General features: G+C 69.7%; 63 protein-coding genes and 1 pseudogene (1 of these 64 only partly in view). 35 read left to right on the top strand and 29 right to left on the bottom strand.

Annotated elements, in window-relative coordinates; all coding sequences use genetic code 11:
* A protein-coding gene (locus BMW88_RS15450; protein WP_089951651.1) for an MDR family MFS transporter crosses the window boundary here: on the top strand, nucleotides 1–1,344 show its 3' portion. 621 nt of this gene lie to the left of the window's left edge; the window shows 1,344 of its 1,965 coding nt (coding positions 622–1,965); its start codon lies beyond the left edge, outside the window; its stop codon occupies nucleotides 1,342–1,344.
* A gap of 101 nt (nucleotides 1,345–1,445) precedes the next feature.
* On the top strand, nucleotides 1,446–2,579 hold the full coding sequence (locus BMW88_RS15445; RefSeq protein WP_218148075.1) for an endonuclease/exonuclease/phosphatase family protein: 1,134 nt from the start codon (nucleotides 1,446–1,448) through the stop codon (nucleotides 2,577–2,579).
* Here BMW88_RS15445 and BMW88_RS15440 read toward each other — a convergent pair.
* Complete coding sequence (locus BMW88_RS15440; protein ID WP_089951407.1) at nucleotides 2,576–2,866, bottom strand: DUF1905 domain-containing protein; 291 nt, start codon at nucleotides 2,864–2,866, stop codon at nucleotides 2,576–2,578. The two genes, BMW88_RS15445 and BMW88_RS15440, sit on opposite strands and share 4 nt — an antisense overlap.
* Before the next feature lie 243 nt (nucleotides 2,867–3,109).
* Here BMW88_RS15440 and BMW88_RS15435 point away from each other — a divergent pair, with 243 nt between their 5' ends.
* Both BMW88_RS15435 and BMW88_RS15430 read left to right on the top strand, forming a co-directional pair.
* Nucleotides 3,110–3,664 carry a TetR/AcrR family transcriptional regulator gene (locus BMW88_RS15435; protein ID WP_089951406.1) on the top strand — a complete coding sequence of 185 codons (555 nt, stop codon included), beginning with the start codon at nucleotides 3,110–3,112 and terminating at the stop codon, nucleotides 3,662–3,664.
* A gap of 5 nt (nucleotides 3,665–3,669) precedes the next feature.
* Nucleotides 3,670–5,826: an MMPL family transporter gene (locus tag BMW88_RS15430; RefSeq protein WP_089951405.1), complete on the top strand. Its 2,157-nt coding sequence runs from the start codon at nucleotides 3,670–3,672 to the stop codon at nucleotides 5,824–5,826.
* Between the two features lie 161 nt (nucleotides 5,827–5,987).
* Here the strand turns inward: BMW88_RS15430 and BMW88_RS15425 are convergent, their stop codons facing one another.
* The 5 genes from BMW88_RS15425 to BMW88_RS15405 form a co-directional block, all read right to left on the bottom strand.
* Nucleotides 5,988–6,332, bottom strand: coding sequence for a DUF6292 family protein (locus tag BMW88_RS15425; RefSeq protein ID WP_089951404.1), 345 nt, complete (start codon nucleotides 6,330–6,332; stop codon nucleotides 5,988–5,990).
* An 88-nt stretch (nucleotides 6,333–6,420) separates the two neighbouring features.
* Nucleotides 6,421–7,158, bottom strand: a complete 738-nt coding sequence (locus BMW88_RS15420; RefSeq protein ID WP_245777845.1) for a TerC family protein — start codon at nucleotides 7,156–7,158, stop codon at nucleotides 6,421–6,423.
* Nucleotides 7,159–7,202: 44 nt separating this feature from the next.
* Nucleotides 7,203–8,144 (bottom strand): sporulation protein, encoded by a 942-nt coding sequence (locus tag BMW88_RS15415; protein WP_089951402.1) that lies wholly within the window; start codon nucleotides 8,142–8,144, stop codon nucleotides 7,203–7,205.
* A 30-nt stretch (nucleotides 8,145–8,174) separates the two neighbouring features.
* A complete protein-coding gene (locus BMW88_RS15410) occupies nucleotides 8,175–9,206 on the bottom strand; it encodes a hemolysin family protein (RefSeq protein ID WP_089951401.1) in 1,032 nt (343 codons plus the stop codon).
* Nucleotides 9,203–10,477: a hemolysin family protein gene (locus BMW88_RS15405; RefSeq protein ID WP_089951649.1), complete on the bottom strand. Its 1,275-nt coding sequence runs from the start codon at nucleotides 10,475–10,477 to the stop codon at nucleotides 9,203–9,205. Before BMW88_RS15405 ends, BMW88_RS15410 begins: the two co-directional genes overlap by 4 nt.
* Nucleotides 10,478–10,579: 102 nt before the next feature.
* Here BMW88_RS15405 and BMW88_RS15400 point away from each other — a divergent pair, with 102 nt between their 5' ends.
* From BMW88_RS15400 to BMW88_RS15370, 7 genes are all read left to right on the top strand, one after another.
* Nucleotides 10,580–10,975 carry a helix-turn-helix domain-containing protein gene (locus tag BMW88_RS15400; RefSeq protein WP_089951400.1) on the top strand — a complete coding sequence of 132 codons (396 nt, stop codon included), beginning with the start codon at nucleotides 10,580–10,582 and terminating at the stop codon, nucleotides 10,973–10,975.
* Nucleotides 10,976–11,021: 46 nt separating this feature from the next.
* Entirely contained in the window at nucleotides 11,022–12,755 is a 1,734-nt protein-coding gene (locus tag BMW88_RS15395; protein WP_218148074.1) for a dihydroxy-acid dehydratase, read from the top strand.
* Nucleotides 12,756–13,058: 303 nt separating this feature from the next.
* The gene (locus tag BMW88_RS42780; RefSeq protein WP_218148073.1) at nucleotides 13,059–14,630 is read left to right on the top strand and encodes an ABC transporter substrate-binding protein; all 1,572 of its coding nucleotides are present in this window, start codon (nucleotides 13,059–13,061) and stop codon (nucleotides 14,628–14,630) included.
* Nucleotides 14,627–15,601, top strand: coding sequence for an ABC transporter permease (locus BMW88_RS42775; protein ID WP_218148072.1), 975 nt, complete (start codon nucleotides 14,627–14,629; stop codon nucleotides 15,599–15,601). The genes BMW88_RS42780 and BMW88_RS42775 overlap by 4 nt, the downstream gene beginning before the upstream one ends.
* A 365-nt stretch (nucleotides 15,602–15,966) precedes the next feature.
* Entirely contained in the window at nucleotides 15,967–16,851 is an 885-nt protein-coding gene (locus tag BMW88_RS15380; protein WP_089951398.1) for an ABC transporter permease, read from the top strand.
* On the top strand, nucleotides 16,845–17,747 hold the full coding sequence (locus BMW88_RS15375) for an ABC transporter ATP-binding protein (RefSeq protein WP_218148071.1): 903 nt from the start codon (nucleotides 16,845–16,847) through the stop codon (nucleotides 17,745–17,747). The genes BMW88_RS15380 and BMW88_RS15375 overlap by 7 nt, the downstream gene beginning before the upstream one ends.
* Complete coding sequence (locus tag BMW88_RS15370; RefSeq protein WP_089951646.1) at nucleotides 17,741–18,364, top strand: ABC transporter ATP-binding protein; 624 nt, start codon at nucleotides 17,741–17,743, stop codon at nucleotides 18,362–18,364. The genes BMW88_RS15375 and BMW88_RS15370 overlap by 7 nt, the downstream gene beginning before the upstream one ends.
* Here BMW88_RS15370 and BMW88_RS15365 read toward each other — a convergent pair.
* The 4 genes from BMW88_RS15365 to BMW88_RS15350 form a co-directional block, all read right to left on the bottom strand.
* On the bottom strand, nucleotides 18,336–18,860 hold the full coding sequence (locus BMW88_RS15365) for a class F sortase (protein WP_089951396.1): 525 nt from the start codon (nucleotides 18,858–18,860) through the stop codon (nucleotides 18,336–18,338). The genes BMW88_RS15370 and BMW88_RS15365 overlap by 29 nt on opposite strands.
* Nucleotides 18,860–19,603, bottom strand: a complete 744-nt coding sequence (locus tag BMW88_RS15360) for a DUF4397 domain-containing protein (protein ID WP_143116089.1) — start codon at nucleotides 19,601–19,603, stop codon at nucleotides 18,860–18,862. The genes BMW88_RS15365 and BMW88_RS15360 overlap by 1 nt, the downstream gene beginning before the upstream one ends.
* Nucleotides 19,604–19,646: 43 nt before the next feature.
* Nucleotides 19,647–20,510, bottom strand: coding sequence for a PfkB family carbohydrate kinase (locus BMW88_RS15355; protein WP_245777804.1), 864 nt, complete (start codon nucleotides 20,508–20,510; stop codon nucleotides 19,647–19,649).
* A 199-nt stretch (nucleotides 20,511–20,709) separates the two neighbouring features.
* On the bottom strand, nucleotides 20,710–21,831 hold the full coding sequence (locus BMW88_RS15350; RefSeq protein ID WP_245777803.1) for a helix-turn-helix domain-containing protein: 1,122 nt from the start codon (nucleotides 21,829–21,831) through the stop codon (nucleotides 20,710–20,712).
* A gap of 117 nt (nucleotides 21,832–21,948) precedes the next feature.
* Here BMW88_RS15350 and adh point away from each other — a divergent pair, with 117 nt between their 5' ends.
* From adh to BMW88_RS15335, 3 genes are read left to right on the top strand one after another with little or no spacing between them, the layout of a single operon-like run.
* Nucleotides 21,949–23,472, top strand: a complete 1,524-nt coding sequence (gene adh, locus BMW88_RS15345) for an aldehyde dehydrogenase (RefSeq protein ID WP_089951393.1) — start codon at nucleotides 21,949–21,951, stop codon at nucleotides 23,470–23,472.
* Nucleotides 23,472–23,822, top strand: coding sequence for a DUF779 domain-containing protein (locus tag BMW88_RS15340; protein ID WP_177221121.1), 351 nt, complete (start codon nucleotides 23,472–23,474; stop codon nucleotides 23,820–23,822). Before adh ends, BMW88_RS15340 begins: the two co-directional genes overlap by 1 nt.
* 9 nt (nucleotides 23,823–23,831) lie before the next feature.
* Entirely contained in the window at nucleotides 23,832–24,686 is an 855-nt protein-coding gene (locus BMW88_RS15335) for a hypothetical protein (RefSeq protein ID WP_089951392.1), read from the top strand.
* 30 nt (nucleotides 24,687–24,716) lie between these two features.
* On the opposite strand, the gene BMW88_RS15330 is transcribed toward BMW88_RS15335, so the two are convergent.
* Nucleotides 24,717–25,298 carry an acetoacetate decarboxylase family protein gene (locus tag BMW88_RS15330; RefSeq protein ID WP_245777802.1) on the bottom strand — a complete coding sequence of 194 codons (582 nt, stop codon included), beginning with the start codon at nucleotides 25,296–25,298 and terminating at the stop codon, nucleotides 24,717–24,719.
* Between the two features lie 83 nt (nucleotides 25,299–25,381).
* Here BMW88_RS15330 and BMW88_RS15325 point away from each other — a divergent pair, with 83 nt between their 5' ends.
* The 4 genes from BMW88_RS15325 to BMW88_RS15315 all read left to right on the top strand — a co-directional run bounded on the left by BMW88_RS15325 (nucleotide 25,382) and on the right by BMW88_RS15315 (nucleotide 27,557).
* On the top strand, nucleotides 25,382–25,675 hold the full coding sequence (locus tag BMW88_RS15325) for a hypothetical protein (protein WP_089951390.1): 294 nt from the start codon (nucleotides 25,382–25,384) through the stop codon (nucleotides 25,673–25,675).
* Between the two features lie 24 nt (nucleotides 25,676–25,699).
* On the top strand, nucleotides 25,700–25,909 hold the full coding sequence (locus tag BMW88_RS41875) for a hypothetical protein (protein WP_177221115.1): 210 nt from the start codon (nucleotides 25,700–25,702) through the stop codon (nucleotides 25,907–25,909).
* A gap of 122 nt (nucleotides 25,910–26,031) precedes the next feature.
* Complete coding sequence (locus BMW88_RS15320) at nucleotides 26,032–26,859, top strand: GAF domain-containing protein (protein ID WP_245777801.1); 828 nt, start codon at nucleotides 26,032–26,034, stop codon at nucleotides 26,857–26,859.
* A 263-nt stretch (nucleotides 26,860–27,122) separates the two neighbouring features.
* Nucleotides 27,123–27,557 carry an SbtR family transcriptional regulator gene (locus BMW88_RS15315; RefSeq protein ID WP_143116088.1) on the top strand — a complete coding sequence of 145 codons (435 nt, stop codon included), beginning with the start codon at nucleotides 27,123–27,125 and terminating at the stop codon, nucleotides 27,555–27,557.
* Here BMW88_RS15315 and BMW88_RS15310 read toward each other — a convergent pair.
* Complete coding sequence (locus BMW88_RS15310; RefSeq protein ID WP_245777800.1) at nucleotides 27,514–27,981, bottom strand: GbsR/MarR family transcriptional regulator; 468 nt, start codon at nucleotides 27,979–27,981, stop codon at nucleotides 27,514–27,516. The genes BMW88_RS15315 and BMW88_RS15310 overlap by 44 nt on opposite strands.
* Before the next feature lie 69 nt (nucleotides 27,982–28,050).
* Here BMW88_RS15310 and BMW88_RS42770 point away from each other — a divergent pair, with 69 nt between their 5' ends.
* From BMW88_RS42770 to BMW88_RS40955, 8 genes are all read left to right on the top strand, one after another.
* On the top strand, nucleotides 28,051–28,596 hold the full coding sequence (locus BMW88_RS42770) for an NAD(P)-binding protein (protein WP_089951387.1): 546 nt from the start codon (nucleotides 28,051–28,053) through the stop codon (nucleotides 28,594–28,596).
* Nucleotides 28,597–28,723: 127 nt separating this feature from the next.
* Nucleotides 28,724–29,452, top strand: coding sequence for an alkaline phosphatase D family protein (locus BMW88_RS15300; RefSeq protein ID WP_089951386.1), 729 nt, complete (start codon nucleotides 28,724–28,726; stop codon nucleotides 29,450–29,452).
* Between the two features lie 227 nt (nucleotides 29,453–29,679).
* Nucleotides 29,680–29,988 (top strand): transposase, encoded by a 309-nt coding sequence (locus tag BMW88_RS43265; protein ID WP_245777799.1) that lies wholly within the window; start codon nucleotides 29,680–29,682, stop codon nucleotides 29,986–29,988.
* A gap of 229 nt (nucleotides 29,989–30,217) precedes the next feature.
* On the top strand, nucleotides 30,218–30,844 hold the full coding sequence (locus BMW88_RS43260; protein WP_245777798.1) for an IS3 family transposase: 627 nt from the start codon (nucleotides 30,218–30,220) through the stop codon (nucleotides 30,842–30,844).
* A gap of 6 nt (nucleotides 30,845–30,850) precedes the next feature.
* Complete coding sequence (locus BMW88_RS15290; RefSeq protein ID WP_089951385.1) at nucleotides 30,851–31,348, top strand: winged helix-turn-helix domain-containing protein; 498 nt, start codon at nucleotides 30,851–30,853, stop codon at nucleotides 31,346–31,348.
* On the top strand, nucleotides 31,345–32,724 hold the full coding sequence (locus BMW88_RS15285) for a HAMP domain-containing sensor histidine kinase (RefSeq protein ID WP_089951384.1): 1,380 nt from the start codon (nucleotides 31,345–31,347) through the stop codon (nucleotides 32,722–32,724). Before BMW88_RS15290 ends, BMW88_RS15285 begins: the two co-directional genes overlap by 4 nt.
* 205 nt (nucleotides 32,725–32,929) lie before the next feature.
* Nucleotides 32,930–33,274: a YidH family protein gene (locus BMW88_RS15275; RefSeq protein ID WP_089951382.1), complete on the top strand. Its 345-nt coding sequence runs from the start codon at nucleotides 32,930–32,932 to the stop codon at nucleotides 33,272–33,274.
* Nucleotides 33,271–33,558: a DUF202 domain-containing protein gene (locus tag BMW88_RS40955; protein WP_143116087.1), complete on the top strand. Its 288-nt coding sequence runs from the start codon at nucleotides 33,271–33,273 to the stop codon at nucleotides 33,556–33,558. Before BMW88_RS15275 ends, BMW88_RS40955 begins: the two co-directional genes overlap by 4 nt.
* Nucleotides 33,559–33,655: 97 nt before the next feature.
* Here the strand turns inward: BMW88_RS40955 and BMW88_RS15265 are convergent.
* Nucleotides 33,656–33,889, bottom strand: a pseudogene (locus BMW88_RS15265) (amino acid transporter); the annotation flags it as partial.
* A 215-nt stretch (nucleotides 33,890–34,104) separates the two neighbouring features.
* Here BMW88_RS15265 and BMW88_RS15260 point away from each other — a divergent pair.
* Nucleotides 34,105–35,004 carry a class I SAM-dependent methyltransferase gene (locus BMW88_RS15260; RefSeq protein WP_089951381.1) on the top strand — a complete coding sequence of 300 codons (900 nt, stop codon included), beginning with the start codon at nucleotides 34,105–34,107 and terminating at the stop codon, nucleotides 35,002–35,004.
* A 374-nt stretch (nucleotides 35,005–35,378) separates the two neighbouring features.
* On the top strand, nucleotides 35,379–36,551 hold the full coding sequence (locus tag BMW88_RS15255; protein WP_143116086.1) for a PucR family transcriptional regulator: 1,173 nt from the start codon (nucleotides 35,379–35,381) through the stop codon (nucleotides 36,549–36,551).
* Between the two features lie 177 nt (nucleotides 36,552–36,728).
* Here the strand turns inward: BMW88_RS15255 and BMW88_RS41865 are convergent, their stop codons facing one another.
* The 10 genes from BMW88_RS41865 to BMW88_RS15210 form a co-directional block, all read right to left on the bottom strand.
* Nucleotides 36,729–36,890: a hypothetical protein gene (locus BMW88_RS41865; RefSeq protein WP_177221120.1), complete on the bottom strand. Its 162-nt coding sequence runs from the start codon at nucleotides 36,888–36,890 to the stop codon at nucleotides 36,729–36,731.
* Between the two features lie 241 nt (nucleotides 36,891–37,131).
* A complete protein-coding gene (locus BMW88_RS44000) occupies nucleotides 37,132–37,260 on the bottom strand; it encodes a hypothetical protein (RefSeq protein WP_281249404.1) in 129 nt (42 codons plus the stop codon).
* A 48-nt stretch (nucleotides 37,261–37,308) separates the two neighbouring features.
* The gene (locus BMW88_RS15250) at nucleotides 37,309–37,668 is read right to left on the bottom strand and encodes a hypothetical protein (protein WP_143116085.1); all 360 of its coding nucleotides are present in this window, start codon (nucleotides 37,666–37,668) and stop codon (nucleotides 37,309–37,311) included.
* Nucleotides 37,669–37,704: 36 nt separating this feature from the next.
* Entirely contained in the window at nucleotides 37,705–39,513 is a 1,809-nt protein-coding gene (locus BMW88_RS15245; RefSeq protein ID WP_089951378.1) for a glycoside hydrolase family 15 protein, read from the bottom strand.
* The gene (locus tag BMW88_RS15240; protein ID WP_245777796.1) at nucleotides 39,510–40,481 is read right to left on the bottom strand and encodes a glucose 1-dehydrogenase; all 972 of its coding nucleotides are present in this window, start codon (nucleotides 40,479–40,481) and stop codon (nucleotides 39,510–39,512) included. Before BMW88_RS15240 ends, BMW88_RS15245 begins: the two co-directional genes overlap by 4 nt.
* 111 nt (nucleotides 40,482–40,592) lie before the next feature.
* A complete protein-coding gene (locus BMW88_RS15235; RefSeq protein WP_245777795.1) occupies nucleotides 40,593–40,943 on the bottom strand; it encodes a hypothetical protein in 351 nt (116 codons plus the stop codon).
* Between the two features lie 201 nt (nucleotides 40,944–41,144).
* Nucleotides 41,145–41,729 carry a copper chaperone PCu(A)C gene (locus tag BMW88_RS15230; protein WP_089951376.1) on the bottom strand — a complete coding sequence of 195 codons (585 nt, stop codon included), beginning with the start codon at nucleotides 41,727–41,729 and terminating at the stop codon, nucleotides 41,145–41,147.
* A gap of 732 nt (nucleotides 41,730–42,461) precedes the next feature.
* On the bottom strand, nucleotides 42,462–43,280 hold the full coding sequence (locus tag BMW88_RS15220) for a cytochrome c oxidase assembly protein (RefSeq protein ID WP_089951374.1): 819 nt from the start codon (nucleotides 43,278–43,280) through the stop codon (nucleotides 42,462–42,464).
* Nucleotides 43,280–43,864, bottom strand: a complete 585-nt coding sequence (locus BMW88_RS15215) for a DUF2243 domain-containing protein (RefSeq protein ID WP_245777794.1) — start codon at nucleotides 43,862–43,864, stop codon at nucleotides 43,280–43,282. The genes BMW88_RS15220 and BMW88_RS15215 overlap by 1 nt, the downstream gene beginning before the upstream one ends.
* Before the next feature lie 84 nt (nucleotides 43,865–43,948).
* Entirely contained in the window at nucleotides 43,949–44,563 is a 615-nt protein-coding gene (locus tag BMW88_RS15210) for an NAD(P)-binding protein (protein ID WP_089951373.1), read from the bottom strand.
* Nucleotides 44,564–45,420: 857 nt separating this feature from the next.
* On the opposite strand from BMW88_RS15210, the gene BMW88_RS15205 reads away from it, so the two are divergent.
* The 3 genes from BMW88_RS15205 (at nucleotide 45,421) to BMW88_RS15195 (ending at nucleotide 48,177) form a co-directional block, all read left to right on the top strand.
* Nucleotides 45,421–46,104 (top strand): response regulator transcription factor, encoded by a 684-nt coding sequence (locus tag BMW88_RS15205; protein WP_089951372.1) that lies wholly within the window; start codon nucleotides 45,421–45,423, stop codon nucleotides 46,102–46,104.
* The gene (locus tag BMW88_RS15200) at nucleotides 46,104–47,468 is read left to right on the top strand and encodes a sensor histidine kinase (RefSeq protein ID WP_089951371.1); all 1,365 of its coding nucleotides are present in this window, start codon (nucleotides 46,104–46,106) and stop codon (nucleotides 47,466–47,468) included. The genes BMW88_RS15205 and BMW88_RS15200 overlap by 1 nt, the downstream gene beginning before the upstream one ends.
* 319 nt (nucleotides 47,469–47,787) lie before the next feature.
* Nucleotides 47,788–48,177: an SRPBCC family protein gene (locus BMW88_RS15195; RefSeq protein WP_089951370.1), complete on the top strand. Its 390-nt coding sequence runs from the start codon at nucleotides 47,788–47,790 to the stop codon at nucleotides 48,175–48,177.
* 443 nt (nucleotides 48,178–48,620) lie between these two features.
* On the opposite strand, the gene BMW88_RS15190 is transcribed toward BMW88_RS15195, so the two are convergent.
* Both BMW88_RS15190 and BMW88_RS43255 read right to left on the bottom strand, forming a co-directional pair.
* Nucleotides 48,621–49,139 carry a DUF4232 domain-containing protein gene (locus BMW88_RS15190; RefSeq protein WP_089951369.1) on the bottom strand — a complete coding sequence of 173 codons (519 nt, stop codon included), beginning with the start codon at nucleotides 49,137–49,139 and terminating at the stop codon, nucleotides 48,621–48,623.
* A 516-nt stretch (nucleotides 49,140–49,655) separates the two neighbouring features.
* Nucleotides 49,656–49,961 (bottom strand): transglycosylase domain-containing protein, encoded by a 306-nt coding sequence (locus BMW88_RS43255; protein ID WP_425434658.1) that lies wholly within the window; start codon nucleotides 49,959–49,961, stop codon nucleotides 49,656–49,658.
* Between the two features lie 159 nt (nucleotides 49,962–50,120).
* On the opposite strand from BMW88_RS43255, the gene BMW88_RS15180 reads away from it, so the two are divergent.
* On the top strand, nucleotides 50,121–50,678 hold the full coding sequence (locus tag BMW88_RS15180; RefSeq protein ID WP_089951368.1) for a DUF421 domain-containing protein: 558 nt from the start codon (nucleotides 50,121–50,123) through the stop codon (nucleotides 50,676–50,678).
* A 313-nt stretch (nucleotides 50,679–50,991) separates the two neighbouring features.
* Here BMW88_RS15180 and BMW88_RS41860 read toward each other — a convergent pair whose 3' ends face one another.
* Together BMW88_RS41860 and BMW88_RS15175 are read right to left on the bottom strand one after the other, a co-directional pair.
* Complete coding sequence (locus tag BMW88_RS41860; protein ID WP_177221119.1) at nucleotides 50,992–51,138, bottom strand: hypothetical protein; 147 nt, start codon at nucleotides 51,136–51,138, stop codon at nucleotides 50,992–50,994.
* Nucleotides 51,139–51,496: 358 nt separating this feature from the next.
* A complete protein-coding gene (locus tag BMW88_RS15175; protein ID WP_177221118.1) occupies nucleotides 51,497–51,805 on the bottom strand; it encodes an STAS domain-containing protein in 309 nt (102 codons plus the stop codon).
* Nucleotides 51,806–52,140: 335 nt separating this feature from the next.
* On the opposite strand from BMW88_RS15175, the gene BMW88_RS15170 reads away from it, so the two are divergent.
* The 3 genes from BMW88_RS15170 (at nucleotide 52,141) to BMW88_RS15165 (ending at nucleotide 53,647) form a co-directional block, all read left to right on the top strand.
* Nucleotides 52,141–52,380, top strand: a complete 240-nt coding sequence (locus tag BMW88_RS15170; protein ID WP_089951366.1) for a hypothetical protein — start codon at nucleotides 52,141–52,143, stop codon at nucleotides 52,378–52,380.
* A gap of 60 nt (nucleotides 52,381–52,440) precedes the next feature.
* Nucleotides 52,441–52,578 (top strand): hypothetical protein, encoded by a 138-nt coding sequence (locus tag BMW88_RS41855; protein ID WP_177221117.1) that lies wholly within the window; start codon nucleotides 52,441–52,443, stop codon nucleotides 52,576–52,578.
* Nucleotides 52,579–53,296: 718 nt separating this feature from the next.
* On the top strand, nucleotides 53,297–53,647 hold the full coding sequence (locus tag BMW88_RS15165) for a YidH family protein (RefSeq protein ID WP_089951365.1): 351 nt from the start codon (nucleotides 53,297–53,299) through the stop codon (nucleotides 53,645–53,647).
* 152 nt (nucleotides 53,648–53,799) lie between these two features.
* On the opposite strand, the gene BMW88_RS41850 is transcribed toward BMW88_RS15165, so the two are convergent.
* Both BMW88_RS41850 and BMW88_RS15160 read right to left on the bottom strand, forming a co-directional pair.
* Entirely contained in the window at nucleotides 53,800–53,973 is a 174-nt protein-coding gene (locus BMW88_RS41850) for a hypothetical protein (RefSeq protein ID WP_177221116.1), read from the bottom strand.
* A 178-nt stretch (nucleotides 53,974–54,151) separates the two neighbouring features.
* Nucleotides 54,152–54,679 (bottom strand): hypothetical protein, encoded by a 528-nt coding sequence (locus tag BMW88_RS15160; RefSeq protein WP_089951364.1) that lies wholly within the window; start codon nucleotides 54,677–54,679, stop codon nucleotides 54,152–54,154.
* Nucleotides 54,680–54,741: the final 62 nt, after the last annotated feature.

Genomic DNA, 54,741 nt, shown 5'->3' with positions numbered 1-54,741 from the left:
GGGCTGACGCTCGTCACGAGCTGGGGCGGCACCGAGTACGCGTGGACCTCGCCGACGATCCTGTGGATGGCGGCGGTCTCGGTCGTCCTGCTCGTCGCGTTCGTGTTCGTCGAGCAGCGCGCGGCCGAGCCGATGCTGCCCATGAGGTTGTTCCGCAGCCGCGTGTTCACGGTGTCGGGGATCCTGAGCTTCGTCGTCGGGTTCGCGATGCTCGGCGGCATCACCTACCTGCCGATCTACATGCAGTACGTGCGGGGCGAGTCGGCCACTTCGTCGGGGCTGTGGATGCTGCCGCTGATCGCGGGCCTCATGGCCACGGCGCTGCTCACCGGCACCGTCATCAGCCGCACCGGCAGGTACCGCGCGTTCCCGCTCGCCGGGTCAGCCGGGCTCGCGGCGGGCCTGTTCCTGCTGTCCCGCCTGGACGCCGGCACGAGCTACTGGGTCATGGGCGCGTTCATGGTGGTGCTCGGCGCGGGCATCGGCCTGGTGATGCAGGTGCCGGTGATCGTCGTGCAGAGCACCACGAGCTACACCGACCTCGGCGTCGCCACGTCGGGCATCAGCTTCCTGCGCACGATCGGCAGCTCGTTCGGCGTCGCGATCTTCGGCAGGATCTACGCGAACCGGCTGCCGGCCCACGTCGAGGTGCCGCCGGGCATCGACCCGCGCGCCGTCGCGAGCCCGGCCGCGGTCCACGCCCTGCCCGAGGCGGTGAGGGCGCCGATCGCCGCCGGCTACGCCGAGACCGTGCAGACGATGTTCCTGACCGCGGCCCCGATCGGGCTCGTCGCGCTCGCCGTCGCGCTCTTCCTGCCGCAGGTCCAGCTCCGCGACACGGCACGGGCCGCGGCGGCCGGCAACAGCGGTGTGGGCGAGAGCTTCGCCGCGCCGCCGTCGAGCTCCTACGACGAGCTGCGCAAGCTCGTGTCCACCGTGGCCGCGAGGTCCGGGGTCGACCCCGGACCCGCCGTGCTCCGGCGCTCGGGCGGGGACCTCCCGCTGGAACAGGCGTGGCTGCTCGGCCGGGTGTACCGGGCGTCGATCGACGACGGGGTGGCGACCCTCGCCGAGATCGGCGCGATGACCGAGGTGCCCGGCGGCATCTTCGAACCGACCGCCCGTGCGCTGGTGCGGTCGGGACACCTGGTGCCGCACGACCGGGGCTACCGGTTCACCGACCGGGGCGCGGAGGTGTTCACCCAGCTCGTCGGGGCGTGGCGGCGCTGGCTGCTCGAGCAGTTGCAGGACTGGCACGAGCCGGACCAGCGCGACTTCGCCCGCGCGCTCGACTCGTTCACCGACGAGCTGATCGAGAGCGGCCGCCGGATGAGCCGGGTCTAGCCACCAAGCCGTCCACAGTGGCCACGAACCCCTGCGGCGCAACGAAAGACCACCCGACCAGCCCAGGGTGCCCGCGTGCCTCCACATGCGACCCTGAAACCGTGAGCACCACGCGGATCGGGTCGTTCAACGTGGAGAACATGTTCGAGCGCCCCAAAGTGATGGGCCGCAACGCCTCCAGGCACGCGGCCCCGGTACTGGCCGCCCACGCCCGCTTCAACGAGCTCATCGCCGCCGACACCTACGGGCCCGAAGTCAAGCAAGAGCTGAAAGAACACCTGGCGACGCTCGAGCTGCTCAGGAGTGACCGGAGCAAGTACGCGGTCCTGCGGCGCATCCGCGGCCGGTTCCTGGCGCGGCACCGCACCGGCGAGACGTCCGTCGTGGCCGGCGGCCGGGAGTCGTGGGTCGGCTGGGTGGAACTCACCACCGAGCCCATCAGCGAGCTCGCGACGCGGCACACCGCCCAGGTGATGCGCGACGTCGGCGCGCACGTCCTCGGCGTGGTCGAGGCCGAGTCGCGCGAGCTGCTGCACGTGTTCTCCGCCAGCATGCTCAAGCACGTCGGCTGGACCCCGTACGAGGAGGTCCACCTCATCGACGGCAACGACGAGCGCGGCATCAACGTGGGTCTGCTGACCCGCGACGCGCACGAGGTCATCACCATCAGGACCCACGTGTACGCCAGGGACAACTCGGGCGTGATCTTCTCCAGGGACTGCGCCGAGTACCACGTCCGCACGCCGGCGGGTCCGGAGGTGGTCGTGCTCGTGAACCACCTGAAGTCCAAGGGCTACGGCACTCCCGGCGACCCGATCGGTGCCCGCCGCCGGTTCCGCCAGGCCGTTCGCATCGCCCGCATCGTGAACCGGCTGCGCGACGAGGGCCACGAGCACATCGCCGTCGTCGGCGACCTCAACGACACCGCGGACAGCGAGGCGCTGCGCCCGCTGTTCCAGCGCACCGGCCTGCGCGACATCAGCGAGCACGAGAACTTCGACTGGAACCACCGCTTCGGCACGTACCGCGGCGTGAACGAGAACGGCAAGATCGACTACGTCCTGCTCACCCCGGAGCTCTTCGCCAAGGCCACCGGGGGCGGCATCTTCCGCAAGGGCGTGTGGCGCGGCCCGCGGACCAAGAACCGTTGGGACGTCTACGAGACGATGACCAGCGAGGTCCACGCGGCCAGCGACCACGCCGCCATCTACGCCGACATCGACTGGAGCGCCTAGACCACCTCGACGGTCACCTCGATGACATCTCCCGGTGCCAAGTCGTTCTTCTTGCGCACGGCGGCCTTGATCGGCAGCACGTAGCACCCGGACTGCTTGTCGGGGAACACCGACGTCGACCAGGTGCTCGCACCCACACCGGCCCGCACCTTCACCGCACCGAAGCCCGTGCCGGGGACGGCGATCTCGCGGATCTGGTCCGAGACGTCCTCGGGCAGCGTCACGAAGGTCCACGTGTCCATGCGGCGGGCGTCCCAGAGCCACAGCTCCGCGTCGAAGACGAACATCGTCCCATTGTCCTCCGGAGTCCTCGCGACCGAACCAGGGCGCCTCACCACCGGGAAAGCCCGTCAGTCGCGCCACCCCTCTCCATCCCACTGGCGGGGTTCTGACCGGTCCATTTCGTCACTCAGTGTGTCCAGCGAGCCCGTTCGATGTCGATCACTCCCTCTTTGGAGTGACGAAGGCCACCGACCGATTCGGTCGGTTTACCTACCGGATCGGTCGGTAAACACCGTAATCTCGGGACCATGCCACGACAGCACAAGGCCGAGGTCGACGAGAGGATCCTCGACGCCGCCGCCGCGCTCTTCGCCCGGCACGGCTTCGAGCAGACCTCGTTGAAGTCGCTCGCGGACGCTGTCGGCCTGTCCAAAGCCGGTCTGCTGCACCACTTCCCCAGCAAGGAAGCCCTCTTCGAAGCAGCGTGGGAGCAGAGCCGCGTCCTCTGCCGGCACGTCGTCGAGCTGGTCTCGCCGATGCCGGCCGGGCCCGCGCGGGAACGGCGGTCGCTCGAGCTGCTCACCGACTACGCGCTGGACCGCCCGGGGATGGTCTCGCTGCTGTTCCGGTCGATGACGGCGCCGGATGAGGACCCGCAGCAGGCCCAGGACGAGCTGCTGCTCAACGAGATGTTCGTGATCGACCCCCAGGCGGAACTGCCGCGCGCGATCCGGATCGTCGGCGCGTTGAGCGCCATGGCCGTGCTGACCCTCCTGGCCAACCAGGAGGGCGGCGACAAGACGACGTGGCGCCCCTTGATCCTCGCTACCTGTTATGACGCACTCGGGCACCGGGAGGCCTGACCACCATGGCGAAACTGCTTTACAGACTGGGGAAGCGAGTGCACCGCCACCGCCTCCCGGTCGTCCTGATCTGGCTGCTCGTGCTGGTCGGCTCCGGTGTCGGCGCCTTCACGCTCGGCGGCGAGACGTCCAACGCGATGTCCATCCCCGGCCAGGAGTCGACCACCGCGCTCGAGCGCATCGAGCAGCAGTTCGGTTCCGGGCAGAGCGCGTCGGCCCGGGTCGTCGTCAAGGCGCCCGAAGGGCAGAAGCTGCCGCAGCACGTCAAGGCGATCACCGACCTGGTGGCCGACGAGACCGCGGTCAGCGGCGTGCGGTCGGCGACCAACCCGCTCGACCCGGCGGCGCCCAGCGTCAACCGCGACGTGAACGTCGGCTACAGCACCGTCACCTTCGACGTGAAGCCCGGTGAGGTCACCGCGGAGCAGCGGGCCGAGCTGACCAAGGCCGCCGACAAGGCACGGGCGGCGGGGCTCACCGTCGAGCTCACCGGCACCGCCATGCAGGAGACGCCGCACGTCGGCGGGCCGACCGAGGCCATCGGTGTCGTGCTGGCGCTCGTCGTCCTCGCGCTCACCTACGGCTCGCTGGTGACCGCGGGCATGAACCTGCTGACGGCCGGCATCGGCGTCGGCATCGGCGTCCTCGGCATCACCATCGCGACCGGGTTCATGGACCTGCAGTCGACCACGCCGATCCTCGCCTCGATGCTGGGGCTCGCGGTCGGCATCGACTACGCGTTGTTCATCATCAACCGCTACCGCCAGGAGCTGCGGCTGGGTTCCGATGTCGGCCACGCCGTCGCGACCGCGGTCGGCACCGCCGGTTCCGCCGTCGTCACCGCCGGTCTCACCGTCGTGATCGCGCTGGCGGGTCTCGCGATCGCGGGCATCCCGTTCCTGACGCAGATGGGTGTCTCGGCCGCCGCCACGATCGTCGTGTCGGTGCTGATCGCCATCACGCTGGTGCCCGCGGTGCTGGCCGTGCTCGGCCGCCGTGTGCTGACCCGCAAGGAGCGCTCGCAGGAGGGCTTCCAGCCCGCGGACCGCGGCATCATCGGCGGCTGGGCGGGCGGCGTCACCCGCAACCGCGTCGTCGCGCTGCTGCTCTCGGTCGTGGCGCTGGGCATCGTCTCGATCCCGGTGGCGTCCATGGACACCACGCTGGTCCAGCGGCCGCCGGCCGGCTCGACGCAGGAACGCGCCGACCAGATCCTCGCGCAGGGCTTCGGTGAGGGCTTCAACGGCCCGATCATCGTGCTGGTCGAGGGCGAGGGCGCCGCCGCGACGGCCACAAAGGCCGCCGAGCCGATCGCCAAGCTGTCCGACGTCGCGCTGGTGGCCCCCGCGCAGCCGAGCCGCGACGGCAAGGCCGCGATGCTCACCGTCATCCCGAAGTCCGGCCCGGACACCGTCGCCACCGAGCAGCTCGTCGCCGGCCTGCGCTCCGAACTGTCCGGTCTGGAGGGTGGCAAGGCCTACGTCACCGGCGCCACCGCGGTGAGCGTGGACGTGGCGACGTCGCTCGACCGGGCGCTGCCCATCTACCTCGCCGTCGTCGTCGGACTGGCGCTCGTGCTGCTGGTGCTGGTGTTCCGCTCGCTGCTGGTGCCGCTGGTGGGCGTGCTCGGCTTCCTGCTGACCATCGGCTCGTCGCTCGGCGCCACGGTGGCGGTGTTCCAGTGGGGCTGGCTCGCCGGCGCGGTCAACCTCGACGGCACCGGCCCGCTGATCAGCCTCACGCCGATCCTGGTGATCGGCATCCTGTTCGGCCTCGCCATGGACTACCAGATCTTCCTGGTGTCGCGGATGCACGAGGCGCACCACCGCGGCGCCAAGCCGATCGAGTCCATCACGACGGGCTTCCGCCAGGCGGCCCCGGTCGTCGTGGCCGCGGCGCTGATCATGTTCTCGGTGTTCGCGGGCTTCGTCCCCGCCGGCGAGCCGACCGTGAAGTCGATCGCGTTCGCCCTGGCCGTGGGCATCTTCGTGGACGCGTTCGTCGTCCGCATGGTGCTCGTGCCCGCCGCGCTGGCCCTGCTCGGTGAGCGCGCCTGGTGGCTGCCGAGGTGGCTGCGCTGGCTGCCCGAGCTCGACGTCGAGGGCACGGCGCTCGACGAGCTGGCGGAGAAGGAGAAGAAGCCGGAACCGGTGACCGTGTAACCGGTTCCGCCCACTGGCCCGTCATGCCCGCGATCGGATCGCGGGCATGACGGGCTTGGTCGTACGACACGTTCTACGGCGCGACCGCAACCAGCAGGTGTCCGGCCTCGGCGTCGTTCAGCGACGAGATCGGCGACCCGAGCGGTCGTGCACCCGTCCGGTCAGGCGACGTGCCCGCTGTGCGCGGCCGGGTGCACCGTCGCCGGCCGGGTGCTCTGCGCCAGCATGCGCCGCGCCCACCGCGCCACCGTGCGCGGCGGCGGCTCCACCGCACCGCCCATGTGGGCCACGACGGTCAGATCGGCGCCGCCGTGCTCCTCGACGGCGATCGCCCAGCCGTGGCTCTTGGTCCACAGCAGCGCGACATCGCGATCGGGATGACCGGGCAGCGTTCCGTCCACCGCGATGTAGACCCGCAGCGGTTTCTCCCGGTCCACGCACGACGACTCGCCGCTCAGGCCGAGTTCCCGGGTGACTCTCAGTGCGTAATCGAGCTCCAGCGCCATCACGGCGTCACCGCCCTCCGTTCAACGGGGTAGCAGCGCCGACTGCTTGACGCACAGCGCGGGTACCCCGTTCTCCGGAGCCTGAACCTCAGTCGTCGTTCTTGACGTAGGTCGGGTGCAACTGGACCGGTTCACGTCGCCGCGCCCGCATCCTCAGGTTGAGGAACTCGACGAACACCGAGAACGCGATCGGCCCGTACACGTACCCCTTCGGGATGTGCTGGTCGAAGCCCTCCGCGACCAGGCTGCCACCGATCAGCAGCAGGAACGACAGCGCGAGCATCTTCACCGTGGGGTGGCGGTTCACGAACTCCGAGATGGCCTTCGCGGAGAACAGCATGACCACCATCGCCACGACGACCGCCGCGACCATGATGCTCAGCTCGTCGACCATGCCGACCGCGGTGATCACCGAGTCGAGCGAGAAGACGACGTCCAGCACCAGGATCTGGGCGATCACGCCGGCGAACGAGACGACCTTGCGCTTCTGGCCGTGCTCCGCGCCCTCGAGCTGCTCGTGGATCTCGAAGGTCGCCTTGCCCAGCAGGAACAACCCGCCCAGCACGAGGATCAGGTCACGGCCGGAGATCTCGTGCCCCCACAGCGAGAACAGCGGTGCCGTCAGCCCGATCACCCACGCCAGCGAGGCGAGCAGCAGCAGGCGGGTGACCAGGGCGAGCGACAGGCCCACGACCTGGGCCCGGCGCCGCTGCTCCTCCGGCAGGCGTCCGGCCAGGATCGAGATGAACACGACGTTGTCGATGCCGAGGACGATCTCGAGCAGCAACAGGGTGGCGAACGCCACCCAGAGCTCGGGGCTCGTCATCCACTCCACCGGCGGTTCCCTTCAGGTCGTGGGCCCGGCGACGGCTACTCGCCGCCGAAGTCGCCGAAGTCCTCGAAAGCGTCGTCCATCATCTCGCCGACCACCATGCCGCCGACGACACCCGCGGCGCCGGCCGCGACGACCGTGCCCATGCCCATGCCGCGGCCGTGGTGGCCACCGTGGTGGCCGTGCTGGTCGTAGCCGTACATGGCTCCGCCGCGCTCCGCCACCTGGGCCAGCCATCCGTTGATGGACGTCGCCCAATCGGCTGCCTGCGCCTCCTGGTGCGAGAGCCGGAAGTGGCCGAACGCGTCGCCGCCCGCCGAGAACATCCCGCCGCGCTTGTCTGCCTCCAGGATGACGAACAGCTCGTGCGGGGTGGCCACGAACGTCAGCTCCACCTCCCGCACCCTGCCCGCGAACTGGGCGGGCGGGAAGAACTCGATCTCCTGGTAGAAGCCGAGCTCCTGCGGCACGCCGTGCAGCCGGCCCGCCTCGACGTCCGCGCTGCGGAAGGAGAAGCCGAGCTGCCCGAACGCGTTCAGCACCGCGTCCTGCGAGGGCAGCGGGTGGACCAGCACCGGGTCGAGGTCGCCCTTGTCCGGCGCGCCCGCGATCACGAGCTCCGTCCGCACACCGACGGTCATGCCCGGTAGCTGGCCGCCGCCGACCGCGGTGATCGGGGTCTCCCACGGGATCGGGAGCTGGAACGGGATCGACACGAGCTGGCCCGCCGGAACCCGCACGCCCTGCTGCACCACGACCCGCAGGAACTCGGACACGCCGGCGAACTCGTGGTCACCGCGCTCGACCTCGACGCGGGTGACGAGCGACAGCACGACCTGGCCGATCTCGGCGTCCGCACTGCCGCCCTGGATCCGCACCTGGCCGGTGACGAGCTGTCCGGGCGCGACGTGCGGCGAGTCCAGCACGGTGTCGACCGACGGGGCGCCGACGCCGAGGGCGCTGAGCATCCGCTTGAACATGTGTTGTTTCCTCTCCTGGGAAACCACCGGTCAGCGTGCGCCGACCGGACGGGTGTCGGTTTCGTCCTCGAAGTCACCGATCAGTTCTTCGAGGAGGTCTTCCAGCGCGGCGATGCCCACGACACCGCCGTCCTCGACCAGCGCGAGCTGCGCGCGGGAGCTCCGCATCTCGGTCACGGCCCTGGCCACCGGCATCGACGCGGGCAGCGCCAGCACCGGTCCCATGAGCTCGCGCGCGACCGGGTCCTCACCGCGCGCCGTGGCGCGCATGGCCTCGCGGATGTGCACCAGGCCGACGTAGCCGCCGCGCGGTCCGGTGACGGGGAAGCGCGACCGTCCACACCGGAGGCTGCGCCGCTCTACCTCGCGCGCGGTGGTGTCCTCGGTGACGGTCGAGGTCTCCTCGATCGGCACCATCACCTCGCGCACGGTGGTGCGCTGGACCTGCAGCATCCTGGTCAGCAGCCGTTGCTGCGCCTCGGGGATCAGGCCGTGCTCGGCGGACTGGCGCAGCAGCATCCGCAGGTCGTCCGGCCGGTGCGCCTGCGCCAGCTCGTCCTGCGGCTGCACCTTCAGCAGGCGCAGCAGGCCGTTCGTCAGCGAGTTCAGCCCGCTGAGGAGCCAGCGGACCGAGCGGGCGAAGGCGCGGAACGGCAGCGCGAGGACCAGTGCGGACCGCTCGGGGTTCGCGATGGCCCACGACTTCGGCGCCATCTCGCCCACGACCATGTGCAGGAACACGACCAGCAGCAGGCTGATCGCGAACGCCACGCCGTAGGCGGCGGCGTCCGGCAGGCCGGTGCGCCGCAGCACCGGTTCCAGCAGGTCCGCGACGGCCGGCTTGGCCAGCGCGCCGAGTCCGAGCGTGCACAGCGTGATGCCGAGCTGGGCGCCCGCGAGCATCAGCGACAGCTCGCGGACACCCGCCAGGGCGGCGCGCGCCGCCTTGGACGTCTCGGCGGCCTGTTCCAGGCGGTGCCGCTTGGCCGCGATCAACGCGAACTCGGCGGCGACGAAGAACCCGTTCAACGCGAGCAGCACCAGGGAGATCACGATGCTCATCGGGACAGCACCACCGTGTCCGGCACGTTGCGCGCGACCGCGGTGACCACGAGCCGCACGCCGTCCATCTCGATCTCGTCGCCGGGCTCGGCGATCCTCCCCAGCTGGTGCAGCACGAGGCCCGACACGGTGTCGTAGGCGTCGTCGACCGGCAGCTCCACGCCGGTGGCGTCCTCGACCTCGTCGAGGCGCATCCTGCCGGGCACGCGCCAGTCCTCGCCGACCTTCTCGATCATGTCCTCGACGACGTCGTCCTCGTCGTGGATCTCGCCGACCAGCTCCTCCGCCAGGTCCTCCAGCGAGATCACGCCGGCGAACCCGCCGAACTCGTCGACCACGCAGGCGAGCTGGCGGCGTTCGGCGCGCAGCCTCTCCAGCACGGCGGGCAGCGGCAGGGTGCCGGGCACGACCAGGGCGGGTGAGGCGATCTCCCCGATCGGGGTGGAGGACCGCTGCGGCGGCGTCAGCGTCAGGACCTCGGCGAGCCCGACGACGCCGCGCAGGTCGTCGAGGTCGTCACCGACGACCGGGAACCGCGAGTTCCCGGTGTCGAGCAACGACACCACCCTGGCAGCGGGCTCGTCGGAGCGCACGGTGTGGACGTTCACGCGTGGCGTCATCGCCTGCTCGGCGATGAGCTCGCGGAAGCCGATGCCGTGTTCGAGCAGGCGCGTGAGCTCGGGGTCGAGGTGCCCCCGCTCCCCCGCTTCCTCCACGATCTGCTTGAGGTCCTCCGGTGTCGCGCCCTGCGGCAGCTCCTCGACCGGCTCGATGCCGAGCGCGCGCAGCAACCGGTTCGCGGCGGCGTCGAACAACCGGATCACCGGACCCGCGACCTTGAGGTAGACGAGCGTCGAGGAGCTCAGCGCGAGAGCGAGCCGCTCGGGCCGCGCGATGGCGAGGTTCTTGGGCAGCAGCTCGCCGAGCACCATCTGCACGACGGTCGCGAACACGAGCGCCACGGCCATCGACAGCGGCACCGCGAGCGACGCGGGCAGGCCGAGCACCGCGACGAGGCCGTTGCCCAGCAACGGTTCCGCGACGTACCCGGCGAGCAGCGCGGTGACGGTGATGCCGAACTGGGCGCCGGAGAGCATGAAGGAGAGCTTCCGGGTCACGCGGTAGGCGCGCTCGGCGGAGCGGGAGCCGCTCTCGGCCAGCTGCCGCAGGCGGCCGCGGTCGACCGCCATGTACGCGAACTCCTGAGCGACGAAATAGCCCGTGGCGGCGGTGAGCACCACGATGGCGAGCAAGCCGGACGCGATCAACAAGTCGCACCCGGCCACGTACTACAGCCGTCTACGCCGGCTTCATCAGGCATACTCCAACAGTAGCACGTAGCACTGTATGGTTCCGGGTGGGAGGTGGCCGATGTGTCCGAATCGCTTCTGAAGATCGGCGAGCTCGCCGCCCGCGCCGGCGTCAGCATCCGCACGGTCGACTACTACACGACGCTGGGCCTGATCAGCCCCGCCCAGCGGACCGCGGGCAACTACCGCCTGTACCGGGCGGGCGACGTGGACCGCATCCACCTCGTGCAACGGCTGGAGGTCCACGGCCTGCCGCTGGAGGACATCGCGCGGGCGTTCGCCGCCGGGCCCGCCGACACGGCGGCGGTGCTCGGCCAGATCGACACCGACCTGCGCACGCTCCAGGAGGCCTGCGACAGCGCGTCGCCGGAGGTGCACGGCCTGCTGAGCGTGATCGCGAACCGCGTCCACTCGCTGATCACCATCGCCCTGCAACTGCCGCCGGACCTGCCGCTCTAGCCACCCTGGTGCGCCCGGCCCTCGAAATCCGCGGATCAACGCCGTTATGGTCGTGCCTGACCGCGAGGAGGCGTCCGTGGGACTACGCAGCGAGCAGTGGTACGCCGGTGAGGACCGCAACGCCTACATCCACCGCGCCTGGATGCGCCGCGGCGGCCCGTCCGACGCCTTCACCAGACCGCAGATCGCCATCGCCAACTCCGCCTCCGACCTCACCCCGTGCAACGCGCACCTGGACGAGGTCGCCGGCGCGGTCGCCAACGGCGTGCGCGAGGCCGGCGGGATTCCGCTGAACCTGCCGGTGGTGTCGCTGGGCGAGACCAACGTCCGCCCCACCGCGATGCTGTGGCGCAACATGGCCGCCATGGCAGCCGAGGAGATGCTGCGCGCCAACCCGGTCGACGGCGTGGTGCTGCTCGGCGGCTGCGACAAGACGATCCCCGCCCTGCTGATGGCGGCCGCGTCCGTCGACATCCCGGCGGTCGTGGTGCCGGGTGGGCCGATGCTGACCGGCACGTTCCGCGGCGTCCCGCTCGGCTGCGGCACGGACGTGTGGCGGCTGTCCGAAGAGGTGCGCGCGGGCACGTTGTCGCAGGAGCAGTTCATCCGCTCCGAGTCGGCGATGATCCGCAGCCGCGGGCACTGCAACACCATGGGCACGGCGTCGACGATGGCGCTGGTCGCGGAGGCGCTGGGTACCGTCGTTCCCGGCGTCGCGGGCACTCCCGCGCCGGACAGCAGGCTGCTGGAGGCCTCCCACGACACCGGCCGGCTGGTGGTCGAGCTGGTCGAGCGGGACCGGCGCCCCAGCACGTTCCTGACGAAGGCGAGCTTCCACAACGCGATCGTCGCGCTGGCCGCGATCGGCGGCTCCACGAACGCCGTCGTGCACCTGCTCGCCATCGCCGGCCGCCTGGGCGTGGAGCTGACCCTCGACGACTTCGACCGGATCGGCTCGGGCGTGCCGCTGCTGGTGGACCTCCAGCCCGCCGGCCGGTTCCTGATGGAGGACTTCCACCGCGCGGGCGGGCTGCCGGCCGTGCTGCGGGAAGTCCGCGACCTGCTCGACCCGACCGGCCTCACCGTCACCGGGCGGCCGCTCGTCGACCACCTCGGCGACGCGCCGATCTGGGATCCCGAGGTGATCCGCGGCAGAGCCGACCCGATCATCACCGAGGGCGGGATCGCGGTGCTGCGCGGCAACCTCGCGCCGGCGGGCGCACTGGTCAAGCCGGCCGCCGCGTCCCCGCACCTGTTGCAGCACAGGGGCAGGGCCGTGGTGTTCGACAGCATCGAGGACTTCCACGCCCGCGTCGACGACCCGGACCTCGACGTCGACGCGGACTCCGTGCTGGTGCTGCGCGGTTGCGGGCCGCGCGGCTACCCCGGCATGCCCGAGGTGTCGAACATGCCGTTGCCCAAGAAGCTGCTGGAGCGGGGTGTGCGCGACATGGTCCGGATCTGCGACGGCCGCATGAGCGGCACGGCGTACGGCACCGTCGTGCTGCACGTGGCGCCGGAGGCCGCGGCGGGCGGGCCGCTCGGACTGGTGCGCACCGGCGACGTCATCGTGCTCGACGTGGCGAACCGGCGCCTCGACGTGGAGGCGCCGGACCTCCTGTCCCGCACCCCGAGCGCCGCGATGACGTCGGCCTTCGCGTCACCTTCGAGGGGCTGGGAGCGCCTCTACGTCGACCACGTGCTGGGCGCCGACACCGGAGCCGATCTGGACTTCCTCGTCGGCTCCAGCGGCAGCGAGGTCGCCCGCGAGTCGCACTGACCGGTTACGAGTGCGAGTGCTCGTGTTCGTCGAGCTGGTCGGAATCGTGCACGTGGGTGTGCGAGTGCGTTTCGCCGTCGTGCGTGTGGGTGTGCTCGTGCTCGACGTGATCGTGCGTGTGTGAACCGTGCGGATGCGTGTGAGATGTGTCGCCGTGGCTGTGCTCGTGTGAGTGCGATCCGTTGGTCATGCTTTGGATGCTGGCACGTCTCCGGGCTGTGCGCACAAATGCCAAGACTTGCTTATTGCAACTTCATTGCTGTTAGCTGCATCCGGCAACTCGGAAACCTGGGGAGGAACTGGATGCGCCGAGCGGTTTGCGCGCTGCTGACCGTCGTGCTGGTGGCGGCGTGCTCGTCACCGGACGGATCGACGACCGGATCGGCGACCTCCATCGTGATCGGCGCGGGCAGTGAGCCCGAGAACCTCAACCCGGTGCTCGGTTACGCACCGGACGGGGCCGCGAAGATCTTCGACGGACTGGTCTCGCGGGACGCGTCGCTGGCGCTGAAGCCCGCGCTGGCCGACGGGTTGCCGACCGCCTCGGCGGACGGCCTGACCTGGACGGCCAAGCTGCGCAAGGACATCACGTTCTCCGACGGCACGCCGCTGACCGCGCAGGACGTCGTGTTCACCTACAAGTCCGTGCTGGACAAGAAGGTGAACTCGACGATCGCCACGCGGTTCGACGCGGTGACCGACGTCGTGGCCGTCGACACCGGCACCGTCGAGTTCACGCTGTCCCACGCCTACGCCCCGTTCCCCCAGCAGCTCACGCTCGGCATCGTGCCGGCCGCGAAGTTCGCCGGCGTGGACGTCAACAGCGCGCCGTTCAACACCGCTCCGATCGGCACCGGTCCGTACACCGTCGCCGAGTGGCGCAAGGGCGACCGGCTCGTGCTGAAGGCCAACGAGAAGTACTGGGGCGGGGCGCCCGCGATCAAGACCGTGACCGTGGTCTTCGTACCGGACGACAACGCCCGCGCGACGCGCATGGCCGCCGGCGAGTTCGACGGCACGGTGCTGCCGCCCAAGCTCGCCCGCTCCTACGTCTCGAAGTCCGGCTACCGGCTGGTCCAGAACCCGTCCGCCGACTACCGCGGGCTCGGCATCCCGTCCGAGCTGCCGTTCACGTCCGACCCGCGGGTGCGCCGCGCGATCAACCTCGGCATCAACCGCCAGGCCATGATCGACGCCGTGCTGGCCGGTTCCGGCAAGCCCGCCGCCACGCCGATCTCGCCGCACCTGAAGGACTGGTACGACCCGAGCGCCACGTTCGCGTTCGACACCGCGGAAGCCGCGCGGCTGCTCGACGAGGCGGGATGGCGCAAGGGCGCCGACGGCAAGCGCGCCCGCGACGGCCAGCCGGCCCGGCTGCCGGTCCTCTACCCCGCGCCGGACGTGCTGCGCAAGGAGCTCGCGCTGGCCGCGGCCTCGGACATCGCGAAGCTCGGCATCGACGCCCCGGTCGAGGCGACGACGTTCGAGGTCATGCTGCAGCGCCGCGGCGAGGCCGCCTCGGTCTGGGGTGGCGGCGAACCCTACGACCCGGACACCGCGGCCTACACGCTGCTGCACTCGCGTTACGCGGGCCAGCAGGGCTACGTGAACATGACGCTGTACCGGAACTCCACTGTGGACACCGCACTCGACACCGGCCGCCGCAGCCTCGACCCCGGCGTGCGCAAGCAGGCCTACCAGGACTTCCAGCGCGCCTACGTCAACGACCCCGGCTGGGCGTTCCTGGTGTTCCTCGACCACACCTACGTGCTGCGCGACAAGTGGAACGGCCAGGAGACCCAGGTCGAGCCGCACGACCACGGCCTCGTGAACGCGGTGTGGTGGAACCTCGAGCGCTGGACCCCCAAGCCGTGATCCGGTCCATCGGCCGGCTGGCCCTGCGGCGCCTGGCCTTCGCCGTCCCGGTGCTGCTCGTGGTCAGCTTCGCCCTCTTCGTGCTGGCCAAGGCCTCCCCGTTCGACCCGGTCGAGCGCTACTTCGGCGTCCGGATCATCGGCGCCTCCCCGGAACGCGTGGCCCAGCTCCGCGAGAACTGGGGCGTCGACGAACCGGTGGTCGCCCAGTACTGGGCCTGGCTGCGGCACGCGGTGACGGGAGACCTCGGCGACTCGCTGTCGTTGCAACAGCCCGTGGCCTCCGTGATCGGCGACCGCCTGGGGTGGACGGTGCTGCTCGTGTCCGTCGGCTTCACGCTGGCGTTGCTGCTCGGCCTGCTGCTGGGCACGTTCGCGGCCTGGCGGCAGGGTTCGTGGCTCGACCGGCTGATCACCGGCGGCTGCTACGCGCTGGAGGCGGCGCCGGTCTTCTGGGTGGGCCTCGCGGTGCTGTACGTGTTCGCGCTGCAACTGCGGTGGCTGCCCGGCGGTGGGGTGACGACGGGCTCCGAACCGGTGTCCGCCGGCGGCGTGGCCGCGCACATGGTGCTGCCCGTGGCGGTGCTGGCGATCTCGCAGGCGCCGTGGTTCGTGCTGTTCGTGCGGCAGAACCTGCTGGAGTCCTTCACCGAGGACCACGTGATCGGCGCGCGGGCCCGCGGCCTGCCGGACCACCTGGTGGTCTCCGGGCACGCCCTGCGCACCTCGCTGCTGCCGTTCCTCACGCTGCTGGGCGCCCGGCTCCCTGAGCTCATCACCGGCGCCTTGCTGGTGGAGACGGTGTTCTCGTGGCCGGGCATCGCGCGGGCGACCGTGGAGGCGGCGCTGAACGTCGACTTCGCCCTCCTCGGCGCGCTCACGGTGATGGCGACCGCCGTGGTGCTGGTGGGCAACCTGCTGGCCGACGTCCTGTACGCGCTCGCGGACCCGAGGGTGGCGCTCGATGGCTGACCTCACCCGGCACGGCGCGCCGCTCACCCGCGTGACCACGACGGGCGTGCCGCCTCTCCGCGACCGCCCCGCGCCGACCGACCCGTCAGGTGCCCACCACCACACGGCACCGCCGGGCTCGCGCCGCGCCACGGGCACCTCGCCCCGCCGAAGCCGCGTTCCCGCAAGGGTCCCCGCTCTCACCGGCCAGAGGACCTGCCGCACTCTCCTCTCCCGCGCGACCACGACCGGCATGCCGCACCTCCACGACCGGTCCGCGCCGACTGACCCGCCAGGCGCCCACCGCCACACGGCACCGCCGGGCTCGCCTGCACTCTCCACCCCCACGCGACCACCCCTCCCGCCCGCCGACGAGAAGGCGCTCCATGGCTGACCTGACCTGGCGCCCCGCCCCGCACAGCCGCCTCACCGCGGCCGGCCCGTCCCGATCGCCGAAGTGGCGCCTGCTCCCCTCCGCGACCGTCCTCGCGCTCGTGGCCCTGGCCGTCGTGGTCGTGCCGCTGGTCGTCGACCTCAACGAGCAGTACGTCGACCTGGCCGTCGCCAACCGGGCCCCGTCCGCCGAGCACCTCTTCGGCACCGACGAGCTCGGCCGCGACGTCCTGCTGCGCTGCGTCTACGCCCTGCGCGTCTCGCTGACCGTCGGTGTCGTCGCCGCGGTGATCTCGGCGGTCGTCGGCACGGCGGTCGGCGCGCTCGCGGGGTCGGTCGGCGGCTGGTTCGACCGGGTGCTCATGCGGCTGGTCGACGCGGTCGCGTCCGTTCCGCACCTGTTGCTGGGCATCGTGATCGTCGCGGTCCTGCGGCCGAGCCTGACGGCGGTCGTCATCTCGATCGCGCTGACGCACTGGCTCACCGCCGCCCGCATCGTGCGGTCGGAGGTGCTGTCGCTCAGGACGAGGCCGTTCATCGACGCGGCGATCGTCGGTGGCGCGTCCAGGGCGCAGGTCCTCGTCCGGCACCTGCTGCCCAACGTCGCCCCGCAGATCCTGCTCGCGACGACGCTGATGGTGCCGCACGCGGTGTGGCACGAGACGGCGTTGTCCTTCCTCGGGCTGGGACTGCCGCCGCACGCGGCCAGCATCGGCAACATGATCAACGACGCCCAGCGGTCGCTGCTCACCGGCGGCTGGTGGATGTCGCTGGCGCCGGGTCTGCTGCTCATCGTCACGACGCTCGCGGTGTCCGGCGTGAGCGGCGTGTGGCGGGACCGGCTGAACCCCAAGCGGCGCACGGAGCTGACGTGGTGAACCTGGAGATCGACCGGGTCTCGGTGCGGTTCGCGCTCAAGGGCGCGACCGTCGAGGCCGTGAACGACGTGTCGTTGCGGATCCGGCCCGGCGAGTGCGTCGCGCTGGTCGGCGAGAGCGGGTGCGGCAAGACCGTGCTGGCCAGTGCGCTGCTCGGGTTCCTGCCGGGCAACGCGGAGACCTCGGGCAGCGCCCGGCTCGGCGACGTCGAGCTGTTGGAGGCCACGGACCACGAGCTGGCGACCACCATCAGGGGCCGGCAGATCGGGCTCGTCCCGCAGAGCCCGGCCAGTCACCTCACCCCGGTCCGCACGGCGCGGTCGCAGCTCGCCGAAGCCGCCCGCGTCCTCGGCGGCGACGCGGCGAAGGCGGCCGAGCGGGCGGGGCTCGAACCCGAGCACCTCGACCGCTACCCGCACGAGCTGTCCGGCGGCATGGCACAGCGCGTCGCGAACGCGCTGGCCCTCGTCGGCGACCCGTGGCTGCTGATCGCCGACGAACCGACCACCGGCCTCGACCGCGACCTCGTCGACGGGCTGCTCGACGAGTTCCGCCGGCTGGTCGACGACGGGCACGCCGTCCTGCTGATCACCCACGACCTCGCGGCGGCGCACCGGATCGCCGACCGGATCGCGGTGATGTACGCGGGGCGGATCGTGGAGGTCGGCCCGGCGCACGAGGTGCTGGACAGCGCGCGGCACCCGTACAGCCGTGGTCTCGCCAACGCGTTGCCGGAACGGGAGTTCCTGCCCATCCCCGGCCAGCCGCCCCTGCTGACCGACCTGCCGGACGGCTGCGCGTTCGCCCCGCGCTGCTCCCGGGCCACCGCGATCTGCGAGGACCGCCCCGTGCTCACCGACGACCCGCACGCCGTCGCGTGCCACCGCCCGTGCTGACCGGCACCGACATCACCGCGGGCTACCGGAGCGCGGTGATCAGCGGGGTCAGCCTGACCGTCCGGCCGGGACGGACCGTCGGGCTCGCCGGGCCGAGCGGCTCCGGCAAGTCCACCCTGGCGCGCGTGCTCGCGTTGCTGCACAAGCCCTTCTCCGGCACGGTGGAGATCGACGGCGAGACGGTCACCGGGTTCCGGTTCAAGGCGGCCCAGCGCACCAGGATCGGCGTGCTGTTCCAGCAGCCGCGATTGTCCGTCGACCCGCGCTTCACGCTGCGGCAGGCCATCGCCGAACCGCTGGGGCACCAGGAGGTCGGCGAGCTGGCCGACCTGGTCATGCTCACCGGGGACCTGCTCGACCGGCGGCCGCACGAGGTGAGCGACGGCCAGCTGCAACGCGCCTGCCTCGCCAGGGCCCTCGCGCTGAACCCGCGCTACCTGATCTGCGACGAGATGACGACGATGCTCGACGCCTCCACGACGGCCGCGCTCGTCGGCGTGATCCGCGCCTACCAGGCCCGCACGAACGCGGGAGTGCTCGCGATCTCGCACGACGCCACGCTGCTGGACCGCTGGGCCGACGAGACGGTCAGGCTTTCAGCACCGCCTCCACGATGACGTTGTCGCGGTAGCTGCCCGCGACCCGGTCGAACTCGCCGCCGCACGTCACCAGCCGCAGCTCGGACAACGGCGTCGGAGCGTAGACGGCGGCGGTGGGGAACGCGGTCTTCTCCGTCGAGTACGTGCTGTTCACGACGAACGTGAGCGTGCTGCCGTCCTCGCGCTCCACCTGCACCTCGGCACCGGGCCGCAGCTCCGGCAGCCGGTAGAACACGCCCGGCCCGGTCTTCGAGTCGACGTGCCCCGCGATCACCGCGGGCCCGGCGTCCCCCGGCGCGATCCCCTTGGCGTACCAGCCGGCCTGCTCGGCGCGCGTCGGCGGCTCCAGCACCCCGGCGGAGTCCACCTCCAGGGCCTCGAGCGAGGTCTCGACACCGATCGACGGGATCCGCACGGTCACCGGCTCCGGCGCCTCGTCCGCGCCGGGCCCCTTGACGACGTAGATCAACGTGACCAGCACCGCCGCGGCCATCACGAGCTTGCCCTTGCTCATCAGCCGAACCGGAAGAGCCTGCCGCGCGCCGAGTACATCGCGATGCCCACGATGAGCGCGATGACCAGCGCGGTGAGCCAGTCCCAGCCGCCCGCCATGCCGCCGAACCCGGTCTCCTGCCCGCCGCCCGGCACGACCTCGGCGCCCTTGGCGTCGGTGCGCAGCTCGATCCGCCGCGCGCTGACCAGCAGCGAGTAGACGGCGCCCGGTTCGAGCTCCGCCTCCAGCCTGGTGGCCTCCTTGCCGCGCGGGAGCACCTGCAGCGCGTCCGAGCCGGGCAGCATCACGACGTACCCGGTCGTGGAGTTCGCCTGCACGTTGCGGTGCACGAAGACACTGCCGCGCAGGAGGTCCATCTCGGCGTCACCCGCGTTGACCACCCGCAGCCGCGCCTGCCCGTTCGGGGGCAGGCTGACGTCGTCCTCCAGCACCTTCATCGAGGCGGCGACGTCGACGACCGTGTACGCCTTGCCCGCTCCGGCCTGCACGAGCACGGACCGCAGCACCGGGCTGCCGGGATCGGCGCCGGCCGCGCGGAGCTCGACGACGTGCTCCCCCGCCTCGACCCGCCGGTAGTCGTGGAGCTCGGCGTAGTCGAGGGTGCCGAGCCGGACGCCGTCGAGGGTGGCGTCGACACGGGCCTGGTCCATCGAGAAGTGGCCAAGGCGCAGGTACGTGCCCGTCGCGGCCTGCGCGGGCGCGGCCGAGAGCAACAACAACAGCACGACAGCGAGCACTCGCACGCGGACCTCCCCTCAGCGGACGTGACAACGATAACGCGGCTGGTCACAGTCCGGTGAGGTCCGGCCGCCCACCGGGCCGGGTCACGGTCGCGCCGGAGGCGGCCACGGCGAGCTGCGCCGCGTCCTGTGGGCCGTCCCCGCGGGTGAGGGCGAAGGTCAGCGCCGCCACGAACGCGTCACCGCCACCGGTCGTGTCCACGACCTCGACGTCCCCGAGCGGCACGACGAGCTCCCCGTCCTCCCACACGAACACGTTGCCCACGCCGTCGACCGCGAGCGCCACGAGCCTGGGCCCCTTCGCCAGCACCTCGCGGCCCGCGCTCACGGCCTCGTCCGCGTTCGTGATCTTGCGGCCGGACAGCAGCTCGGCCTCCTGGTGGTCCGCGCGCAGGACGTCGGCGCACGACAGCAGCTCGTCGCCGAGGCGTTCGGGCGCACCGTCGAGCACCACCCGCCCCCGCGCCGTCTGCGCGGCCTTGAGCGCCACCTCGGGCGGTTGCTGCAACTGCACGATCACGGCCGACGCACGCGCGATGCGATCCAACGGCAGGTCGTCCTCACGCAGCAGCACACCGTCCGGGAGATCTTCCAGGTACCGCCACCCATCGGCCACGATGTCCACGATCAGCCCCGTGTCGCATCCCGGCCGGCACACCACGGCATCGGTCGCGATCCCGTCCGCGGCGGCGCGCGCGACCAGCCGGGCGCCGACGTCGTCGGACCCGACCACTCCGACGAGCGCCACCGGAGCCCCGAGCTGGGCCAGGCCGACCGCGATGTTCGCGCCCTTGCCGCCGAGCATCTCCCGGCGCTCCCGCACCGGCACGGTGCCTCCGGGGCCCGGCACCTCGTCCACGACGAGCACCAGGTCCCGCGCCACCTGCCCCACCACGACGATCTCGTCCACGGTGCTGGGCTACCCCGCCGCGACCCGATCAAGTCCCTCGACGGCGACCTTCCCGGTTCGCCGGTTCGCCGGTGCCCCGGTGTGGGCCAGGCCCGGACGTTGCGTGCGACATGGACCGATTCGCCCGGACGCAGGGTGATGCCGCACTCGTCGCCCAAGTCCATGAACGGAACGCCTCCACCGGAGTGCCGTGGCAGCGCTAGTCCAACGCCCTCCTCAGGCGCGAGGACACCAGCGCGCGCCGGGGGTCCGCGGCCGGCAGCAGGCCGTGCAGGCGTTCGAGCACCTCGGCGTCCTCGGCGCTGTCGGCGAACGACAGCAGCGCGTCGAGGTCCCCCCGCTCCAGCACGCCCTTGCGCACCGCGGCGGCGAGGTCGGCCCGCTCCTCGCGGACCACCGGCGCGTCCGACCGGGGCAGCAGCTCGCCGCTGTAGTGCCGGGTGGCCTTGCCCGCGTTGCCCGACCGCAGCGCCGTTCGCACGTCCAGGAAGTCGCCGCGCACCACGGCGTCCAGCCGGTACGGCCTCGTCATGAGGACGTCACCGAGCTGCGCGCGCAGCCGGTGCAGCTCCGCGCGGACCGTGGTCGGGTTCCCGCGGTCACCGTAAAGCGACAGGGCGAGCTGCTCGGCCGTGAGTCCCTTGGGGTGCAACGCGAGTGCGGTCAGCACCTCCGCGTTGCGCAGGGTCAGCGCGAGCGGCCTGCCGTCGAGCTCCGCCCGCAGGCCGCCGAGGAAGTCGAGCGTCAGCACGTGCCTGCGGGGCGCGAGCTGCCGGAGGTGGTGCTCGGCCAGCCGGGCGGCGGCCGACACGAGCTGCGCGACGGCCGGGTGCATCGTCTTCAACGGCCCGCTGACGTCGACCACGCCGAGCAGCAGTCCGGTGTGGGGGTCGTGGATCGGGCTCGCCGCGCACGTCCAGCCGTGGCAGGTCCGCACGAGGTGCTCGCGGGAGTGCACGGTGACCGGCCGGCCGGTCGCGAGCGCGGTGCCCATCGCGTTGGTGCCGATGACGTCCTCGCTCCAGCGCGACCCCTCGGTGAGGCGGACGCGCTCGGCCTCGTGCCGGGTCCGGTTGTCGCCCTCGCACCAGAGGATGTGGCCGCGGGTGTCGGTGACGATCATGATGGTCTCGTCCATCGACAGCGTGTGCTCCAGCAGCGGCACCGTCGCCGCCAGCGGGTGGGCGTCGCGCAGGTCCGCGACCTCGTCCGGCGCGTAGACGACCGGCGCCTCGTGGCGCTCGGGGTCGACGCGCGCCGCGAGCGACCGCCGCCACGACTCGGCGATCACCGGCCGCGTTGCGTCGCCGAGCTCCGTCACCACCCCAGGATGACGCCGCTTCCGGCGTCCCGCGTTGCTCCTTTCGGATGCAACGCGCGTGAAACGTCGCGGCGCCTAGCGTCGCCACCGTTCGCAACGATGCGCACAGGAGGCGACATGGCGAAGTACGCGGCTCCCGGCCAACCGGACGGCGTGGTGACCTACCGCGACCGGTACGACCACTTCATCGGAGGCGAGCACGTGCCGCCGGCGAAGGGCGAGTACTTCGCGAACCCGACCCCGGTCACCGGCGAGGACTTCACCGAGATCGCCCGCGGCACGGCGGAGGACGTCGACCTCGCGCTGGACGCGGCCCACGGCGCCGCCCGCGCCTGGGGCAAGACCTCGCCCGCGGACCGCGCGGCCGTGCTGAACAAGATCGCCGACCGGATCGAGGCCAACCTGGAGGCGCTCGCGGTCGCGGAGACGTGGGAGAACGGCAAGCCGATCCGCGAGACGCTGGCCGCCGACCTGCCGCTCGCGGTCGACCACTTCCGCTACTTCGCGGGCGTCATCCGCGCCCAGGAGGGCGGCATCTCGCAGATCGACGAGGACCTCGTCGCGTACCACTTCCAGGAGCCGCTCGGCGTCGTCGGCCAGATCATCCCGTGGAACTTCCCGCTGCTGATGGCGACCTGGAAGCTCGCGCCCGCGCTGGCCGCGGGCAACGCGGTGGTGCTGAAGCCCGCCGAGCAGACGCCGGCGTCGATCCACGTGCTGGTGGAGCTGATCGCCGATCTGATCCCGCCGGGTGTCCTCAACGTCGTCAACGGTTTCGGCGTCGAGGCGGGCAAGCCGCTCGCGTCCTCGCGCCGCGTCGCGAAGGTGGCGTTCACCGGCGAGACGACCACCGGCCGGCTGATCATGCAGTACGCCAGCGAGAACATCATCCCGGTGACGCTGGAGCTCGGCGGCAAGTCGCCGAACGTGTTCTTCGCCGACGTGGCCGCGCAGCGCGACGCCTTCTACGACAAGGCCCTCGAAGGTTTCACGATGTTCGCCCTCAACCAGGGCGAGGTGTGCACGTGCCCGTCGCGGGCGCTGATCCAGAGCTCCGTGTACGAGCAGTTCCTCGGTGACGCCGTCGAACGCACCAAGGCCGTGAAGCAGGGCCACCCGCTCGACACCGAGACGATGATCGGTGCGCAGGCGTCCAACGACCAGTTGGAGAAGATCCTGTCGTACATCGACATCGGCAAGCAGGAGGGCGCGCGCGTGCTGACCGGCGGCGAGCGCGCGGACCTCGGCGGCGAGCTGTCCGGCGGCTACTACGTCACGCCGACGGTCTTCGAGGGCGACAACAAGATGCGGATCTTCCAGGAGGAGATCTTCGGCCCGGTCGTCGCCGTCACCCGGTTCTCCGACTACGACGACGCCGTGAAGATCGCCAACGACACCCTGTACGGCCTCGGCGCGGGCGTGTGGTCCCGCGACGGCTCCGTGGCCTACCGCGCCGGCCGCGACATCCAGGCGGGCCGCGTGTGGGTGAACAACTACCACGCCTACCCGGCGCACGCGGCGTTCGGCGGCTACAAGCAGTCCGGCATCGGCCGCGAGAACCACCGCGTGATGCTCGACCACTACCAGCAGACCAAGAACCTGCTCGTCAGCTACTCCCCGAACGCCCAGGGCTTCTTCTGATGCCCCGCGTGGCACTGACCCCTGAGGCGGCGGACGTGCTCCGCCGCCTCAGGGCGGACCACGGCGAGCTGATGTTCCACCAGTCCGGCGGCTGCTGCGACGGCTCCGCCCCGATGTGCTACCCCGCCGGGGAGTTCCGCACCGGCTCGGCGGACGTGCACCTCGGTGACCTCGCGGTCGGCGAGTTCACGGTTCCCGTGTGGATGTCCGCGGCGCAGTTCGAGCACTGGAGCCACACGCACCTCACGATCGACGTGGTGCCCGGCCGTGGGAGCGGTTTCTCGCTGGAAGCACCACTGGGAGTGCGGTTTTTGGTGCGCTCCCGCTTGCTGGACGAGGAGGAGCTCTAGCATCTGCGCATGACCGTCCAATGCGGATGCTGCGGAGCCGAGATCACGTCCACGGACCGCATCGACTACCGGTTGAACCGTCCGGAGCAACTGCTCGGCGTGCCCGGCGACCGGCTCGCCGCGCCCACGGGCGGCCTGCTGGTCGGACCGGCCGGTGACTCCTACCTCCGTTGCCTGCTCCCGGTTCGGCTGACCGGCGGAACCGAGCTCGTGTTCGGCGCGTGGACGCAGATCTCCAAAGTCGACGCCATGTACGTCCACGCCGTGTGGGACAACGACAGCGAGTACGCGAACCTGCGCCTCGCCGGCAGGTTCGCGAACGTCATCAAGCCGTGGGACGTGTTCGGCGTTCCGGTCGAGGCGGCGGTGCTCAACGCCGACGAGCTGCCGTACTTCACCTCACACCCCTTGCTGGACCGGGAGTGGGACCGCGACGAGGTGCTGAGCCGCATCCGGCACCCGTTGCCCGTCCCCGTCCGCGAGACGTTCGGTGAGGTTTGGACCATCGAGCGCACCGAGGGCATGCGCTGCTCGATCGAGGGGAGCACGGTCCGGTTCTCGAGCCCCGGCCGCTGCGTGCACATCGACGTCTACGCCGACCTCACCGGTGGCAGCGTGAGCGACTTCCTGGGCGCGGTGCTGGACGGCTACCCGGCGAGCGCCGAGCACTCCGTCGACCACGACGGCGAGGAGCTGCGGCACGCGTTCTGGCTGAGCGAGGTGATCGACGGCCACGAGGAGCAGGTGTTCCACGGGCACGTGGTCCGGCCGGGAACGATGCTCTCGGTGCGCTGCGTCCACCGCTACCCGGCGGACCGGACGTGGGCGCGGCACGTGCTCAACAGCGTCCGGTACATCGGGTGACGGCCGGCCCGCAGGCCGCCGGCGCGACCGTCAGGAGGTCTCGCCGAACGTCAGCCGCATGTCCCGCATCGTGAGGCTCACCAACGGCGTCCGCCCGGTGAGGTACCCGAGCGGCCCGGCGGCGGGGAACAGCCACGCGGCCCTGGCGAGGCCCACCCGCCCGGACATCGCGGCACGCGCACGGGCGTCACGACCGGCCAGGCACTGCGCGATCGTGCCCGCGAGCCGCCACCGGCCGGGCAGCGGCACGCCGCCGGTGGCCGCGACCGCCGCGATCGACGAGCCCCGGCCGAACCGGGCGAGCTCCTTCGGGATGGCCCACAGCTCCCGCCCGCCCTGCCGCGACGCCTCGCTGTCCACCCAGATCTGCGGCACCGATACGGCCACCGCGCCCCGGTCCCACACCGGGGTGGCGACGAGCAGCTCCTCGTAGCTGAGCACACCGCCCGGCTCGTACGACACGAACGCCACGGCCACGAAGGCGTTGCCCGCCACCGTGAGCAGCCGCGCGCCGACCGGCAGGTGTCCGTCCGGGACCTCGTCGCGCGGCACCCGGAACACGGAGATCACCAGGGATCCCCGCAGGTGCCACGGCTCGGGTGGGTAACGCACGCCCTCGATCGTAACGTCAGGGAAATCCCGAGTTCGCCCGAGTGAGCTGGACCACCCGCCGGGGCGGGCTCACCCTTCCCACCATGAACCTCCTGCTGGCCTTCGCGCTCGCCGCGGGTCTCACCACACCGGTGCACCCGGCCCCGGCCGCACCGCGCCCGGAGAACGTCCCCGCCGGTACCACCTGCTACGAGGGCCGGGACGCCAACGGCGCGTACTACGCGATCGCCGTGCCGAAGAAGTGGAACAAGAACCTGGACGTGCACGCGCACGGCGGACCCGACCTGGACGACCCCACGCCCGAGCGCACGCGTGACGACCTCAACCGCCGGGCGGTCATGGTCAAGGAGGGCTACGCGTGGGCCGGCAGCTCGTAGCGGCGCGGCGGCTACGGCACGCGGATGGCGGCCGAGGACACCGACAACCTGCGCCGGGCGGTCAGCGCGATGCTGAAGCCGCACAAGGTCTTCCTGCACGGACGGTCGTGGGCGGCGGCCGCCGAAGCTGTCCCACGCCTGTCAGGCCGGCGATGGGCTCAGGTACCCGCCACCCGCACCGGGCTGGGCGGGCAGGCCGGGAACCTGCCTGTCGCGACACACCTCGTGGGGTGACGGTTCGGACGGACCGCGCCCGGCCGACCGGGTGCGGAACGTCGCAGGACTGCCTCGACGACCTGCTGCTACGAGATTGCTCGCACTGCGGACCTGTGGTGATCGTCGGCTATCCTGCTCGCGTGCTCACCCACACCGATCCAGAGCGCCTGTCGGCGGTGCATCGCTACCACATCCTGGACGCGCCCACCGACGGCAGCTTCGACAACGTCGCCCGCGTGGCCGCGGGAGTCTTCGGCACACCGATCGCGACCGTGACGATCGTGGACGTCGACCGGGTGTGGTTCGCGGCCTGCCACGGTCTGTCGGGCGTCACCGAGATCGGTACCGAGCCCGGCCTGTGCGCCTCGGCCGTGTTGCAGGACGAGGCGTACGTGGTGAACGACGGAGCGGTCGACCCCCGCACCCTCGACCACCCGCTGGTGCGCGGCGAGCTGGGCCTGCGCTTCTACGCCGCCGCCCCGATCATCACCGGCGACGGGCACAGGCTGGGCACGGTCAACGTGATCGACCACGAACCCCGCGAGGTCACCGACACCCAGCTGGCGACGCTCACCGCGCTGGCCGGGATCGTCGCCGACCAGTTGGAGCTGCGCCTGGCCGCCATCCAAGCGGTGCGCGCGGAACGCGGCCTGGACCAGATCCCCGGCCCGCGCGCCACCGCGTCGGCCAAGTTGGCGGGCCAACTGCGGCACCTCGCGGCCAACCACCTCGACGGCGAGCACCCTCCGGTGTGCGAGCTCGGCTTGTCGAGCCCGTGCGACAAGCCCGTGGAGGTCAAGGTCGCCGACCCGTGGGGCGACTCGGCGTGGGCGTGCATCCAACACGCGGAGGACGTCATCATCACCGAGCGGTCCACGTTCATCGCCGACCAGAACCTCAGCGGGCTGGCGCGCTACTTGCAGTCCGCCCAGCGCAACACCGGCGATCCGGCGGGCACGCCCCGGTAGGGCTTTGTCGGCAGCTCCATCCGAGCTTGGCCGGGCGAGGCTCTTCGGTGCGCAGACAGGAAAACTCCGGGTAGCGCGGACGATGTCCACGAGTCGCGGTCCGTCCGGGAGACAGTGTTTCCCGGCGTTCTCGTCGGTTCGGGTACGACTGCTCTTCGACCGCCACGGTTACGCAGCGCTGACCAGTGGATGTGTATCGCCGGCATGGGCCAAGTCGACGTTGGCGGTCCCGGATTGGCCGTAGGCCCGTGCGCGTCAACGGCGTGGCCATCACACCGGCGTTGTCGACCAGCAGGTGCAACGGCCCGTCCCGGTTCCACGCGAACGCCTTCACCGAGTCCCGCGACGCCAGGCCGAGTTGCGCCACCGCCGGCGCGTTGCTGGAGACCCACGAGCCGGAAGAGGCGCTGCGGGAGTGGATGAACCGCTTCACCGCCTCCACCACAACGAAGCGCGACCTCAAGGACGCGTCGCAAGCGGTGATCGCCACGGGCGTGAACCCGTTCGAGCACAGCCGCGCCAAGCTGGCCGAGGCCCTCACCCGGCTGCTGGCCCCGCTCGGCGCCGGCGTGGAGCCGCTCGACGTGATGACCCTGCTGGTCGCCATCGCGCAGACCGAGGACCCCGGTCAGCGGAAGCGGTCGCCCGACCTCGTCATGGACGGGATCCGCCACGGCGCTGCTCGAACCGCTCGATGAGCGAGGGCACCTCGCCGAGCAGGAACTCGTAGAAGTCGCGCATGTAGACCAGCCGCTCGCGGGCGGGCCCCGGCCCGACGACCTCGACCCCTCGCGCGACCGCGGTCAGGACGTCGTCGATCGGGGCGTGCTGCCTGCCGTAGAGCGTGCTCCAGGCGCGGTCGCGCATCCGGTAGTGCTCACGCCGGCTGCCCGGCGCCGGCACCCGTTCGACCAGCCCCATCTGCACGACCATCCGGACCGCACCGGACACCGAGCCCGCGCTGACCCCGAGCTGCTCGCTCAGGTCGCCCGCCGTCAACGACTCCTCGTCGGTGAACAGGAAGGCCGCCAGCACGCGCGCGCCCATGCGCTGCATCCCCGCGGTGGCCAGGGTGAGCGCCAGGTGTTCCGCCGCCCGCTTGCGCTCTGTCTCGCCCGTCACACCGCACCCGTCCGCATTCAGAAAATTCTGAACGTTCGCTAACCTCAATCGTAGGGGGAGGGGCTGGTCATGGCCACAGCACTCGTCGTGGGAGCCGGGATCTCCGGGCTCGCGACCGCGCTCCGGCTGACCCGCAGCGCGTGGGAGGTCGTCGTGCTCGACCGCGGAACGCACCACGCCCCCGTGCGCCTCACCGGTCCGGACCTGCACGCCGCCCGGCGCCTGTCCGCCCTGCCCTGCCCGCTGCGCTACGAGACCCGGCACAGCACCGTCACCGCGCTGCGACCGGACCGGTTCGGCGTCACGGTGGGGTTCGACGACCGCGACGACGAGTGGTTCGACGTCGTCGTGTGCGCCCGGCCCTGCTGCGATGCCGAGCGGTTGCCGGGGTTGCGCCTGCGGTCGTGGTCCCGCGACCACGTGGCGCTGCTCTACCGGGCCGTGCAGGACACCGGGATCCCGCTGTGCGCGGCCGAGCTGCTGGCCGACGCGTTCGACATCCACACCGACGACCACGCCGCTCTCGCCTGGTGGGAGACCACCTTGAAGCCGCACGCCGCCAGGTGGGCCTCCTCCCGCGCGGCGGACCGCACCCGCACCGACGCCGGGCAGTGATCCCGGGCAGTGATCCCAGGCAGTGATCCCAGGCAGTGACACCGGCGTGGCCTGCTCGGCCGGAAACCACTCCGGCGCCGCGCACCGTTAGGCGGGCCTTTACTCCCGTCCGGTAAGCCTGCTGCTCATGACCACGTTACGGAGACGCACCTTCATCGTGGGCGGCCTCGCGGGAGCGAGCGCCGGAGTCCTGGTCCCCCGGCTGGCCAACGCGATCGGCTACCCCTTCACCCTGGGCGTCGCGTCCGGTGAACCGGCGGCCGACGGGTTCGTCATCTGGACCCGGCTGGCCCCCACCCCGCTGAACGCCGACGGTCTCGGCGGCATGCCGAACACCGCCACGGCCGTCGAGTGGCAGGTCGCCACCGACGAGCGCTTCACCAGCACCGTCCGCACCGGCACGGTCACCACGACTCAGGCGGGCGCGCACTCCGTCCACGTGACCCTCACCGGCCTCGAACCCGGTCGCGAGTACTGGTACCGCTTCCGCGCCGGCGGCCACATCTCCCCGGCCGGCCGCGCCCTCACCGCGCCGGCCGTGGGCACCTCACCCGAGCTGACCATGCTGTTCGCCTCGTGCTCGCACTTCGAGGAGGGCTACTTCACCGCCTACCGCCGGATGGCCGAGGAGAACCCCGACCTGATCCTGCACCTCGGCGACTACATCTACGAGGGCGCCGCCACCACCACGAAGGTCCGCCAGTTCGCGCCGGCCGGCGAGATCAGCACGCTCGCGAACTACCGGGTCCGGCACGCCCAGTACAAGACCGACGCCGACCTGCAGGCCGCGCACGCCGCCGCGCCGTGGCTCGTGGTGTGGGACGACCACCGAGTGGGTCAACTTACAACAGCATAGCTCCAGCCAGCCACCGAGACTCAACTGACACAAACCTTGCTACATACTTGAAAACGCAGGTAGAACTCGTCCGTCAAGACCGCAGCAGTGAGGTCTTCTCTGTCGCCGAGCTCCCACATGCCCTGGAACCACTCGGAGAGACATGTGCGACATGATCCCGGGTCTGCTGCACCGTTAGGTGACATCTGAGTTGGCTTGCCGTGATGGCGAGCTGGGAGGATGTCGCTGTGCCCAAGTCCTACCCCCAGGAGTTCCGCGACGACGTCGTGCGGGTCGCCCGTGACCGCGAGGCCGGCGTGACCGTCGAGCAGATTGCGAAGGGTTTCGGGGTGCACCCGATGACGTTGTTCAAGTGGTTGCGCCAGGCCGAGGTCGACGAAGGCAGCAAACCCGGTGTGAGCCGTGGTGACACGGCCGAGCTGCGCGAGGCGCGTAAGCGCATCAAGCTGCTCGAGCGGGAGAACGAGGTCCTGCGCCGCGCGACCGCGTATCTGTCGCAGGCGAACCTGCCGGGAGAAGGCTCTACCCGCTCGTGAACGAGCTCGCCGCCGACGGGATTCCCGTCGCGGTGACGTGCCGGGTACTCGGGATCGCTCGGCAGCCGTACTACCGGTGGCGTGCCCGGCCGGTCACCGAGATCGAACTCGAGCGGGCGTATCGGGCGAACGCGTTGTTCGATGCCCACCGCGACGATCCGGAGTTCGGCTATCGGTTCCTGGCCGACGAGGCCCGTGACGCCGGCTGCTCGATGGCGGATCGGACCGCGTGGCGGATCTGCTCGTCCATGGGCTGGTGGAGTGCGTTCGGCAAGAAACGCGGCCGCAACGGCAAGAAGCCGGCCCGCCGGTGCACGACGACCTGGTCCGGCGTGACTTCACCGCCACGGTGCCGAACCGGCTGTGGCTGGTCGACATCACCGAACATCGCACCACAGAAGGAAAGCTGTATCTGTGTGCGGTCAAGGACGTCTGCTCCAACCGGATCGTGGGCTACTCCATCGACTCACGGATGAAGTCCCGTCTCGCCGTCACCGCGCTCACCAACGCCCTCGCACGCCGCGGTGAGGTCGCCGGCTGCGTGGTGCACACCGACCGCGGATCCCAATTTCGATCCAGGCGATTCGTTCGTGCGCTCGCTCGGCACGGCCTGACCGGTTCGATGGGCCGCGTCGGCGCAGCCGGAGACAACGCCGCAATGGAGAGCTTCTTCGCGTTGCTGCAGAACAACGTTCTCAACCGCCGCACCTGGTCCACCCGAGGCGAACTGCGGACCGCGATCGTCACCTGGATCGAACGCACCTACCACCGCCGGAGACGCCAGGCCGCCCTCGGACGGTTGACCCCTATCGAATACGAAGCAATTATGGCCACGCCAGCCAGCCGGGCTGCGTGACTACCACTGTCACCTACTCGTGCAGCAGACCCCTCCGACCTCCGGATCATCATCATCACGGCTCGCACGGACACCTCCGACGTGATCGCCGGGCTGGAAGCCGGCGCCGACGACTACGTCACCAAGCCGCTTGTCGCGAGCGAGCTGGCGGCCCGGATACGGGCGTTGCTGCGCCGTCGCCGCAGCGACCAGGCGAACGCCGTGTACCGGATGGGCGAGGTGGAGATCAGGCCCGACGAGGGGGTCGCCCGACTCGCCGGCGCTGACCTGCGCCTGACCAAGACGGAGTTCCGGCTGCTGGCGGAGCTCGCCATCGCCGACGGACGGGTGGTGACGCGGGAGCAGTTGCTCCGGCGCGTCTGGGGCTACGACTACTACGGCGACACCAGGCTGCTCGACGTTCACATCCGCAGGCTGCGCTGCAAGGTCGAACGCGATCCCGACGCGCCGGAAGTGGTGATCACAGTCCGCGGCACCGGATACCGGGTAGAGCGCAACCCATGACCGAGCGCAGGCATCCGCGGTTGTCCCTGCGCTGGCGGGTCGCGGCCGCCTTCGGCCTCGGCTCGTTCCTGCTGTCCAGCGTGCTGGCGATGGCGACGTGGAACCTGTCCTCCGGCTACCTGTTGCGGCAGCGAGAACAGAGCGCGGTGCGGCAGGCGGAGGTCAACGCCAGGGTCATCGACGAGGAGTTGCGCCGCGGCGGTCAAGGGCTGGACGAGCTGCTCACCGGTCTGACCACGGGCCCGGACTCGACCATCTTGCTGTACCGACCGGACGAGCTGCGCTCCAGCGGCCGGCAGATCGACCTCGCCGTCCTCCCGCAGCGATTGATCGGTCTCGCCCGCAGCGGCATCCCGGCTCGGCAGCGGCTGGTCGTGGACGACATCCCCGTCATCGCGGTCACGCTGCCCATCACCTCCGGCGGCATCGGCTACCTCGAGCTGTCGCCCACCCTGCAACTCGACCGCACGTTCCGATTCCTCAGCGCCGTGCTCATCGCCGGCACCGTGGTGAGCGGACTACTCGGTGTGGCGTTGGGAGCGTGGGCCGCCAGACGAGCCCTGCGTCCGCTGACCGAGCTCACCGCAGTGGCCCACCGCATCGCGGGCGGCGATCTCAAGTCGCGCATGCCCGAACGCGCGGATCCGGATCTCGCACCTCTGGCCAGGACGTTCAACGCGACGGCAGACGAACTCGAGCAACGCGCGCTGCGCGACGCGAGGTTCGCGAGCGACGTCAGCCACGATCTCCGCTCCCCGCTCACCACCATGTTGAACGCGGCCGAGGTCCTTCGCCGCCGCCGCGCCGAGATCCCCGGTACGGCTGGACGAGCGACCGACCTGCTCACGTCCGAAGTGGACATGTTCTCGCGCGTGGTGGTGGACCTGCTGGACATCTCCCGCTCGGACCAACAGTCCGACGAACGCTCGTTGGAGCCGGTCGACCTGGCTGGACTTGTGCGCAACGTGCTCGCCACCCGATCCGATGCCGTGTCCCCGGAGGTGCAGGTGGATTCGTCCGCGCCACTCGTGCACGCCGACCGGCGCCGTCTGGATCGCGTGGTGAACAACCTGCTCGACAACGCCGAGCGCCATGCCGGCGGTACGGTCAGGGTGGCAGTCCTCCGCCGCGACGGCCAGGTCCGCCTCGAGGTCGACGAGCGGGGTCCCGGCGTTCCGGCCGAGCTGCGCGAACGGATCTTCGAGAGGTTCGCGCGCGGCACGCAGGCGGGCAGCAGGGGCGCTGACTCCGGCAGCGGGCTGGGACTCGCTCTCGTCGCAGAACACGTCCGTCGGCACGGTGGCCGCGCCTGGGTGCAGGACCGGCCCGGCGGCGGCGCACGATTCGTCGTCGAAGTCCCGGAGGCGACACGATGACGGCACGCACACCGGTGGCGGTGTTGCTCGCCTGCCTCGCCACCGGATGTGGCGTGTCAGCGCAGGACGAGCCGGTTCTGATCGCCCCCACGGGTCCGGCCGAGACCACGCCCACCATCACGATCAAACCCTCGGTGGTGCCGGCCACCACACCGGACTCGTCGACACCCGCGACCACAACCACTCACGACAGCCAGGAGAGGCGATGACGGCCGAACCGCCGGACCAAGAGCCCGACTACCGGTTCACGCTCGCCAACGAGCGCACCTTCCTGGCCTGGATCCGCACGGCGCTCGGACTGCTCGCGGCCGGTGTCGCGGTGCGCCAGTTCGTACCACCGTTCGCCGTGGCCGGAGCTACCACAGTGCTGGCGCTCGCGTGCATCCTCCTGGCCGCGCTCATCGCGGCCACCAGCTTCCCTCGGTGGCGGCGCGCACAGCAGGCCATGCGTGCGGGAGCAGCGCTGCCGCTCAGCCCCATGGTCGGTGTCCTGGCGGCAGGAGTGCTGTTGCTCGCCTTGATCGGCGCGGTGCTGGTGGTCGCCGGATGAACCGTGATCCCGGTCTGCAGCCCGAGCGCACGCGCCTCGCGTGGCACCGCACCGCGCTTTCCGCCGCCGCGTGCTCACTGCTCTTGGTGGGCGTGGCGGCGCGACACGGCTGGGCCCTGGCAACGCCGCCTGCCGTGTGCACAGCCGCGGTGTCGATGACGTTGGTGCTCCTCGGCCGTCGCGGACAGCTCTCCGCCCGGCCGCGTGTCCTGCTCCTCCTCGCCGTCCTCGTCACCGGCGGGTGCGTGTCGGCCATCCCCCTCGTTCTGGGCGAGGGGATCTGACGCCAGGGCTTGGTCGCGTTCAGCCGCCGCATGATCGGCGTGGGACCGGGAATGCTCGTCCGTTCAGGCTGACGCGCTGGTTGGACGGCTGCCCGCATCACCCGCCGACGTGGATGCCGGGGCGCCGGTCCGGGTCGGGTTCGCTGGTGCGGATGATCTCCCGCACGACCGGGGCGGTGTCGCCGCGGCCGAGGAGCAGGTAGCGGAACAGGTGCCCCATCTGGTTGCCCTCGCTCCAGGCGAAGTGGCAGTGCGGCCGAACCCCGGTCGTGTCGCGCAGGGCGAGGAGGATGGCCGCGATGGCGTTGGGCGTGGCCGGGCTGTCGGGCTTCTCGATCACGTTCTCGACCAAGGCGTAGCAGAGCACGAGGGTCAGCACGGTGAACGCGATCGCGGCCCAACGCTGACGGCGCCGGATCGCGGAGATGGTCACGGAGACCGACGCGGTACATCGAGCAAGAGCCGGCTGCGCCGCGCAGCGGCCTCAGCGATGCGGCCCCGATAAGTCGATGGCTCACTCCGGAGGCCATCGCTAGGCTCCGTCGAGTGATCTACGAAGATCCGCGGGCATACCTGCTCGGGCTCGAGGGCCTTGCCTTGTTGCGCGCGTTCACCGGAGAGTTCGACCGCGACTTCGTGGAGGCCCGGATCGAGGAGATCCGCAGAGTGCTGGACGACGAGACGCTGGCCAACGCTGCTGTGGAAGTCGACCGGGTCGACACGGTCACGGGTTATCGGCTGTGGTCGGCGACGTATGACCGGCCCAACTCGGCGTTCGACATCGACGAGCCCGTAATCAAGGACATCGTTGATCCACTGCCGGTCGGTGTTGCCCTGGATGCCGCGTGCGGGACCGGTCGCTACGCCGAGTTCCTGGCCGGGCGCGGCCATCGGGTCATCGGCGTGGACGGCTCGCCGGACATGCTCGCGCGGGCGCGTGCTCGGGTGCCGCAGGGCGAGTTCCTGCTCGGTGATCTGCACCGGCTCCCGGTGGGCGACGCTGAGGTCGATCTGATCGTGTGCACCTTGGCGCTGACCCACGTCTCGACGCTCGAGCCGGTGATGGCGGAGTTCGCCAGGGTTCTCCGTCCGGGCGGGCACCTGGTGATCGCCGACATGCACCCCGAACGAGTGGCGCAGGGCGCGATTCCCTCCGTGCGCACCGCTGACGGCCGCCCTGGACGGCTGAGTGCCCACCGCCACCTGATCGGGGACTACCTGCGTGCCGCGCTGCCGGTGGGGCTGCACGTGCGCCGCTGCGAGGAACCTCCCCTGCCGACCCGCAGATGGCCGGAGCCCGCTGAGCGGGCAGCCGGGTTCGGGGAGCTCGGGCCGTGGGAGCTGTGGCCGTGGTGCCTGGCCGACATGGTGCCCGAAGCTGCACGAGCCGCCAACGCAGGCGGGCCCGCGCAGGTCATCTGGCACTTCCAACTGGACAGGTCGTGACACCACTGCCGATGTCGAGGCGCTGGTGGCGGCGGGATCGGCCATCGGCGGATCACGGCGAGCGGGCCCTTCTGATCATCGTCTGAGTGAGCAACGCCCGTGACGGCAGCGCCGGCTGCATGGTCGTGATCACCGCCCGCACCCGCGTGCTTCACCTGGACGCGATCGAGCCGACGACGTTGACGCTTCTGACCGTGGCGCAGACCGCCGCCTTGTTCCGCAGACGTCCACAACGGGGTTTCCGAGCAGTTCGTCACACGTCTCCAGGAGAAGACCACCCGCACCGCGATCACGTTGGCCGAGCCGGCCTACCGCGAGTCGGACGAGGTTCGCGTCGACCTCGCTCTCGTGCCTGACTCCGCACGGGTCACCTGATGAGGAGATCGACCGGCTCAGCGCCGCAGGACGTGCCCGCGGGTGTGTCGGCGTTCGTGCAGGCGCTCCGGGACATCAGCCGGGTGAACAGGACGCTGTCGGCCAAGGAGCGGCGCGACCTGCACGACGCGGGTGCCGACGCCGCGGAACGCGGCGTGCCGCTCCGCGAGCTGATCAAGTGGCATCTCGCCGAAGCAGGGCGAACATGGGCGACCTTGCCCGGTGTGCACGCCTCTGCGAACCCCGATGCCTTGAAACACATCGGTGCAGCCTTGTTCCTGGCGGCGGAGGACGCCGTCGGCGAGCTGACCAAGGGGTACGAGGAAAGCCAGCGCTGGACGATGCGCAGGGAGGAGCTGCTGCGCCACGAGTTCATCGACGACCTGCTCACCGGACGCGATCTCGGCCAGCTCGCGGAACGCGCCGAGCGGTACGGGCTGCAGCTCGCCGGCACGAACGTCGTCGCGGCGGCATCCGCAGCTCAGTCGTTCCTCGGCTCGGGTACGGCGACGTCGACCGTCCAGGCCGCGATGAGCCTGCGGTTCAGCTCCCGCCACGTGCTCGTGGCCGCACGCGAGGGCCTGCTGGTGTGCGTCGTCCCGCACGATCTCGTCGGCGCACCCGAGGAGTTCGCGCGTCAGGTTGGTGAGGTCGTGGGACGGAACACCGCCTGGCGGGTCGGTCTCGGTCAGCCGCAGTCCGGTCCTGGTGGCGCGGTCCGCTCCTTCGAACAGGCGCGCAACGCGCTCGACCTGGCCGAACGCCTCGATCTGGCCGACCGGCTCGTCAAAGCCGCGGATCTCCTGGTGTACCAGGTGCTGCTACGGGACAGCGCGGCGCTCGGCGAACTCGTCACCGCCGTGCTCGAGCCGTTGCACGGGGCGCGCGGAGGAGCTGAGCGCCTGGTGGACACGCTGGATGCGTACTTCGCTTCCGGGCGGGTCGCGACCGCTACCGGGAAAGTCCTCGGCATCGGCGTGCGAACGGTCACCTACCGCTTGGACCACGGCAGCTGTGCTGACCAACCCACTTCGACAGTGCCCCCGCCGGGTCCAAGACCACCGTGTCGAACCGACTCCGAGGAGCAGGCTTCCGAGCAGCGCGGCAGGCCGTTGAAGCCGTTGTCCCGGATACAGCGAACGTTCGGGCTGGCTTCGCCACCGTACGGATGATGAACCGCCGACCGTCACAGATCGCGGCACATTGGTGCGCCCACAACAGCCGCCGAAGGTTCCATGCACAGGACTGGCTCGCTCAACCGCGAGGTTCGTGGCGCCGTCAAGTCCGCCGACGCGACGAACTTGCTGCGAGCCCCGCCACGCACACCCGAACGTTCCCGGTCGGCAATCTCAACGCCGACGCGACTGGACATGCGCGATCAGCAGCAGCGCCACCCCCACCGCGGCACATCCCACCGCGGCAGACACCGCCGCACCCGCACCTTGCACGACGGCGGTGCCGGTGACCAGCACAACGGCCACCAAGATGAAGATCGTCGCTTTTCCCGCCACTGTCGCTCCTCGTCGTCACTTGCGAACGCACCCGGCCGTCCCCGCTTGATCTACCGGGCTTGCAGGACGGTCGCGTCGTTCGTCAGGACCGCCTGGCCCATCATCCCAGCGTCGCGTCCCCTTACGGATGGTCACGGCGTAGTCGACGATGATTTGACCCTCCACCGGTCATCCCTCGTGCAGTGAGACGGAACCGTTCCCGCGCAGAGGAGTGAGGAGTGATGCGACACCACATGTCCTGTCAACGCCTCGCCGCTACGACCGGGGCTGCCGCGGTGGTGATGCTCACCTCCGTCGCCAGCGCCTCCTCAGCCGGTGAGTGATCCTGCTGTTCGCCGCGCAGATCCTGCGCATCACCGTCGGCGGTCAAGGCGAGCTGCTCACCTCACTGCCGGCTTCGGCCTGCCGATGGTCCCGTTCACTCCGGAACTCTCACCAGCATCGCTCCCGACGCACTGACGCTGCCGCAGTCGGCCTGCTCGAGTCGCTGCTCACCCGCTTTCGGCGGTATGACGGGCTGCGTGATGGTCAGCCAGTCGACAATCGACGTGAAGTCCGGCCGATCCCGCCCGTCCACCCTCGTGGCCGACATGTTCCTGCCGATCTTCCTCTTCGTTCTCGGCCCGGTCGTCTCGCTGATCTCGATGGCCACACCCCGAGGAGCGAGACCGCAGTGATCGTCGAAACCATCGGCTCCGCCGTCGCCACCCTCGGCGCCGTCACCGCGAGGTTCGCCTCGCACGGCAACGAGGCCGAGATCATCGGCCTCGACCCGCACAGCGAACGGCTGCACACCAAGCTCTCCGCCAGCTCATCAGTTCGCACTGATCCCCGTGCCGGTGTGCGGCGAGGTGGTTGTCGTCATCCCCGTCAGGCTGCCAGCGGTGTTGACGAGGCCCACCAGGCTGAACGCCTGCGGCGTGTTGCCGAGGTGCCGCCGAGTGGCGACGTCGTACTCCTCGCTGAGCAGGCCGACGTCGTTGCGCAGACCGAGCAGCCTCTCGAAAAGCGCCTCGGCTTCCGTCACGCGCCCGATGCCGGACAGCGCGTCAGCAAGCCAGAAGCTGCACGCCAGGAAGACACCCTCCCCGCCGGGCAACCCGTCGACACGGCCTTCGGCCTCCGTGCGGTATCGCAGGATGAGACCGTCCTCCGAGAGCTGCCGCTGAACCGCGTCGACGGTGCTGCGGACACGCGGGTCCTGCCACGGCAGGAAGCCGACGCGGGGTATGAGCAGCAGCGCGGCGTCGACCGCCTGAGAGCCGTAGAACTGCGTGAACGTGCCTTGTTCCCGGTCGTACCCGTGCTCGCACACTTCCCGGTGGATGGTGTCCCGCAGCTGCCGCCAGCGGTCGACCGGTCCGTCCAAACCGTGGTGTTCAACGGTGTGCACGGCGCGGTCCAAGCCGACCCACGCCATCACCTTGGAGTGCACGAAATGCCTGCGCGGGCCCCGGACCTCCCACAGGCTGTTGTCCGGTTCTGACCAATGCCCCTCCAGGTAGTCGAGCAGCGCCCGCTGTACGTCCCAGGCCGTGTCCATGACCGAGATGCCCGCTTCCCGGGCGAGGTGCAGGCTTTCCAGGACTTCGCCCCAGACGTCGAGCTGGAACTGGTCCGCCGCGGCGTTGCCGATGCGCACGGGTGCCGCTCCCGCATAGCCGGACAACCACGGCAGTTCCTGCTCCGGCAACCTCCGTGCGCCGTCGACGCTGTACATGATCTGGAGCTTCGCCGGGTCGCCTGCGACCGCCCGGACGAGCCACTCCCGCCACGCGCGTGCCTCTTCGAGGAAGCCGGTGCCGAGCAGCGCCTGGAGGGTGAACGTCGCGTCGCGCAGCCAGCAGTAGCGGTAGTCCCAGTTGCGCGTGCCGCCGAGTTCCTCGGGCAGTGACGTGGTGGCCGCGGCGACGATTCCGCCCGTCGGAGCGTAGGTCAGCGCCTTCAGCAGGATCAGCGAGCGGCGCACTTCGCGATCCCATCTGCCCTCGTACCGGCAACCGCTGATCCAGGTGCGCCAGTGGCGTTCGGTGTCGCGCAGGGCCTGCTCGGCGTCCACAGCCTGCGGTGTCGGACAGTGTGAAGGCGCGTAGGTGAGCACGAAGGGGATCCGCTGCCCGGCACGCACACTGAACTCGGCACGCGAGCCGGTCTCGTCGAGGGGAACCGGGGTGTGCAGCCACACCGCGTCCGGACCGGCGATCGCGGCAAGCTGACCGTCCTGGCGTCGCACCCACGGTGCGACGTTGCCGTAGTCGAACCGCAGCCGCAGGTCCATGCGCATCGGCACGGAGCCGGAGATCCCTTCCACGATGCGCACCACGTCCGCGGCTTCGCCGCGCGGCGGCATGAAATCGATCACCCGTGCGGTTCCGTCCGGTGTCTCCCACTCGGTCTCGAGGACCAGCGTGTCGTCCCGGTAGCGGCGACGGGTGCACGGCTCGCCGTTCGCCGGCGCCAGCAACCATCGGCCCGCCTCCGCGTCGTCGAGCAACGCGGCGAAGCAGGCGGGTGAGTCGAACCTCGGCAGGCACAGCCAGTCGATGCTGCCACGCCGGTCGACCAAAGCCGCCGTCTGAAGGTCGCCCAGCAGGGCGTAGTCCTCGATCGGCGCCGCGGTCATGAGCCGGCCCCGTCCAGTTCGATGACCACCTTGACCTCCTCGGGACCAGCCTCGAACGCCTCTGCGTAGCGCGTCAGCGGCACCCTGCGGGTGATCAAGGCGTCGAGCCAGCTCTCATCGGCGGCTGCCAGTGCGTCAGCGGCCTGCCGGTAGTGCCGCCGGTTCGCGTTGACCGAACCGATCACGGCATCGTTCTCGAGGACGAGCTCGCGGTTGATCTCCGCCGCGTCGACCCTGATCGGACGCCCGGCTGATGAAACTCCGGTCAGGCACACGACTCCGTAGGCGGCGGTATTGGCGAGCACGTCGAAAACGACGGTGCCCGCACCAGTCGCCTCGACCACCACGTCCGGATGGACACGCTGAGCCACTGCCGCGGCGTCGTCGTGGTGGTAGGTCGCTCCCAGCTTGCGCACCAGATCGGGCTTGGGACCGTCTGTCACGCGATCCAGCACGTGCACCTCCAGTCCCTGCTGGGTGCCCAGCAGCGCGGCGAGCAGCCCGATCGGACCCGCCCCGGTGATCAGCACACGTCGTGGTTCGAACCAGGCCCGCTCCCCGACGCGGTAGATCTGCTCCCAGGCCTTGGCCACGACCGACGTGGGCTCCACGAGAACACCGACTCGTTGCAGCGCAGGAGCGATCTTGACCGCGTAATCGGCTTCCACGCACCACAGTTCGCTCGCGTACCCGTCGAGTTCCTTGATTCCGCGTTCGGTGTACTCACCGTTGCGGCACATGTCGAACTCACCGTGGGCGCATGCTCCGCAGGGGACGGGGTCAGGGCGGCGGACGATGCCCACGACGAGATCGCCTTCGGAGAATCCGGTGTCCGGCCCTGCCATGCGGACCCTGCCCAGCGACTCGTGCCCGATGACGAGGCGCTCGTGCTGCGGTGGTGACCAGCCGTATTCGCCATCGGCTATCTCTTTGTCCGTTCCGCACACGCCCACGGCCAGCCCTTCCACCAGCAACTCGCCACCGGTCGGTTCCGGCTCCGGCAGCTCGGTCAGTGCCAGGGTGTTCGGTTGTCGCGGGATGACCGTGAGAGCGCGCATCAGCGGAGTTCACCTTTCAGGTCAGTGCACATCGGACCTCAGTCGCCGAATGAACGGGCTGGCCAGGGCGATCAGCATGCCGAACGCCACCGCCGCGCCTCCGACGACTGCGAAGTAGGTACCCGCATCGCCAACGTTGTAAAAGGACGCGAGCGATCCCGCGGTGGCCGTACCGAGCGCGATGGACAAGAAGTTCAGAACCACCATCTGCGTGTGGAAGGCTTTGGGCGCCAGCTTGGTGGACAGCGACAATCCGACTGGCGACAACAACAGCTCCGCGATGCCGAACACCGACAGGATGCCCACCAGCGCCAGCAGTGGCGTGGTGTTGCCCCGTTCGCCCGCCATCGGCAAGAACATCAGGAACGCCACACCCACCATCACGGTACCGAGAGCGAACTCGATCGGTGTGGACGGCTGCCGCGTGCCCGGTTGCGGCGTAGTGCAGGTAAATCGTGAGAATGCCTTGCACTCCGTAGAACGAGAAACGTTCCCAGATCTCCACGCCGAAGAGATTCGCCAGCACTCGAGGGCGACCGACGAACGTCCTGCCCTTCGTGCTTGGCGAAGTGCTCACCGCTGTGCCTCCGTGGAGGAGGGCACCGGCCGGCTGCCGGGTGGCGCGCTGTCCGAGACGGGGCAACGCCGCGGGTGACGCAGACCGATTCCTTCCACGGCGGCCTCCACCGGAACGTCTAGTGTGGTGCTGTCGGCTCGCTCGAACTCGAATGTGATCGCGATGTCGGTGCCCGCGCGCACCTTCCGGGAGAGGTCGACCATCTCGAGGTGGTAGGCCAGCAGTGCTCCGCTCAACCTGGTGACCCCACCGTCGGCCAGCAACGGGAGGCGCTCCACCGGTTCTGCCTGGCCGTCGCACTCATTGTCCCAGTGCATGACGATGTCCTTGGCCGCATCGCTGCGAACGCCTATCAGCGCGTCCGCAACCCCGGCACGGTTGAACACAGCGAACTGCACGACCGCGTCGTCACCCTGCTCGTAACCGTCTCCCCCCGGTGGCGTTACGTGGATGTTGCGCAGCAGCACGTCTCCCGCCTCACCATTGGCGCCGACGGTACCGCTCTGCAGCACGCGCTGAGGCGCACCACACGACGCGACCATGAACAGCAGCACGACGACTGTGCCAGTCAACAGCTTCATGTGATTGATCTCCGTCTCAACGCGTGCGAGTGGTGATGCTTACTTCCGAGGTCGCGCCTTCGGTCGATACCTACGAGGCAGCGTCGATCGTGCGAAGAGCAACGTGAGCACCAGCCCTCCGATCGCCAAGGCGACCAACGCGATGTACGCGTCGTTCGGGCCTCGGTTGATCGCCACGAAGAGCAGTCCCACCAGGAAGGCGAGCACTACCGACGCCGCGATGAGCTTCACCCTGTCCAAGGTTCGACCTGGAGGAAGCTCGTCGCCCATTTTCGTTCACCCTTTCATCGAGAACTCAGCTGCCCTTCATGCCGCGCACCGCTTCGCCGACAGTGCCCGATCGAATGCGCCTTCGCTGTGGGCAGCACGACCGGGGTTCCCGGCAGCGCCACATTGAACGGGTGAGATCGCCCCGCAGACGCATACGTGATCGAGTGGTTATCGATTGGCGCAAATGACACTGCTTCATTCCCGCAGCTTCACGATCGGCTCACGACAGTCGAGATCACGTTTGCGCTTTGTACCGCCTGTGCGCGGACACCCGGAGAGCTGGGGATGCGATCAGCCACGACGTTCTGCTCATGCGGCGGCGAGTACCGCCACAGCCCTCCCCCACCTTGGCCATGGCCATCACTCCGCCCTCACCGCCAACCTCCCGCAGTCACGAGCCCGGCCTCGGACCGGATCCGGGCTACGTGCTGCCTGGTGCTGATCGGCGTGCGGAGCGTCGCCTCACCCGAGCAGAGGCGCGGCTCCTGGTTCCGTGGTGGAGAGCGGACGCCGCCGCGAACGTCGTTCGGGACGCCAGGTCGAGACGAGAGCAGCGGCCAGAAGGAGCTCGGCGATGTCACCGCCGTAGTACATGATCTCCGCACCTCCGCGGACCTCGGCGACCGGTGCGTCGATGTGGACCCAGAAGCCGCCGTACATCAGCTGTGAGATCGCGGCGTGCATCGCAATGGCACAGCCGAGGTACACCAGCCGGGTGCGCACACCGGGTCGTGCGGGACCGGGGTCAGGTCCGGCGATGACGTGGGCGAACAACAGCCCCGCGAACAGGAAGTGGACGTGCAGCAGCCAGTGACCGGCCGGACTGCTGGTGATCGCGTCGTGGAGCGGGCTGAAGTAGAGCACCGCGAGGCTGCCCGTGGACAACAGCAGGGCGACAGCCGGATGCGCGAGCAGACGAACCGGAAGGCTGTGGAGCAATGACGTCAGCTTCCGGGCATGCCGCACGGCCGCTGTCCGCAGAACCAAAGTGATGGGCGCACCGAGCACCAGTCCGAGCGGTGCGTACATGCCGATGAGCAGGTGTTGAACCATGTGGCCGCGGAAGTCGCTGTGAGCCCACGACGCGACGGGTGGGGACAAGGCCACGGCGAGCAGGACGATGCCGACGGTGAAGCCGGCAACCCGCCACCTGCTCCAGCCCAGTTCCTGGTTGCGACGGCGAGCGCGACCGACCAGACGCAGATATGCGAGGAGCACGAGCACGAGCAACATGGCGATGCCACCCGCCTCGTGCCCGGACGAATGCACGTCGTGCTCCATCAGGCTTCCTGTGCGATGCCGTCTTCGACGCCGGCGGCCGGACGACCACGGCGCTGGAGCAGGTAGCCGCCGACCAGCAACAGCGCGCCCAGCACGAGGAAACCGATGTCCCACCAGAGTTGGTGTGGACCACCGCGGACGTGGTGCACGCCCAGGAGGTGGTGGTTGATCACACCTTCGACGAGGTTGAACAGGCCCCAGCCGGCCAGGACCCAACCCCACAGGACACGTGAGGTCCACACTTCGCGGCGGTTGTGCGTGATACGTGAGTGCAACACCGCGAGGCCAACCAGTACCGACAGCCAGCACAAGGTGTGGAAGACACCGTCCCAGACCGTGTTCATCTCCAGCCCGGACACGGTCTTCGGGTCGTAGTACTCGACGCCGATGTTGTCGGTGTCGGTGCTGCTGAGCAAGTGGTGCCACTGCAGCAGTTGGTGCAGCAGGATGCCGTCGACGAAACCGCCGAGCCCGGCTCCGAGCAGCATTCCCGGTAGCCGCAGCCTTCTCCGCTCTCCCTCGGCACTGGCCCGGCCTGCCACACCCGTCATCGGCGGGATCCGTTCACCGCGGATGGAGTGCATGGTCCACATCGAAGATCGGTCGACGGCCGCATGCGCACCGACTACCCGCGCACCGGCGCGATAAACGACTCGGGCCGTGCCCGTTCAGGTTTCTTCGAGCGTGTTGGTGAACACGACCAGCTTGTCGTCACCGCGCAGCTGTCCGGCTTCCGGATCCTCGACCCAGATCCGCTGACCGTCCCGCATGATGGCCAGTACGTCATCGCCACACGCCAGCGGCGAGACACCCACCTCGTCCTGCATCACCGGACGTTCCAGCACGGCCCATTCCAGCCCCGGCAACTCGTCGTGCGGGAGGCTTCCCGTCTTGGGTGCCCAGTCGCCGACCCGGTTCAAGACCAGGACGTGGTCAGCACCGAGGAACTCGAGGAGCCCGTGCAGCTCAGTGCTGCGGACCAGAGTGGTGATCGTGGCGGCCTCGTTCAGGCTGCGCACGACCGAGGTGATGCGCAGAGCCAGAGCATCGTTGGGCACCGCGACGACGATGTGGTTCGACGCGTGGGCGCCGGCCGACCGCAGGACCTCCAGGCGCCAGCCTTCACCCTCCACAGCGCGCACACCGTCCACACCGGCCTGGGCAACGCGTTCCGGGTCAGGGTCGACGACGGTGAGTTCCGTGACATGACCTGCGGTGAACAGCGTGCTCAGGACGACACGGCCGCGGGCGCTGTAGCCGATGAGCACGGCGTGTGAGCGCATCGAACGTTCCTCATCTTGGGCGGGCGGGTACCGGCCGCCGATCCTGTCGGCCGGTACCCGGATCTCCCGTGGCGGTTGGCGCGGACGCTCGCCCTGACCGGCTCGCGTCCGCCTCCGCCATTCTGTCGGAAACCTGCTGCGTGCGACCTTGCGAGGCCCTTTCGATGTGATCTCACCGTCGCGGTGAGCGGGAGAGGCGCGGACGCCCGCCGCTCACGCAGTCCCGCCCGCGACGGAGACCGTCACGAGGCCGCCGACCAAATCGATCCTGCTCACCGCCTCCGGAAATCGGAGTTGGTCGCGCACCACTTCCACGCACCACTGGACGACGACCAGTCGAACTCGGTGCACTGACACGAAGCTGTACGGATCATCGGGATGGGCGCAATTTTTGCGCCGCACAAATGTTGTCTAGTCGTTATCGACGCAGACGGGGCAGTAGTGCGGTCCCAACGGCCTGTCAGAGCCCGTCCAACCAGCCTGATCGGCCTGCAACCAGAGCAGATCCCACGCGAACAGACCCGTAGCGCTGGTACGGCGCGACCGCCCGCACCCGTCACACACCAGAATCGTTCCCGCCATGCCGTTGTCGGTGGTGGGCATGCCTGTCACGACTGGTTCTGGCCTCTCGTCGTCTGGGACAGACGCCACCACGACTCGCCAGCAGACGTCTGACCTTCTCCGGCGCACGGAGGCGCGCGCCGACCACGGGCGTTCACCCGCCGCGCCAAGCATGCCTGAAGCGTGCATTTTGCAACCTTACGAACTCCTTGCGAAGGCATACAGCTCCGCCGCCATGCGGTCACCATGACAACGTGATAGAAGCAGCACTGAAAACCAACGAGGAAAAGCGGCACATGGATTTCTCCGTGCTGCTCGTGGACGACGACGAGCGCATCCGGCAGGCACTCGGCCTGGCCCTCGCGGACGAGGGCTTCGCCGTGGACGAGGCCGTCTCGGGCGAGGACGCCTTGAGCCGGCTCGACACCGGCTCGTTCGACGTCGTCCTGCTCGATCTCATGCTGCCCGGTGTGGATGGTTTGCAGGTGTGCAGGAGGCTGCGTGCCCAGGGCGATCTGCCGATCATCATCGTGACGGCACGCACCGACACACCGGACGTCATCGCGGGGCTGGAGGCCGGCGCGGACGACTACGTGACCAAGCCGCTGGTGGCAAGCGAACTGGCCGCGCGCATCCGGGCGCTGTTGCGACGCCGGGGCGGTCCGAGGGAGAACCTCTCCTACCGCGTCGAAGACCTGGAGATCTGGCCGGACGAGGGCGTCGTCCACCGCGGCGGCGAGGAGATCAAGCTGACCCGGACGGAGTTCCGCCTGCTCGCCGAGCTGGCTGCGGCGGGCGGGCGCATAGTCACCAGGGAGCAACTGTTGCAGCGGGTGTGGGGATATGACTACTACGGCGACACGCGGCTGCTCGACGTGCACATCCGCAGGCTCCGCACCAAGGTCGAGCACAATGCCGACGACCCGGTGCTCGTGCTGACGGTGCGCGGATCCGGCTACAAGATTGGCCCACCGAGGTGATGGTGCCCCGGCTCTCGCTGCGCTGGAGAGTGGCCGCCGCGTTGGGCCTGGGTTCGCTGCTCGTCACCAGCCTGCTGGCGATCGCGACGTGGAACCTGGCGTCGGACTACATGCTCAGGCAGCGGGTGCAGGCCACCACACGCCAGGCGGAGGTCAACCTGCGGCTGGTCGAAGGGGCCGTCCGCACCAACTCCGACGGGCTGACCGAACTGCTGACCGGTCTCACCACCAACCCGGACTCGACGATCATGCTGTTCCGCGGGAACGAGGTGCTGACGAGCGGACGGCAGGTCGACCCCGCCGTAGTACCCGAGGATCTGATCGCGATGGCACGCGAAGGCACCCCTGCCAGACAACGTCTCAGCGCTGACGGCATCCCGGTGATCGCCGTGGCCCAATCACTGGCAGACGGGCAGGGCGTCTACGTCGAGCTCTTCCAGCTCGTCCAGCTCGACCGCACGTTCCGGTTCCTCAGTGGTCTGCTGATCGCCGGAACAGTGCTCAGCGGCATGATCGGCGTGGCACTCGGCTCGTGGGCGAGCAAGCGCGCGCTGAGACCGCTGACCGAGCTGACCGCCGCCGCGTCGCGCATTGCCGGCGGCGACCTCAAGGCACGGCTGCCGGACCAGACAGACCCCGACCTCGGTCCCCTCGCCAGCACGTTCAACACCACCGCCGACGCGTTGGAGCAACGCGTGCTGCGCGACGCCAGGTTCGCGGGCGACGTCAGCCACGAACTCCGCTCACCCCTCACGACGATGGTCAACGCCGCCGCGGTGCTCCGGCGCAGGCAGGCTGAACTGCCCGGCACTGCGGGCAAGGCGCTCGGCCTGCTCACCTCCGAGGTCGACAGATTCGCCCGCATGGTGGTCGACCTGATGGAGATCAGCCGAGCCGACCAGGACGGTGACCGGGAGGACTTCGAGCCACTCGACGTCGGCGGCCTCGTGCTCGGCGCCGCGGCCTCGCGGCTGAGCGAGGCGGTCGAGATCGTCGTCGAACCGCCGCCACCTCTGGTGCTCGGCGATCGACGCCGTCTCGACCGGGTGATCGGCAACCTCATCGAGAACGCCGAGCAACACGCCGGGGGCGCGATCCGGCTCGCCGTACTCCACCAGAACGGCAACGTCCGGCTCGAGGTCGACGACGCGGGACCAGGTGTGCCGCGTGACATGAGGACCCAGGTGTTCGAACGCTTCACCCGTGGCGCCAGAGCAGGGAGCCGCGGTGCCGACACCGGCAGCGGACTCGGACTGGCGCTCGTCGCCGAGCACGTTCGCCGCCATCATGGCACGGTGTGGGTGGAGAACCGCCCTGGCGGCGGAGCGCGATTCGTCGTGGAACTTCCGGAGGCCGTCGCATGAGAACCGTCCTGGCCGCGACCGCGTGCTTCCTCACTGCCGCGTGCGGAGTGTCCACACAGGATGAACCAGAGCCGCTGGGCACGCCAACCGTGCACAGCGAGGCGGCTACGCCCGTCGTGACGCAACGACGTCATTCGACGCCAGCGACCACTTCAACCACCCCCACCTCGCCGAGTGTGCCCGCCACCCCGACGGCGCCCACACCCTCACCCGGCGCGGCAAGCGATCGTTAGCCACTCGTCAGGCGCACCGGCGGGAAATTCGGCCAGTATGGAAGGAATCCGCCGGAAGGACGCACCTGTTGAGCCAAAGCCGTTCCATGCCAGCCGACGCGGACGCCGTTTTCGACGTCCTCTCCGATCTCGACAACATGGCCACCTGGCTGCCTGACCCCATCGAGGTCGAGTTGTTCGGTCCGCGCCTGATTCGCCTCTGGTTGCCCGGTCTGCACGCCGACGTGGACGTCGAGCGGCAGGTCACCATCGACTGGGATCGGCTGCGCATCAGCTGGGGCAGCGAAACCACGACCAGTTGCAACGGCATCGTCCAAGTACTCCGGCTCACCGCTGGTCGCAGCGCGGTGCACGTGCGGCTGACAGGCCCACCCGGAGCGTCGCGGAGCGCGGTCGACACCTGGGTCCACGCAGCGCTCGACGCTCTCGAATCGGTTGTGGCGGCCGAGTGCCATACCAAACGAGCAATGCATTAACCCGCCCGGTGATCACGCCACCGTGGTCGCGGCACGGGCGTCGTCGGTGCTCACCGAGGCCGTGCTCACGACCGGGGTTCCACTGGTTGCCGTTGTTCGTGGACGCTACGGCGAGTGCTGAAGCGCTGGGGGATCGGTACGGAGGTTCGCCGGCAGCTCGATCGGTGCGATCGCCGCCCACCAGGTCAGCACCTCCTGGCCCTCACCGGCGCCGGCCGGACGGCTCCCCGAGGCCTGAGCCTCAGCGCACATCGCCCGTCAGCGTGCGGATGAACGCGCCGGACGGGCGAGGGCACCCTCGAAATCGACCGCGACACCGCCGACGATGCCGGAACTCGACGCCGATTCCGCTCACCCGGCGCGCGGAGGACGCGATCTCAGATCCTGGTGTTGTCAGCTCCGGGACGAACCGGCCCGACCTCCAGCAACGGACCGTCCAGCGGCTACGCGCACGCCGTGGCGTCGTGTCCGACGAACTCCGGTTGGGTGCTGTTCGGCGGGTAGATGCGCAAGCCGCCGGCACGCACCTTTTCACAATCCGGCGTCTTGCGTGGCGCGTTGGACAGGAACAGGGCTGCGGACGCGGTTCCCCCGGGAGCCAGGGTCACCACTGGCCCGTCGAGGTGGCGCTCCGCCGGCAGACCGATCTGCTCTCCGCCCTCACCGGTGACATAAGAGACACCCGGTGCCCCATGCAAAGTGCACGGTTGTGCGGTGGTGTTGGTGAAGCGCAGTGGCACGTGGGCGCCCTGCATGTCGTTGTTGCCGGGGCCCAGATGCACGCGCAGCCCAGCGGTCACGCACTTCTCCGCCACTTCGGCATCGCGCGAAGGCTCGGCGTCCATGCTGCTGGATGTAGCGGCCGGTTTGTTCGCCGTGGCGGCACCGCACGCGCCTGATAGTGCGACCACCAACGACAACGCGGCGGTCGACAGTCCTGTTCGAGTGGTGTTGTCAAACATTCGCTCGCTCCTGTTTTCGCCGTCGGGTTCGCTTTACGGATACCCCGGCCGCCTGGCCAGGTCTCGGCCCGTCAGATAGCCGCAAGGTCGGACCACCCGATCGGGTTGAGTACGAGTCAGCCACCACCGGTACGTTTCGCACGGTGGTCAAGCGGCACGGCAGCGTTTTCGCGGGTGTGCCGGCGTGGACCTCCGTCATCGCGTCGAACCAAGTGAGAGCGGGCAGTGTCCCGCCGTGGAGATCGCCGGTCAGGCACAGCACCGGGCCTGCACTCCCCCGCGTTACCCGTCTTGTCGATCATCGACCTGGTCCACCCGTGGCGTCGGGCCGCGTTCGCCGCGGTGCCCAGTCCTCGTCATCGCTCAGGGCCGCGGCCAGTGCGTTGGCGACCGGCTCCGGCACGGCCTGCTCGCACGGTGGCACCGGAAGCTTCAAGCCTTGCCGTGCCGGTCGACCACCTGGGCTGTCGACGTCGGCTCACACCGGGTGCCGCCACTGACGACAGGATCGGCGGGTCACACACCCGTTGGGCAACCGACGTAACGGTGTGCACGCTCAGGGCGTCTTCTTGGCCCTTTCCGCCGAGTCGCGGCGCACCATGCCGTAGCCCGCCATGCAGTCGATGACGAGGTTGCGGCGCTGCAGGGCGACCTCCGGAACTGTTCGAGGTTCGGGGCGGCCGGACTGCTCACGAGCGCGGCGAGAAGAGCGGCTTGCGGCACGGTCAAATCCTCCGGCGTGGTGCCGAAGTACGTATGCGCCGCTGCCGCGACGCCATGGGTCCAGGCTCCGAACGGCACCGTGTTGAGGTAGCGGGTCAAAATCTCCTGCGGCCACCTTGCGGCCGTCCCGGAGAAGCTGTTGCTCGGGTAGTCGTCGTCCGGCCGTCGGCGGCGGTGAGTGGCATCAGCACCGCCAAGGCTTCCGTCGCCAGAACTGGCACCGATGTGTCGTCTGCGTGCAGCGGGGTAGGCGTCAGCATGCTCTTCGACTCCTGGACCGGACTGCTGCGAGTGGTGATCGTCGGCATATGCGCCTACACGGCGCTCGTGCTCCTGCTGCGGCTGTCGGGCAAGCGGACCTTGGCCAAGATGAACGCCTTCGACCTCGTGGTGACCGTGGCGCTCGGCTCTACCCTGGCCACCGTCCTGCTCACTTCCGACGTAGCACTCGCCGAGGGTGTCCTGGCGCTGGCGCTGCTCGTCGGCGCGCAGTTCGCCGTCGCCTGGACCTCGGTGCGGCTACCGCTGGTCCGTCGAACGGTGAAATCCTCCCCCACTTTGCTGGTGTGGCGGGGAAGTCTGCGCGACGACGTGCTGCGTGACCAGCGGGTCAACCGTGCCGAAGTGCTCCAGGCCGTACGCGCGCAGGGACTGGGCGGACTCGACCAGGTCGCGGCGGTCGTTCTGGAGACCGACGGCACCTTCAGCGTCGTCCCCATCAGCTCTGCCGGAAGCCTCGACACACTCGACAACGTGCCGGATGTGCCGTGTGACCGATTCACCGGGCGCCGCCAGGCCGATCGCGAGCCGTGTTGAGCCGATCGCTTCAAAATGCGCGATCGCGGCGTCAACGATGCCGGTGAAAACACGGTCTGGGCCGTCCACGCGAGGAAGCTGGATCGGCAGGCCGGGGTATTCCCCGGTCCGCCGGAGGTACGCGTCCAGCAGGCAGACTCACCGTTCGGACGTCTCCCGGTCTTCGCGGTTCCGATAGGTGATCGCGGCACTCAAGCCAGCCATGATCACTTGCAGAGCGGTGACGGAGGTACCAGGCAGCAAGCTGTCCACGCCGACGACAGTCCGCGGTTCCGCCGCATCTCCCGGTTCTCGCACCACGACCACCGGACGCTCACACCGGTGCAGTGATCGAACCAGCCGAGAACCGGTCGAGTCTGCTCGGCCCTGTCGGCCCGACCACGACCACGGCTGCGGAGCCGGACGCTTCAACCACCATGCCCGCCGGATCGCCGAGCTCAACCAACGTCTCGATCTCCACGCCCGGACGACGCTCCTGGCATCGTCCCTTGACCTTTTGCAGCAGAGACTCTCCCCATTCGCGCAGCGGTTCATGACCGAGCACTGCCGCAGGGATCGGTTTGGTATTGCTACCGCCGCTTGTGCACTACGTGACCTCTCTGCATCGCCTGCAACGCCGTGACCGCGAGGGGCTGAAGCACGGCATCGGGACCGGCATTCTCAAACGCGAGCCGAACGGATGTTCCTCGATGTGCACCAGCCGCTCGGCCGTGACGCCTCACCTACGCCGGTGCAGCGGTGCCGAAGAAGCCGAACGAATCGGGGGCAGCCGGCGGTTTCTCCAGCCCCGGTCCCGCCCAGGACGCAGACGGATCTTCTTAGCCGTCGACGAAATCGAAGTACGCCCGCAAACCCGCCACCTCGAACACGTGTTGCACGACGTCACCACCTTTCAGCGACAACGGGACGCCACGTTCGCGCGCGTCGTTGCTCGCCGCCACCAGCACATTCAGGCCACTGGCCGACAGGAACCTCAGCTTCGACATGTCGATGACGAGCCGCCGCGACTCTTCAAGATGCGTGTGCAGCTGTGCGGCCAAGTCGCAGGTCGTCGACATGTCAACCTCACCGATCAGCTCGACGATCGTCCGTGTCGGCTCAGGCCGGCTGCTGCGCACCCGCAGCATCCGCTGAGACGCCGTGGTGCTGTCGCAACCTCGCAACGTCATCCGCTCGGACTCGGCGAGTTCAAGGAGACATGGCATGGCGCGCTTCCAATCGTCTCGATGGAACGATCTGGGTCACGGATGCCAACCGTAGCCCTTCTCTGCCCACGCACCACTTTTCCTGCACGTCAGGCATGAACTTGAAATGGACTCGTTGAACAATGCAGATCGTCGTTACGATCACGCAAAGTTTGCTCGGTGCATCCTTCTGATCCGGATCGTCAGCCACTCGTCAGGTCACGAGGCGGTGACTTGACGCAAGATGGACGTGAACGAGGACGTGAGGAGGAAGCAGGATGGCTGTCGAAGCCGAACGATCCGACAGGCACGTCATGGAGGTGACGAACGGGCTTGCAGCGGAGTTCAGCGGTGTCATCGCCCGGCCCGTCGTGACAAGGACTGTCCTGGAGGCCCGCGATGATCTCGAGGGACAGATCGTTCCCGAAGCTCTCAGCGAGATGTTGCACCAGCTCGCCCGCCATCGTCTGGGCAGCCTGTGCTCGGCAGGGAGGGCTACAGCGCGTTGCGGCTTCTGAAGGAGCCCTCCTTCAGCCACGTGCTCCGCTACCTGTGATCACTCATCCGACGCAGCGAACGTGGCACCGCTCTGCAAAGCTGACATCGTGCGCCGCGTGCTGCTCGGCAGCGGCGGCAACCTTCGCCTCCCCGCTCTGCTGCTCCTGCTGGTGGCAGCGCCGGCGGCGGTGCTCGCCTTGACGACTTGGGACAGCTAGATCGCGATGGCGATCATTGCGATCCTCCTCGCCGGATTGCTCGCGGTGGCCATCAGTTACCGATGTCCAAGGCGTCACGGAGTCAAGACCTCCGGGCGTCGTTCTCACTCTGGCGCGGGCACGCACTCCGTCGGGCGATTGCCCGCACCGCACCGCCTGCCGGACCGAGGCCAGGTCGTCGTCGTGGCCTCCTCACAATCGCGTCGGCTTCAAGTGAACTCCGCGTTTCCGGTTGCCTCGCAAGACAGAGAACGCTGAGTCAGCCGAGTGCTCCACCAGCTGAACAACGCCTCATCGCTGCAATGAGAGCTGTCGACGCCACACCTGCGGCTTGTGGGGCGGTGCGCAGGGGAATCACCCTCCCGCCCAGCCGACCAAGCCCGACGAGCGACTGGAAAGGTCCGCACACCGGTCGTCGACCTAGCGCAAATCCCCCGATCCGACCAGCATGCCGGCAATCGTTCAGTCCGGCCGAACGCGGGAACGGGCTCGTCACGGAGATCCTGGAGATGCGGGCACAACAAGGCGGTCGATTGTGATGGGCCTCCTCCCGGTCTCGTAGCAGGCTCCGGGTGGCCGCGTAGGACGGATCCACAATCGTCACGTTCACCGTCCGCGCGAACCGCTGTCACCGTCACCATCTGGATTTCCAGAGCCCGGACCGGAGCGGCACAGTCTCCGGCACGCAGTTCTGAGGCGATGGGAGACGACGGAGAGGATGGCGACCGTGGCCGAACCAACGGACGACGAGCCGGACTACCGCTTCACGCTCGCCAACGAGCGCACCTTCCTCGCGTGGATCCGCACTCCCCTGGGCCTGCTCGTCGCCGGTGTGGCGGTACGTCAGTTCGTACCGCCGTTCGACGTTCCCGGCGCCACAACCGCGCTGGCTCTGATGTGCGTGATTCTCGCCGCCGCTGTCGCCGTCAGCAGCTATCCCCGGTGGCGGCGCGTTCAGCAGGCGATGCGGGCGGGTGCGCCACTGCCGCGAAGTCGGCTGGTCGGCGTGCTCGCGGGCGGAGTGCTGCTCATGGCCCTGTTCGACGCAGCGCCGGTGGTGCTCGGGTGAACCGAGACCTCGGCCTGCAATCCGAACGCACGGACCTCGCCCGGAACCGCTCCGCACTCGCTTCAGCCGCGTGCCCATTGCTGCCGGTGAGCGCCGCGGCGCGACACGGGCGGGGCCTGGCGACGCTTCCTGCGGTGCGCACCGCTGGATTGTCACTCGCCCTGGTTCTGTCCGGCCGGCGCCGACGGCTCGACGCGCGGCCTCCAGTTCTGCTCGCCCTCGCACTGCTGGTCACCGGCGCCTGCTTGTCGGCGCTGCCGCCGGTGCTCGGAGGCAGACTTCGAGCTCATCATGACGATGGCGCCAGGGGGCAGCTGCGGTCGCATCGCCTGCTCGCCAGGCAGTGCAATCACCAACTGTGCGGCTGACGTCGGGTAGATAGGCCGTGTTCTGCCAGACAGTGCCGCTCCCCACCGGATAAGCCGTAGTAGAGGTTGATCAGGACCTGAGGGCGCGCTCAAAGCGCCCCCGCTGGCCCGAGGTGCGGGCCAGCGGGAAGCCCGATCAGGCGATGGTCAATGTGATGGGGCCGGACTCGCTGGTGACTCCGGATCCGAGGCAGTCGAGGATGTTCGGCGTCACGAGGGTGGTCACCTGGATCACCGTGCTGTCCTTGAACAGTCCCGAGGTAACGGTGCCGGTCTCTGTGCGCACGGTCTGGCCGCCGACGTTCGTGATGGTTCGGGTGTAGCTGTACTCGCTCTTCTGGCCCGTGCTCCACTCGATTTCCCGGGTGCCCGTGCCGGGCGCCGCCAGGGTCAGGCACGACAGGGTCGTGACACGTCGTTCCTCGGTCACGCCGAAAGTCACCTGCGGGTTGCTCAGGGAGATGCACGGCGCGAAATGGCGTGTCAGGTGCACATGGACCGGCCGTTCGGTGAGGGTGAGACCTGGGTTGTACGTGGTGATCTGCGTGCCCCCGCAATTGACGTCGCCACCGCCCACGGCGTTCGCGGGCGTGGTCACGCCACACAGCACCCCCACGGCGAGTGCGGTCGCACTCAGCGAAGCGGCGATCCGGTTCCTGGTCATGACGGTGCTCCTGTTCTGAGATGCGGACGCCGGTGAACCCGAGTGATCCGCTCGTGGCTCAG

Source organism: Lentzea xinjiangensis (assembly GCF_900110955.1).
Taxonomy (GTDB): Bacteria; Actinomycetota; Actinomycetes; order Mycobacteriales; family Pseudonocardiaceae; genus Lentzea; species Lentzea xinjiangensis.
This window is presented reverse-complemented; position numbering and strand designations above follow the sequence as displayed.

Coding starts and splice junctions, on each gene's coding strand:
- BMW88_RS15335 (WP_089951392.1), top strand. CDS start 23,832: ATGACCGTCCAATGCGGATGCTGCGGAGCCGAGATCACGTCCACGGAC.
- BMW88_RS42780 (WP_218148073.1), top strand. CDS start 13,059: ATGCGCCGAGCGGTTTGCGCGCTGCTGACCGTCGTGCTGGTGGCGGCG.
- BMW88_RS15340 (WP_177221121.1), top strand. CDS start 23,472: ATGCCCCGCGTGGCACTGACCCCTGAGGCGGCGGACGTGCTCCGCCGC.
- BMW88_RS15245 (WP_089951378.1), bottom strand. CDS start 39,513: ATGACCGCGGCGCCGATCGAGGACTACGCCCTGCTGGGCGACCTTCAG.
- BMW88_RS15210 (WP_089951373.1), bottom strand. CDS start 44,563: ATGCGCTCACACGCCGTGCTCATCGGCTACAGCGCCCGCGGCCGTGTC.
- BMW88_RS15285 (WP_089951384.1), top strand. CDS start 31,345: ATGACCGAGCGCAGGCATCCGCGGTTGTCCCTGCGCTGGCGGGTCGCG.
- BMW88_RS15180 (WP_089951368.1), top strand. CDS start 50,121: ATGCTCTTCGACTCCTGGACCGGACTGCTGCGAGTGGTGATCGTCGGC.
- BMW88_RS15200 (WP_089951371.1), top strand. CDS start 46,104: ATGGTGCCCCGGCTCTCGCTGCGCTGGAGAGTGGCCGCCGCGTTGGGC.
- BMW88_RS42770 (WP_089951387.1), top strand. CDS start 28,051: ATGGCCACAGCACTCGTCGTGGGAGCCGGGATCTCCGGGCTCGCGACC.
- BMW88_RS15440 (WP_089951407.1), bottom strand. CDS start 2,866: ATGTTCGTCTTCGACGCGGAGCTGTGGCTCTGGGACGCCCGCCGCATG.
- BMW88_RS41850 (WP_177221116.1), bottom strand. CDS start 53,973: ATGCGACCGCAGCTGCCCCCTGGCGCCATCGTCATGATGAGCTCGAAG.
- BMW88_RS15430 (WP_089951405.1), top strand. CDS start 3,670: ATGGCGAAACTGCTTTACAGACTGGGGAAGCGAGTGCACCGCCACCGC.
- BMW88_RS15215 (WP_245777794.1), bottom strand. CDS start 43,864: ATGCACTCCATCCGCGGTGAACGGATCCCGCCGATGACGGGTGTGGCA.
- BMW88_RS15415 (WP_089951402.1), bottom strand. CDS start 8,144: ATGTTCAAGCGGATGCTCAGCGCCCTCGGCGTCGGCGCCCCGTCGGTC.
- BMW88_RS15410 (WP_089951401.1), bottom strand. CDS start 9,206: ATGAGCATCGTGATCTCCCTGGTGCTGCTCGCGTTGAACGGGTTCTTC.
- BMW88_RS15365 (WP_089951396.1), bottom strand. CDS start 18,860: ATGAGCAAGGGCAAGCTCGTGATGGCCGCGGCGGTGCTGGTCACGTTG.
- BMW88_RS15220 (WP_089951374.1), bottom strand. CDS start 43,280: ATGGAGCACGACGTGCATTCGTCCGGGCACGAGGCGGGTGGCATCGCC.
- BMW88_RS15420 (WP_245777845.1), bottom strand. CDS start 7,158: ATGACGAGCCCCGAGCTCTGGGTGGCGTTCGCCACCCTGTTGCTGCTC.
- BMW88_RS15325 (WP_089951390.1), top strand. CDS start 25,382: ATGAACCTCCTGCTGGCCTTCGCGCTCGCCGCGGGTCTCACCACACCG.
- BMW88_RS15300 (WP_089951386.1), top strand. CDS start 28,724: ATGACCACGTTACGGAGACGCACCTTCATCGTGGGCGGCCTCGCGGGA.
- BMW88_RS15175 (WP_177221118.1), bottom strand. CDS start 51,805: ATGCTGCGGGTGCGCAGCAGCCGGCCTGAGCCGACACGGACGATCGTC.
- BMW88_RS41875 (WP_177221115.1), top strand. CDS start 25,700: ATGGCGGCCGAGGACACCGACAACCTGCGCCGGGCGGTCAGCGCGATG.
- BMW88_RS15425 (WP_089951404.1), bottom strand. CDS start 6,332: ATGGCGCTGGAGCTCGATTACGCACTGAGAGTCACCCGGGAACTCGGC.
- BMW88_RS15195 (WP_089951370.1), top strand. CDS start 47,788: ATGCCAGCCGACGCGGACGCCGTTTTCGACGTCCTCTCCGATCTCGAC.
- BMW88_RS15205 (WP_089951372.1), top strand. CDS start 45,421: ATGGATTTCTCCGTGCTGCTCGTGGACGACGACGAGCGCATCCGGCAG.
- BMW88_RS15380 (WP_089951398.1), top strand. CDS start 15,967: ATGGCTGACCTGACCTGGCGCCCCGCCCCGCACAGCCGCCTCACCGCG.
- BMW88_RS15395 (WP_218148074.1), top strand. CDS start 11,022: ATGGTCGTGCCTGACCGCGAGGAGGCGTCCGTGGGACTACGCAGCGAG.
- BMW88_RS15165 (WP_089951365.1), top strand. CDS start 53,297: ATGGCGACCGTGGCCGAACCAACGGACGACGAGCCGGACTACCGCTTC.
- BMW88_RS15255 (WP_143116086.1), top strand. CDS start 35,379: ATGAGGAGATCGACCGGCTCAGCGCCGCAGGACGTGCCCGCGGGTGTG.
- BMW88_RS15170 (WP_089951366.1), top strand. CDS start 52,141: ATGGCTGTCGAAGCCGAACGATCCGACAGGCACGTCATGGAGGTGACG.
- BMW88_RS15230 (WP_089951376.1), bottom strand. CDS start 41,729: ATGAAGCTGTTGACTGGCACAGTCGTCGTGCTGCTGTTCATGGTCGCG.
- BMW88_RS40955 (WP_143116087.1), top strand. CDS start 33,271: ATGAACCGTGATCCCGGTCTGCAGCCCGAGCGCACGCGCCTCGCGTGG.
- adh (WP_089951393.1), top strand. CDS start 21,949: ATGGCGAAGTACGCGGCTCCCGGCCAACCGGACGGCGTGGTGACCTAC.
- BMW88_RS15160 (WP_089951364.1), bottom strand. CDS start 54,679: ATGACCAGGAACCGGATCGCCGCTTCGCTGAGTGCGACCGCACTCGCC.
- BMW88_RS15435 (WP_089951406.1), top strand. CDS start 3,110: ATGCCACGACAGCACAAGGCCGAGGTCGACGAGAGGATCCTCGACGCC.
- BMW88_RS15190 (WP_089951369.1), bottom strand. CDS start 49,139: ATGTTTGACAACACCACTCGAACAGGACTGTCGACCGCCGCGTTGTCG.
- BMW88_RS15275 (WP_089951382.1), top strand. CDS start 32,930: ATGACGGCCGAACCGCCGGACCAAGAGCCCGACTACCGGTTCACGCTC.